The organism is Amycolatopsis sp. CA-128772 (assembly GCF_002904295.1).
Taxonomy (GTDB): domain Bacteria; phylum Actinomycetota; class Actinomycetes; order Mycobacteriales; family Pseudonocardiaceae; genus Amycolatopsis.
On sequence record NZ_PPHG01000079.1, the window covers coordinates 1 to 56234 of the forward strand.

The following is a 56234-nucleotide window of genomic DNA, read 5'->3' on the forward strand; positions in this document are numbered from 1 at the left end:
CGCCGGGCAGCCCGCCCTGCCCGCCCAGCCGGCCCAGGCCGGTCCGCCGTCCGGGGTCCGGCCCGCGGCCGAACCGGCGGCCGGGAAGAGCCGCCGGAAGCTGTGGAGCGTCGTCACGATCGCGGTGGCCGTCGTGGCCGCGCTCGTCGTCGGCGGGATCTTCGTCTTCCGCGACCGGGGGAACCAGGCCGAGAGCGGCCGGACGCTCTCGCAGTACAACTTCAAGTTCGTCGCGCCCCAGGACTGGGTGCAGACCGACGACCGGGTCGCCGAGCGGCAGGTGGTGATCCACCCGCAGGAGTCACCGGGCGGCAACGACCTCCTGGTGGCCCAGGAGTACGTGATGGACTACGACGCGACCGCCGACCCGCAGAAGCTCGTCGACGAGCTCAAGCGCAGCGCGGACAACGATCCCGCGCGCTGGAGCGCGTTCAACCCGAGCCTGTCGTACGCCGGCAAGACCGTGATCGGGTACCACGAAAGCAAGCCGGACCGGCCGGACCTGCAGGTCGACTGGTACGTGGTGGCGAAGGGCCGGATCCGGGTCCACGTCGGCTGCCAGTACGCCACGGACGGGCTGCGGGACCGGGTCGGTGCCGCGTGCACGCAGGCCGTGCGCACCGTCGAAATCCTCAACTGAGAGGCGGGCACGCGGGTGCCGTCCGGAGAATTCGAAAGCGCCGCGGCGTCCTTCCGGCGGGCCGGCCAGGACGCGGTGACGCACGCGCGCCGCGTGGCCGGGACGGCGAAGGCGCGGAACCAGCGCCACCACAGCGAAAACGCCGACCTCCTGAAGCAGAGCGGCCGCGGGACCAAGCCCGGCGACCCGACACCCGGCACGCTGCGCGCGGCCGCCGAACGGTTCCGCCGCGCCCGCGGGCTGGCGGTTCCGGCCGTTCACGATCCGGTTCCTTCGCGTTCGCAATCTTCCGCGCGAACCCCTCGACCGGGTGACGACGACGAAGACTTTTCCCAGATGCGAATTCTGCAACGCGATCAGTGAAACCGCGTCGCCGGTTGCTGTGCGCGTGCTAATCCCGCTGGTAGAGAAGGCATTTCCGGGTGACGCCCCACTGGTTCGGGGTGTGCTGGAGATACCGGCGGCGACCGGTTCCCGGTGCGGGCGTTAACGCAAGCAACTACTTCCGGAAGAACCACGACAAGGGGGAACCGGACATGGCAGTGTCTGCGTCGTAGGGCCGTACGAACGAACAAGCTTGGTTACGGCCAACTCCACATCACAGAAGGGGGTCCCGACATGAGCGGTGGGCCTGGTTTTCAGGGGACAGTCGCCCAGTTCACCGATGCCGAAGGCAAGGTGACCGAGGTCCGGGCGCAGATGGACCAGAACCTCGCGACCCTGCGCGACCGCATCGAGGCCACCCGCGCCGGCTGGCAGGGTGAGGCCAAGAAGGCGTTCGACCACGTGATGCTGCGCTTCGACGACGACGCCCGCGGCATGGCGCAGGCGCTGCAGCGCATCGGTGAGCTGCTCCGCGAGGCCGGTTCCAAGTACGAGCGCTCCGAGCAGCAGCAGCAGGAGATCCTCAGCGCCGTCAACGCGGGCTTCGACCAGCTCGGCTGAGCGCCACCCGACTTTTCCGAACGCCACCTGAACTTCCTCCGCACAAAAGGAGCTCATCATGCCTGACGCACCCGGCATTCTCGTCAATTACGCCACCATCCGCGCGGCCGCCGACGACTGCACCCAGACCGGTGGCGAGCTGCAGACCGCCTTCGACCGCCTGAAGGACGACCTGAAGCCGCTGGTCACCACGTGGACCGGTTCCGCGAAGGAGCAGTACGACGCCGCCCAGCGCACCTGGGACCAGAAGTTCGAGGACCTGAAGCAGGTTCTGGCGCAGATCGCCGCCGCCCTGCCGCAGATCGCCGACGGCTACCAGGCCACGGACAACGCCGTCGAAGGCCTGTTCTGAGCCGCTAGCCCCGGAACCCACGGCGGGCCCGCACTCCGGTGCGGGGCCCGCCGTTTTCCGTTTGCGGGCAAGGAAAGCGGCGGGGGTGGTCTCCCCTCAAGGAGGCGCAACCGCCGCGCTCGGGCCCGACGCCGAAAGCCCTTTCCTGCGCCGCCGCCGACGGGCTCAGCGGGGCGCGCCGACCTCGTACTCGGGGCGGTCGTTCAGCACCCGCACCGTCACCTTCTTCTGCTGGCCGCCGATCGTCACCGTGCAGTCGAACGTCGTGCCGTTCTGCGTGGGCTCGTTCGCCGGGCACTGGGCGTTCTTCACGTCCGGCTCGCCGTAGTTCTCGTTCAGGACCTTCACCACACCGTCCTGAAGGGACTGCTGGTCCAGCACGTCGCCGCGGAACGCGCCCAGCAGCCACGCCGCGCCGCCGCCGAGGGCGAGCACCAGGACCGCGGCGAGCGCGATCAGTGCCGGCTTCTTCGACTTCGGCTTCTTCTCCGGCCCGGCCGGGAACGCGCCCAGGCCGCCGTACTGCGCCTGCTGGAACCCCTGGAACCCGCCGCCGTACTGCAGCTGGCCGTGGCCCGGCGTCGGCGGCTGCTGCTGCGGCGTCGGCTGGGACGGCGGCTGCCACGGCTGACCCGGCTGCCACGGCCCCGAGAACGAGCCCGACGGCTGCCCCGGCTGCCACGGGCCGGTGTAGGACCCGGTGGCCGGGTCGGGGGTCTGCTGCCACTGCCCGGAATGCGGGCCGGTCGCCGCCTCGGGCGGGCCGCCGACGGGACCGGGCGGGCCGCCGGGCGAACCGCCGGGCGGGTTCGACGGCGGCTGCCACCACTGCTGCGGCGGCCGCGGGTCGGACGGCTGGGTCATCGGAGATCACCTCGGGTCGTGGCCATTTCAGCTGCCCTGCGCTTCGCCGAGCCGGCGGTAGAAGTCGTCCATCGCCGCCCGGTCCGGCAGCACCGTGATCTGGCTCGCGTCCGGCAGCTTCGGCATGTCCTGCAGGCTCGCCTTGCCGGTGAACCGGAACTCGTACTTGAGCTCGACCTGGTGGCCGTCGCCGGCGAACTTGGCCTCCATCGCGAACGAGGCCAGGCTGCCGTCCGGGTTCAGCGTGATCGTCGCCGGGACCGCGGCCTTCTTCAGCTCCGGCCCGACCTGGCCGGTGATGCTCGGCGGCAGGATCTCCACCTTGTCCTTGACGAAGATCCCGAACGGCACGTTCACGGTCAGCGCGGTCTTGCCGTCGCCGAGGCTCTTCGCCCCGCGGACCGCGCGCTTGTCGGCCTCGTAGGCCTCCACGGTCGAGTCGGCCATCCGGCACGGCGTCAGCACCCCGCCCCAGGCGCACGGCACGACCAGGCCGCCCTCCGGCTTCGGCATCGACACCCACGCCGTCGGCGAGACGCCCTTCTGCACGTACACCGGGCCGAGGTAGGTGTACTCCACCGTGCCGTCCGCGGGCGTGTACGTGTCGATGATCTCGTCCGGGTTCTTCTGCGACCGGTGCCGCACCGCCCGGCTCTCCGGGCTGCCGGTGCGCGCCGACGTGACGGTGCTGTGGATCCACTTGTCGTCGAACTTGAAGTAGGCGTCCAGCGAGTTGGTGACGTCGCGCGAGTCCGTGATGGCGTCCGAGAGCTTGCCGATGATCTGCTCGAACTTGGCGCCGACGTAGTCCGCTGCGTCGTCGCCCTTCGGCAGCGCGGTGCCCGCCTTCGCTGTGCCGCAGGCGCTGACCAGGGCCAGCAGGGCGCCCAGGACGAAGATCGCCGTCGGTCGTTTGCTCATGCCGTCCCCTGCTCGACTGGTGCCGTCCGGATGGCCCCATCCTCGCGTGTCGCGGTGACGCGTGCAGGCGGTTCGGCGGGGAAATCCGGTAGGGTCCCGGCTGCGCCCGGGCCGTCCAGAGCCTAATATGGGTGCATCCACCACCCCCCATGCGCGGGTGCGGTGACCGTGGGGGTATCTTCATATGTCGTTGTGCGCTGCGGCGCGTAAGCGCTAGGCCCGCACAGAACCCACACGCAATGTTGACGACGAGGTAGACCCTTGCCCACGTACAGCCCCAAGCCCGGCGACGTCACTCGTGCCTGGCACGTGATCGACGCCGAGGATGTCGTGCTCGGACGGCTGGCGACCGAGGTCGCCACGCTGCTGCGCGGCAAGCACAAGCCGACCTACGCCCCGCACGTGGACACCGGTGACTTCGTCATCATCGTCAACGCCGAGAAGGTCGCGCTCACCGGTAACAAGCGCGAGCAGAAGTTCGCGTACCGGCACAGCGGTTACCCGGGCGGCCTGCGGAAGCGCTCGTTCGGCGAGCTGCTGGACACCAAGCCCGAGCACCTTGTCGAGAAGGTCGTCAAGGGCATGCTGCCGAAGAACAAGCTCGGCCGCGCCCAGGCGAAGAAGCTGAAGGTGTACGCCGGCTCGCAGCACCCGCACGCCGCGCAGCAGCCGCAGGCGCGCGAGATCACCAAGATCGCGCAGGTCGCGCAGTGAGTGAGGAACAGTCTGTGACCAGCACCGAGACCGAGACCCCCGAGGTCGTCGAGGCCACCGAGGCGACCGAGACCGGCGCCGTCGCGACCAGCGAGACCCCGGTCGCCACCAGCGAGTCCGCTGCCGCACCGCGCCCGTCGCGTGCCGCCGGCGGCAACGCGCAGACCGTCGGCCGCCGCAAGGAAGCCGTCGTCCGCGTGCGGGTCGTCCCGGGCACCGGTGTGTTCAAGCTCAACGGCCGCACCCTCGAGGAGTACTTCCCGAACAAGGTGCACCAGCAGCTCATCCGCGAGCCGCTGGTCACGGTCGAGAAGCCGGACTCGTTCGACATCTTCGCCAACCTCCACGGCGGCGGCGTCTCCGGTCAGGCCGGCGCGCTGCGCCTGGCGATCGCCCGTGCGCTCGTCGAGGTCGACGCCGACGACCGCCCGGCCCTCAAGAAGGCTGGCTTCCTGACCCGTGACGCGCGCGCCACGGAGCGGAAGAAGTACGGCCTCAAGAAGGCCCGCAAGGCCCCGCAGTACAGCAAGCGCTGATCGCGCCCCTGGCGCAACCCACCGGAGCGCCCATCCGTCCATCGGATGGGCGCTCCGGTGTTTTCCAGACCCGGCGTTTCCCGGGGTGTGTCGGTTCCGTGGTCCGGAGCGACACTCGGGGGTGGGGTAACGCGGTCCACCCACGTCGCTAGGTTGTCGTGGTCATCCACAAGGAGGTCGATCGATGGCTCGCCTGTTCGGTACCGACGGGGTACGTGGCCTGGCCAACGCCGAGCTGACGCCGGAGCTGGCCCTGGCGCTGGCGGCCAGCGCCGCCCGCGTGCTGGCCGCGCATGACCGCTCGCACCGGCCGGTCGCGGTCGTCGGCCGTGACCCGCGCGCCAGCGGCGAGATGCTCGAAGCCGCCGTCGTCGCCGGTCTCACCTCCGCGGGAGCCGACGTCCTGCGCGTCGGCGTGCTGCCGACGCCGGCCGTCGCCTACCTGGTCGGCTCGCTCGAAGCCGACCTGGGCGTGATGATCTCCGCGTCGCACAACCCGATGCCCGACAACGGCATCAAGCTCTTCGCCGCGGGCGGGCACAAGCTCCCCGACGGCATCGAGGACGAGATCGAAGCCGGCCTCGCGGACGGCAAGATCCGCCCGACCGGGGCCGGTGTGGGCCGCGTCACCGACGTCGAGGACGCTCTCGACCGCTACGCCACCCACCTGGTCGACGCGACGCCGCACCCGCTCGCCGGGCTGAAGGTCGTCGTCGACTGCGCGAACGGGGCGTCGTCGGCCGCCGCGCCCGAGATCTACCGCCGGGCGGGCGCCGAGGTGGTCGCGCTGTTCGCCGAGCCGGACGGCGTCAACATCAACCAGCACTGCGGCTCGAACCACCCGGAGAAGCTGCGCAAGGCCGTCGTCGAGCACGGCGCCGACCTCGGTATCGCGCACGACGGCGACGCCGACCGCTGCGTGGCCGTCGACTCCGCGGGTGAGCTGGTGGACGGCGACCAGATCATGGCGGTGCTGGCGCTGGCGCTGGCCGAGGCCGGCGAGCTGACCAAGGACACGCTGGTCGCCACCGTGATGAGCAACCTGGGCCTGCACCTGGCCATGAAGGCGCACGGCATCTCCGTGGTCACGGCCGCGGTGGGCGACCGGTACGTCCTCGAGGAGCTGCGGGCCGGCGGCTTCGCGCTCGGCGGCGAGCAGTCCGGTCACGTCGTCCTCCCGGCCCACGCCACCACCGGCGACGGCCTGCTCACCGCGCTGCGCCTGATGAGCCGGATGGCCGAGACGGGCAAGTCTCTGGCCGACCTGGCTGCGGTGATGAACCGGCTGCCGCAGGTGCTGGTCAACGTGCCGGTGGCCGACAAGGCCGCCGTCGCCGGCTCCTCCGAGGTCCGCGACGCCGTCGGCCAGGTCGAAGCCGAGCTGGGCGAGGAAGGCCGGGTGCTGCTGCGCCCGTCCGGCACCGAGCAGCTGGTCCGCGTGATGGTCGAGGCCCCGGCGCAGTCGACGGCCCAGGCCGCGGCCGACCGTCTGGCCGGCGTCGTTTCAGCCGTTTCCTGACGCGAGGGTGACCACGGCCCGCTCCGGGCCGTGGAACACCGGGTGGGTCTTCCAGCGGACTTCGCCCACCCGGCACCCGCCGTCGAGCAGCTTCGCCAGTGCGGTGAGCGCGATCTCGCCCTCGGCCACCGCGACACCGGAACCCGGGCACGCGTGCCGGCCGAGGCCGAACGGCAGGCCGTCGGCCAGCGAGATCGCCACCGGGCCGTCCGGGCCGAAGCGCAGGACGTACCGGGCCGGGCAGATCGCCGCCACCAGCTCCCGCACGGTCCGCGGCCCCGCCGTCGCGAGTTCGAGGCCGGCGCAGGCCAGGAAGTTCAGCGAGTTCTCGTAGGCCGCGTGCGCCAGCACCACGGCGTTGATCACCAGCTCGTCCTCGTCGAGCCGCCCGGCCGCGTGGGCGTCCCGCAGCGCCGTCAGCCCGCCCGGCCCGGCCGCGGTCCGGCTCAGCTGCACCGCGAGCCGGAACGCCGCCGCCTGCCCGGCCCGGTCGGCGCCGCCGAAGACGTCGAGGTTCGCCGTGGTCGCTTCCAGGCGGTCCAGGAATTCGTCGTCCAGGTCGACCCCGAGCACCGCCGACGTCACCACCCCCGCCACCGGCCGCGCGAAGTCGCGGACGAGGTCGAACGACGTCCCCAGCCCGGCCACCACGGCCTCGATCCGCACCCGGAGGGAGTCGGGGACCGGCTCCAGCCCGGCGATGATCTCCCGCAGCACCGCGCGCACGCGGGTGTGCGCTTCGCCGTCCCGCAGCAGCAGGCTGGGTGAGCCGCCGCCGGGATCCGACGTCAGCTCGGGGGAGCGCAGGGCGCGGGCGCACGCGTCGCGGCCGGAGACCACCCCGATGCCGTGCCGTTCGAACTCGTCCATCGCTGCGACACGGTAGGGCAGGATGGGGCCGTGCCGCCCGCAGACGTCCCGGACGACGTCCTGACCACGCCGTTCACGGACCACCTGCTCCGCAACGCGCGTGCCGACCGCCCCGCGTTCACCTGCCGCACCTTCCCGGGACCCACCGACCACACGCTGACCTGGCCGCAGGTGCTCGCCCGCGTCCGCGGGGTCGCCCGCGAGCTGCGGCGCGTCACCCGGCCGGGCGACCGGGTGGCGATCGTGGCCCGCCAGGACCTCGGTTACGTCCTCGCCTTCCTCGGGACGCTGTACGCGGGACGTGTCGCGGTGCCGCTGTCCGTCCCGGCCGGCCGTACCGGCCGCGCCCGGATCGAGTCGGCCTTCGCGGACGCCACCCCGGCGGCCTGCCTCACCTCGGCGGAGTTCCGGGACCAGGTTCCGCCGGCGACCGTGCTCGTGCTCGAGGACATCGAAGACGACGACGCCGAGCCGCCCGCCGCCGTGGCGATGACCGACCCGGCGTACCTGCAGTACACGTCCGGCTCCACGCGCCGCCCGGCCGGTGCGGTGATCTCGCACCGCGCGCTGGTGGCGAGCTGCTGGCAGACCACCCGCTGCTACCACGCCGGCGCGTCGACCCCGCTGGCCGGCTGGGTGCCGTTCTTCCACGACATGGGCCTGGTCCTGCTGATCGGCACGCCCGTCTTCCTCGGCTCGCGGTCGGTGTTCTTCACGCCGATGGAGTTCGTGCGCGACCCGCTGCGCTGGATCCGGCTGCTGGCCGAGCTGCCGGGGGTCGTCTCCGCCGCGCCGGACTTCGCCTTCGGCCTGGCCGCCGAGGCGGTGTCCGGCCTCGAAGCCGTCGACCTTTCGCAGGTCAACGCCCTGCTGAACGGCAGCGAACCCGTCCGCGCGGACACCGTCGAAGCCTTCGCGGCAGCGTTCGCCCGGTTCGGGCTGCCGCGCGCCGCGCAGAAGCCGGCCTACGGGCTCGCCGAGGCGACGGTGTTCGTCACGAGCGCCGGCGACGAGGGGCCGACGATCACGGCGTTCGACGGCGAACCGCGGGTGTCCGTGGGGCGGCCCTACGGCCAGCGGATCCGCGTTGTCGACCAAGAGATCCAGGTGGCCGGCCCGAACGTCGCCGACGGCTACTGGGGCCGGGACGACGTGCTCGCGCCCGGCGGCTGGCTGCGCACCGGCGACCTCGGGTTCGTCCACGACGGACAGCTCTACGTCACCGGCCGGCTCAAGGACCTGATCATCGTCGACGGCCGCAACCACCACCCGCAGGACATCGAGGCCACTGTCGAGGCGGCGCACCCGAGCGTCCGGCGCGCTGCCGCGTTCGGCGTGCGGGACGGCCGCGGCGAAGGCGTCGCCGTCGTGGCCGGGTGCACCGCGCCGGACGCCTCGGTCGAGACGGCCGTGCGGCGGGCCGTTTCGGCCGGGCACGACCTGCCGCTGCGCGCCCTGTGGCTGGTGCGTCCGGGCGAGGTGCCGCGGACCTCCAGCGGCAAGGTGTCCCGCGCCGCAGCCCGCGAACGCTGGTGGGGCGAGAATGGGCGCCATGACTGATTCGGGGGCCTACGTCGACGAAATCCGGCGGATCATCGCCTTCGCGCTGGAGCTCCCGCCGGAGCGGCTCACCGACACCACGCCGTTCGACGACATCGGCATGACGTCCCGGCAGCGCATCCAGCTGCTGGCGCGGGCCGAAGTGACCTACGGCGTCTCGGTCGACCTGGACGAGCTCGACCGGCTGGTGGACATCCGCGGCGTCGCCGAGGTGATCGCCGAGGCGGTCGCGGCGCAGCGCCTCCGGGAGTAGCTCCCGGGCGGGTGCACTTCGCGGAAGCCCAGGTCCGCCGCCCGGCCGGACGCTAGACTCCGTGTGCATCTGCGACGGCACCGAACGGTGTCCGGGCGCGTCACAGTCCCGGAACGTCAGCGAGACTGTGACATCGCAGGACTGCGGGATCGAAGGGGGCAGCGACCATGCCGGACGGGTATGCAGCGAGTTCGGAGGCGATGACGCGGGCGCAGGTGCGCCTGGCGGACGTCGCCGACGACCCGGCGGCCGAGGCCAAGAAGGTCGCGCCGACCGAGATCGTCGCGGTGGACTTCGGCCGCGTGCACCAGGAGAGCTTCGGCAAGTACAAGGCCGGGCTGGACGAGATCGGCGCGGGCCTGACCGGGTTGTCGAACGCGCTGCTGAACCTCGGTGGCGGCATCGGGACCGCGGGCGGCAAGTACACGACCCAGGAAGCGAATGCCGGGGCGACCGCGAACCAGGCCGGGGGTAACCGCTGATGGCTGACTGGGCCGAAATCAAGAAGATCCTCGATGACCCGAACGTGTCCATGGACACGAAGACGAAGCTCATGGAGGAGTACGACCGCAACACCTTCAACTTCAACGACGAAGAAGAAGAGTACGCGAAGAAGTACATCGAAAACTATTCCGACGGTGGCGGCGGCTGGGACCCGTTCGACTCGAACGACACCGACGAGATCGTCTCCGAGGCGAAGCAGGAGTCGGCCGCCAAGAACCAGGAACACCAGCGGCAGACCGCCGAACGCGACCAGGCGAAGAAGAACCTCGACGGGATCGCCGCGCCGACGCTGGGGGCCGGCGCGAAGAGTTCCGACGAACAGCTCGACCAGGGCAACGTCGCGGTCGACCTGCTCGCCAAGTGGACCGACGAGGTCTGGAACCAGATCAAGGGCGGCGAAGGCGAGAAGAAGAATTCCCAGACGGACCTCAAGGACAAGTTCCACGAGAACCGCGGGATCCAGTACCAGAAGTTCCTGAGTGACGCCGACGACCTGAGCAAGGCCCACAAGGTCGTCGAGGACACCCTCACCAAGAGCGACACCGAGCTGCAGACGCTCTTCGGCGAGTGGAAGGGCAAGGGCGCCAACGCGGCGGAGATCAAGTACGACGAGACGATCAAGCCGCACGCCAAGGAGCTCTCGCAGCAGATCGACGGCGCGGCGAAGCTGATCCCGGAGACCGTGTCGCAGGTCTACACCGCGGTCAAGAAGAAGGTCGACGAGGTCCTGCAGCTGCACCGCCCGGTGATCGCCGAGGCCGACATCCCGATGGCCAAGGACGTCCTCAAGATCGCCAACGGCGACACCGGGGAGTTCGACGACTTCATGAAGGTCGCCGGCTGGATCGACGCCGTCAACGCGAAGAACGGCAACCCGTCGAACCTGTCCGAACGGCTGCAGAACGACGACTGCGGCTTCAACGACGAGAACAAGGAGTACGGCCGCAACGTCTGCCGCTACTGGCGCGACGGCGCGTTCGCGACCGAGTACAAGAGCCTGATCAACGCCTTCGACGGGTCCTGCAAGGCGGCCAAGCAGACGATCGACCAGCAGTTCGGCGCGCTCGCGCGGTACCTGGACGGCTACCGCAACCAGCTGACCGAAGCCAAGAACGACGGCAACACGGGCAATACCGGGAACACCGGCAACACGGGGAACACCGGCAATACCGGGAACAGCGGGAACACGGGCAGCACCGGGACCGGCAGCACGGGGAGCTCCGGAACGGGCAGCACCGGGACCGGGGGCGGCGGCACGACCACGCCGTCGGCCGCCGAGCCGCCCAAGGCCGAAGAGCCGCCGAAGCCGGAAGACGGCAAGAACCCGATCACCGGCAAGCCGCTGGAGGTCGACCCGTCGACCGGCCAGCCGTACCCGATCGACCCGAAGACCGGCGAGGCCATCAAGGACCTCGACGACACCGACACGGTGTCGGTCAAGAAGGGCGACAACACGATCACGATGTCCGAGCCCGACAAGGAGGGCAAGCAGGACATCTCCGTGGACGACGGCCACGGCCACAAGAAGGACTACCACCTCGACTGGGGTGACGACGACAAGACCGGCGACAAGGCCGACGGCAAGGGTGCGGACGGCAAGGACGGCGACAAGGCGTCCTTCGGCCCGCAGGGCAGCCAGGCGGTCAAGGAGGGCCAGCCGGGCGCGGACGGCAGCTACAAGCCGGGCCCGGACGGCAAGATCCACATCCAGGACGGCAACCTCAAGATCACCGCCGAGCGGCCGGAGGGCCCGGACGGGCCGACGATCGTGACCGTCGACGACGGCAAGGGCGAGCCGACCACCTACACCCTGGACGAGAAGGACGACCCGAAGGCCGCCGACCTCAAGGCGGACGTCAAGCCGGTGGCCGACGACGTGTCCGGCGCCGGTATCCGGCACGACGCGAACGCCGAGTCCCCGCTGACGAAGGACCCGGCGCCGGCCACCCCCGACCCCGGCTTCACGCGCAGCGAAGCGGTGCCGGGCGGGTTCACCGCACCCGGCGGCTTCGACGGCGACCTCGGCGGCGACCTCGGTGGCGGCAGCAGCGTCGGCGCCGAGCCGGCGGTGGCGACGGCCGACGCGGGCGCGGGGACCGGCGGTGGTGACGCGACCACGACGGCCGGCGCGAGCAGCTTCGGCTCCGCCGTCACCGGCGGCGGGTCGCCGGACTTCGCGGGTGCCGTGTCGCTCGACCCGGGCGCCCAGACGGGCAGCGACGCCTCGCTGCCGATGTCCGACGGCGGCGGCGGGCTCGGTGCCACGCCGGTCGACCCGGGCGTGCACCAGGCGGCGGCCGCGAGCGCGTCGGGCGCGGGCGGGATGTCGGGCATGGGCGGGATGGGCATGATGGGCGGCATGGGCGGCGCCCCGGGCGGGGGCGGCGGCGACCAGCAGCGCGGGCCCAGCCAGTACCGCATCGAGGGCGGCGTGTTCGAAACCAGTGGCGCGAAGGGCCGGATCAGCGGCTCGCTCGACGACGAGGGTGACCGTTCGATCCGGTACGACCGGTGACGAGGGCCGAGGAGGGCCGATGAGCAGCGCCGAAGACCGGTATCGCGCGGCGATCTCGACGATGGAAGCCGCGGCGCGGGAGCAGGACGAGCAGCGGGGGCTGCGCGAACGCCGGCTCGCCGAGGCCCAGCAGCAGGCCCGCGAGGGCATGCAGAAGGAGCTGGCGGCCGCGCAGAAGTACGCCGAGCACATGGACGAGCTCAACAAGCGCAAGCAGAGCGCGGGCGGCTGGGCGACGGAGAAGACGCTGGCCGACAAGTCCCGCGAGTCGCTGATGGAGTTCGGCGTCCACGACGAGGAAGCGGACACGGGCTACACGAACTACCCGACGCCGAGCTACGGCACCCCGGCGCCGGCGGCGGTGGTCCCGCCGCGGCCGGAGCCGGTCCCGGAACCGCCGGCGGCGGCACCCGAGCCGCCGCGGCGCGGGCGGCACGCGCGTCAGCCCGACGACGAGGACGACTTCTCCAGCACCAGCTGGCTGGTCTGAGACCGCGAAGAGCCCGTCCGCGTCAGTGGGCGGGCTCTTCTTCGCGCTCGATGGGGGCGCGCTTGACGTCCGCCTCGAGCAGGGGCCGGTACTTGTCGGTGCCGGTCAGGTGGGTCAGGAAGAACGCCGTGAACAGCGCGCGCGTGAGCTGCTGCGTCTTGCGGTGCGGCTTGCCGTGCATGATCAGCTGCGACCAGTGCCGGCCTTCGGTGACGCCCAGGTGGGACGCCTTGCCGAGCAAGCGCAGCTGGACGTCGTCACCGCCCCAGGCCCCGGCGATCGCCTCGGCGTGCGCGACGGACGGGGCGACCAGGTCCGCCTCCGCGGCCAGGTGCAGGCCGGGGACGGTGATCGCCTTCGCCGACTCGGTGGCCGGCGGGAGCGTCTGGGCGGCGGTGATGGTGGCGACGGCCTTGATCCGCGGCTTCTCGCTCTGCGCGTCCTGCGCCGCGGCGAGGACGGCGGACCCGCCGCCGGTCGAGTGGCCGGCCAGGCCGAGCTTGGCGGGGTCGACGCTGATGCCGTCCGGCCCGAGCCGCACGGTCGTGACGACGTCGAGGGTGGTCAGCAGGTCGGCGGCGAGCAGCCGGTGCGAGGGCAGCGGCCCGCGCTGGGTGGCCGGCGCGGCGGCGACGATGCCCCAGCTGGCGAGGTGCCGCAGCAGCTGCCGGTACCGGTCGGGCGGCTGCAGCCACCCGTGCCCGAAGGCGACGGCCGGCAGCCCGAGGCCGGCCGCCGGCGTGTAGACCACACCGGGCAGCCCGATCAGGGCGAGATCGCCCCGCAGGACCTCGTGCGGACCCGGGTGCGTCAACTCCGCGAGCAGCTGCTTGGGCTTGCTGGCCATGGCCGGAACCCTACTGTGCGCACCCGCCCCCGGCTCGCCCGCCGCCCCGGCGCGCCGCACCCCGAGGGTCGGCTCACGTACTCAGACGGTCGGCTCGCGTACCCCGAGGGTCGGCTCGCGTGCCTGGACGGTCGGCTCGCGTACGCGGATGGTCGGCTCGCGTGCCTCAACGGTCGGCTCGCGTACGCGGATGGTCGGTTGGCGTGCCCGGTGATCCGCCCGCGGGGGCGCCCCCCGTTTTCCACGCTACCGGCAGGCACCGACAGTTTCGGGCGCCCGAGCGACCCTCCAGGTACGCGAACCGACCATCCGGATACGCGAACCGACCTCCCGGGTACGCGAACCGAGCCTCCGGGTTCGTTGTATTGGTTTGAACCACTCGGGCGGGTATTCGTGCAGGTGGGAGGGGGTTTGCGGACCCCGTCAACCCGCTGAATGTCCCTCGTTAGGCTGGTGTGCGTGTGTGGAATCGTGGGATATGTCGGGCACCGCCCGGCTCTGGACGTCGTCCTCGGCGGGCTCCGGCGCATGGAGTACCGCGGTTACGACTCGGCCGGTGTCGCGGTCCTCGACGGCGCCGGTGCGCTGACCGTCGAGCGCAAGGCGGGCCGGCTGGCGAACCTGGAAGGCCGGCTCGACGAGGTCGGCCGGGAGCACTTCGGCGGCACCGCCGGCATGGGGCACACCCGCTGGGCCACCCACGGTGCGCCGATCGACCGCAACTCGCACCCGCACCGCGACGCCTCGCAGCGCGTCGCCGTCGTGCACAACGGCATCATCGAGAACTTCGCCGCCCTCCGCGCCGAGCTCGAGGCCGACGGCGTCGAGATGGCCAGCGACACCGACAGCGAGACCGCGGCCCACCTCATCGCCCGCACGTACACCGAGGGCGACACCAAGGGTGACTTCACCGCCAGCGTCGCCTCGGTCTGCCGCCGCCTCGAAGGCGCGTTCACGCTGGTCGTGACGCACGCCGACCACCCGGACACGATCGTGGCCGCGCGCCGGTCGTCGCCGCTGGTCGTCGGGGTCGGGGAGGGCGAGCACTTCGTCGCGTCCGACGTCGCCGCGTTCATCGAGCACACCCGCGAGGCCGTCGAGCTCGGCCAGGACCAGCTCGTCGTGATCACCCGCGAGGGCTACGAAGTCCTGGACTTCCACGGCGACGCCGCCCAGGCCAAGCCGTTCACCGTCGACTGGGACCTGAGCGCCGCCGAGAAGGGCGGCCACGAGTACTTCATGCTCAAGGAGATCGAGGAGCAGCCCGAGGCGCTGGCCAACACGCTGCGCGGGCACTTCGAGTCCGGCCGGATCATCCTCGACGAGCAGCGCATCTCCGACCAGGACCTCCGTGACGTCGACAAGGTCTTCGTCGTCGCCTGCGGGTCGGCCTACCACTCCGGCCTGGTCGCCAAGTACGCCATCGAGCACTGGACGCGGCTGCCGGTCGAGGTCGAGCTGGCGAGCGAGTTCCGCTACCGCGACCCCGTCCTCGACCGCGACACGCTCGTCGTCGCCGTGAGCCAGTCCGGCGAGACGGCGGACACGCTCGAAGCCGTCCGGCACGCCCGCGAGCAGAAGGCGCGCGTCCTGGCCGTCTGCAACACCAACGGCGCGCAGATCCCGCGCGAGTCCGACGCCGTGCTGTACACGCACGCCGGGCCGGAGATCGGCGTCGCCTCGACCAAGGCGTTCCTCGCCCAGATCGCGGCCAACTACCTGGTCGGCCTGGCGCTGGCGCAGGCCCGCGGCACGAAGTACCCGGACGAGGTCGCCCGCGAGTTCGCCGAGCTGGAGGCCATGCCCGCGGCCGTCCAGAAGGTACTGTCCACTGTGGAGCAGGTCCGGGACCTCGGCCGCCGGATCGCCGACTCGAAGGCGATCCTGTTCCTCGGCCGCCACGTCGGCTTCCCGGTCGCCCTCGAAGGCGCGCTGAAGCTCAAGGAACTCGCGTACATGCACGCCGAGGGCTTCGCGGCCGGCGAGCTCAAGCACGGCCCGATCGCGCTGATCGAAGAGGGCCTGCCGGTCGTCGTCGTGATGCCTTCGCCCAAGGGCCGCGCGGTGCTGCACTCGAAGCTCGTGTCGAACATCAGCGAGATCCAGGCCCGCGGCGCCCGCACGATCGTGATCGCCGAAGAGGGCGACGAGACGGTTCGGCCGTTCGCCGACGAGCTCATCGAGGTCCCCGCGGTGCCGACGCTGCTGCAGCCGCTGGTGTCCACGGTGCCGCTGCAGGTGCTGGCCGCGGAGATCGCCCGCGCCCGCGGGTACGACGTCGACAAGCCGCGTAACCTGGCGAAGTCCGTCACCGTCGAATAAGCGGGAGGCCCCGCCGTGCAAGGAATCTGGACCACGGAACGGATTCGCGAGGCGGAGGGGCGGGCGTTCGCCGTCACGCCCGACGGCGAGCTGATGCGCCGCGCGTCCTTCGGGCTCGCGGTGCAGCTCGCGGACTTCCTCGAAGACCACGTCGGCGGCGTGTCCGGCCGCCGGGTCGTCCTGCTGGTCGGCTCGGGCGACAACGGCGGTGACGCCCTGTGGGCCGGTGCCTTCCTGCGCCGCCGCGGGGTCGCGGTGACGGCGGTCCTGCTCAACCCCGCGAAGGCCCACGCACGAGGTCTCCGGGCGCTCAAGCGAGCCGGTGGCCGCGCGGTGTCCGCCGCGGACGGTCCACAGTGGATCGCGAAAGCGGATGTCGTCGTCGACGGGATCGTCGGGATTTCCGGAAGCGGCCCGCTGCGCCCCGACGCGGCCCGGCTCGTCGAGCTGGTCGAGGCCCCGATCGTCGCGGTCGACCTGCCCAGCGGCGTCGACCCGGACACCGGCGCGGTCGACGGTCCCGCGGTGCAGGCCGCCAAAACCGTCACGTTCGGCGCCCTCAAACCGGTACACGCGCTCGCGCCCACCCGCTGCGGCGAAGTCGTGCTGGTCGACATCGGCCTCGAACTGGCGGAACCCGACCTGCAGCGCCTCGACATCGTCGACGTCGCCGCGGCCTGGCCGGTCCCGGGCCCGGAGGACGACAAGTACAGCCAGGGCGTGGTCGGCATCGCGGCCGGCTCGGCGACCTACCCGGGCGCGGCGGTGCTCGCCGCCGGCTCGGCGGTCCGCGCGACCTCCGGTCTGGTGCGCTACGCGGGGCACGCGGCCGACGTCGTCCGCGGGCAGTGGCCGGAGATCATCGCGACCGGCACGGTCGCGGACGCCGGGCGCGTCCAGGCGTGGGCGGTCGGCCCCGGCATCGGCACCGGCTCGGAAGGCCGGGACGTGCTGCGGTACGTCCTCGGCCAGGGCGTCCCGGTCTGCGCCGACGCCGACGCGACGACGATCATCGCCAAGTCCCCGGACAACCTCGACGCCCGCGACCCGGATACGCCCCTGGTCCTGACCCCGCACGCGGGCGAGTACGAACGCCTGATGGGCCGCAAGCCCGGCCCGGACCGCGTGACGGCGGCCCGCGAAGCGGCGAAAAAGTACGACGCGGTGGTGCTGCTGAAGGGCCACTGCACGGTGATCGCGGCCCCGGACGGCCGGGTCGCGGTCAACACCCCGCGCGGTGCCTGGCTGGCGACGGCCGGATCCGGTGACGTCCTGTCGGGCCTGGTCGGCGCGCTGCTGGCGGCGGGTTTGGACCCCTGGCTGGCGGCCGCCGCCGCGGCCCACGTCCACGCCCTGGCGGGTGCGATCGCCGCGCAGAACGCCCCCACGTCGGCGTCCGGCCTGGTCCACGCGATCCCGGAGGCCATCCGGGCGATCCGCTCGCTAACGTCCTGAGAAGTCTTATCGAGTTCTCTGTTAACTTCGCGGGATAAATCTGGTAAGAATGCCGTGTGAGCGGCGGCACAGTACCCGGAGACCGGAAGACCCGGCCGTCCGATGCCGTCGTCGAGCAGCGGCGGCAGGACATCCTCGACCACGTCATCGAGCAGGGCGAGGCCCGGATCGACGACCTGACGTCGAAGTTCAAGGTCAGCCTGATGACCATCCACCGCGACCTCGACGACCTCGCCGAACGCCGGCTCCTGCGCAAGCTGCGCGGCAAGGTCGAGGCCTACCCGGCGCTGACCATCGAGAGCGCCGCCCGCTTCCGCGACACCCTCCACCACGGTGAGAAGGAAGCACTCGGCCAGGCCGCGGCGAACCACGTCCAGCCCGGCCAGACCGTCTTCGTCGACGACTCGACCACCCTCCTCCCGCTGGTCCGGCGGCTCGCCGAGATCGACGCCCTCACCGTCGTCACCAACTCGCTGCACGCCGCCCGGCTGCTCGGGCCGGAGGTCGACGTCGTACTCGCCGGCGGCCGCTACAGCCACGAGTACGACTCCTGCGCCGGCCCCGAGGTGCTCAACCTGCTCGACAGCATCCGCGCCGACGTCTCGTTCGTCTCGGTGACCGCGGTCGCCGTCGGGCGCCTCTTCCACCCCGACCGCGACTACGCCGAGCTCAAGAAGGCCGCGCTCAAGGTCGCGAACCACAACGTCCTCGTCGCCGACCACTCGAAGTTCGGCCGCACCGCCACCTACGCGCACGGCGACGTCGGCGACTACGACCTGCTGATCACGGGCCAAGCCACGCCCACCGAAGAGATCGAGGCCGCGCTCAACGCCGGCACCGCGATCGAGATCGTCGAACACGTCGCAGAGGGGCAGCCCTATGACAGCTGAACTGGTTGCCGGGATCGACTCGTCCACGCAGTCGACCAAGGTCGTCGTGTGCGACGCCGAAACCGGCGAAATCGTCCGCACCGGCCGCGCGCCGCACCCCGACGGCACCGAGGTCGCCCCCGCCGCCTGGTGGGACGCCTTCCAGGAGGCCACCAACGGCCTGCTCGACGGCGTCAAGGCCATCGGCGTCGGCGGGCAGCAGCACGGCATGGTCACGCTGGACGAAAACAACGACGTGGTCCGGCCCGCGCTGCTCTGGAACGACACGCGTTCCGCGCAGGCGGCGCTCGACCTCATCGAGGAGCTCGGCGGCCCGTCGACCTGGGCGAAGTCGGTCGGCTCGGTACCGGTCGCCAGCTTCACCGTCACGAAGCTGCGCTGGCTGGCCGAGCACGAGCCGAAGCTCGCCGACCGCGTCGCCCGCGTGCTGCTCCCGCACGACTGGCTGACCTGGAAACTCACCGGCGGCGACCCGGTCACCGACCGCGGCGACGCGTCCGGCACCGGCTACTTCTCGCCGACCGACAACGCCTACCGCCTCGACGTCCTGAGCCACGCCTTCGGCGGCCGGACGCCGGCGCTGCCCACCGTGCTCGGCCCGGCCGACGCGGCCGGCCACACCCCGGACGGCCTGCTCGTCTCGGCCGGCACCGGCGACAACATGGCCGCCGCGCTCGGGCTGGAACTCAAGCCGGGTGACGCCGTCGTCTCGCTCGGCACCAGCGGCACCGTGTTCGGCGTCGCGGGGACCGGCGCGGCCGACGCCAGCGGCGAGGTCGCCGGGTTCGCCGACGCCACCGGCCGCTTCCTCCCGCTCGCCTGCACCCTCAACGCCGCCCGCGTCCTCACCGCGACGGCCGCGATGCTCGGCGCGACGCTCAGCGAGTTCGACCGCCTCGCGCTGACCGCCGAGCCGGGCGCCGGCGGGCTGACGTTCCTGCCGTACCTGGACGGCGAGCGCACCCCGAACCTGCCCGGCGCCACCGGCTCGCTGGCCGGGCTGACCAGGGACAACATGACCCCGGAGAACCTCGCGCGCAGCGCCGTCGAAGGCATGCTCTGCGGCTTGGCCGCCGGCCTCGACGCGGTGCGCGCGCACGGCCTCGACGTCCAGCGCGTGCTGCTGATCGGCGGGGGCGCGCAGTCGCGGGCCGTCCGCGCGGTCGCGCCGCTGGTCTTCGGCGTGCCCGTGCAGCTGCCCGAAGTCGCCGAGTACGTCGCGCTCGGCGCGGCGCGGCAGGCGGCGTGGGCCCTGGCTTCCAGTGCGGAACCTCCGTCCTGGCAGGAGCACCGGAAACTCCGGCTCGAGCTGGACGAGCCGACCGAGGCGCAGCGCGCCGAGGGCCACCGGATCCAGCAGCGCCACCTCGAAGCCCGCGAAGCGGCTTACGGGGTCCGGCGGAATCTCGGAGAGGACTGACCGATGGCTTCCATCACCTACGACAAGGCGACCCGGCGCTACGCCGGTTCGGACCGGCCCGCGGTCGACGCACTGGACCTGGAGATCGCCGACGGCGAGTTCCTCGTCCTGGTCGGCCCGTCCGGCTGCGGCAAGTCGACCAGCCTGCGCATGCTGGCCGGGCTCGAGGACATCGACGACGGTGCCGTCTGGATCGGCGACCGCGACGTCACCCAGCTGCCGCCGCGCTCGCGTGACATCGCGATGGTGTTCCAGAACTACGCGCTGTACCCGCACATGACGGTCGCGCAGAACATGGGCTTCGCGCTGAAGATCGCCGGGCGTCCCGCGTCCGAGATCAAGCAGAAGGTCCTGGAAGCCGCGAAGCTGCTCGACATCGAGCAGTACCTCGACCGCAAGCCGAAGGCGCTCTCCGGTGGTCAGCGCCAGCGCGTCGCGATGGGCCGCGCGATCGTCCGCGAGCCGCAGGTCTTCCTGATGGACGAGCCGCTGTCGAACCTCGACGCGAAGCTGCGTGTCTCGACGCGTACGCAGATCGCCGCGCTCCAGCGCCGCCTCGGCGTCACCACGGTGTACGTCACGCACGACCAGGTCGAGGCCATGACGATGGGGGACCGCGTCGCGGTGCTCTCGGACGGCCTGCTCATGCAGTGCGACACCCCGCGCGCGCTGTACGACCGGCCCGCAAACGCTTTCGTCGCCGGGTTCATCGGCTCGCCGGCGATGAACCTCGTCACCGCGAAGCTGACGGCGGACGGCGCCGAGGTCGGTGGCGCGCGCGTGCCGCTGACCCGCGAGACCATCGCGGCGGCCGACGGCGACACCGTGACCCTCGGCTTCCGGCCGGAGGCCCTCGAGGTCGCCACCGGTGAAGGCACCCTGCCGATCAAGGTGGAGCTGGTCGAGGAGCTCGGCTCGGACGCCTACGTCTACGGCAAGCTCGCCGAGACCGACGCGGCCGACAACAAGTCGAACGTCGTCGCCCGGGTCGACCCGCGCACGCCGCCGGCCATGGGCGACACGCTCAACCTGCGGATCCGCCCCGACGCGCTGCACGTGTTCTCCACCACGTCCGGGCTGCGCCTGCCCTGACCTCGGGTCATGGGAAACTGGGAGGCGTTATGTCTTCCAGTTTCCCCCGCGCCCAGGTCGACATCGACCTCGACGCGATCCGCCACAACCTCACCCTGCTGGGTGCCCGCGCGCCCGGCGCCCAGGTGATGGCCGTGGTGAAGGCCGATGCCTACGGCCACGGCGCGCTGCCGGTGGCGCGCGCCGCGGTCGAGGCCGGCGCGTCCTGGCTCGGCACCTGCTCTCTCGGCGAAGCCCTCGCCCTCCGCGAGGCCGGCATCGGGACCCGGCTGTTCAGCTGGCTGGACACCCCGGACGTCGACTTCGCGGCGGGCGTCGAAAACGACATCGACCTCGCCGCCAGCTCGCTGGGTGAGCTTCGCCGCATCGCGGCCGCCGCGAAACCGGGTACTCCGGCTCGTGTGCACCTCAAAATCGACACCGGGCTGTCGCGCAACGGCTGCCCGCCCGCCGCGTGGGCCGAGCTGGTCGAAGCGGCGGCCGCCGAACCGCGGGTCGAGGTGGTCGCGATCTGGTCCCACCTCGCGTGCGCCGACGAGCCGGACCACCCGGCGACCGACCTGCAGGCGAAACGCTTCGCCGAGGCCTACGACACGGCCCGCGCCGCCGGGCTCGACCCGCTGCGCCACCTGGCGAACTCCGCGGCCCTGCTGACCCGGCCCGACCTGCACTTCGACGTCGTCCGGCCGGGCATCGCGATGTACGGGCTCAACCCGGTGCCGCAGGCCGAGGACCTGCGCCCGGCCATGACGTTCCGGTCGGCGGTCGCGCTGGTCAAGCGGATCGAGGCCGGGGAATCGGTGTCGTACGGGCACACCTGGACGGCGGAGCGCGACACGACCCTGGCGCTCGTCCCGGCCGGGTACGCCGACGGCGTTCCGCGGTCCCTGTCCGGCCGCATGGACGTGCTCCTCGGCGGGCAGCGGCGGCCGGTCGCCGGGCGGGTCTGCATGGACCAGCTGGTGGTCGACTGCGGCGACCACACACCGGCCGTCGGCGACGAGGTCGTCCTGTTCGGGGCCGGGACGCACGGCGAGCCGACCGCCCGGGAGTGGGCCGACAAGCTGGGGACCATCGACTACGAAATCGTCACCTCGATGTACCGCCCGCGCGTGCGCCGCCGGTATCTGGGGACGGGCGAGTGACACCTTCACGTCGACTGCTGGCCATCGCCGGCGGGGTCGGGGCCCTGGCCACCGGAACCGCCGCCGCCATCGCCGTCGCCGGGCAGCAGCGGCGGCACACCGAGGATCCGTACGTGGACGAGCCGCTGGGGGAGCTGAAGCCGGACCGCACTTCGACGGTCGCGGCCGAGGACGGCACGCCGCTTTCGGTCGAGGAGATCGACCCGGAAGACGGCGGCGAACCGGAACTGACCGTCGTGGGGGTGCACGGCTTCGCGCTTTCGCGGCGCTGCTGGCACTTCCAGCGCCGCGACCTCGCGTCCCTGCGGCTGCCCCGCGTGCGTCAGGTGTACTACGACCACCGCAGCCACGGCCTGTCCGGCGCGGCTTCGGCCGAGACGTCGACCATCGAACAGCTGGCGCGGGACCTCGACGCCGTGCTGCGGTCCCTGGTGCCGGAAGGACCCATCGTGCTGCTGGGGCACTCGATGGGCGGCATGGTGATCATGGAGCTGGCCGCCGAATTCCCGCAGCTGTTCGAAGAGCGGGTGGAAGGCGTCGCCTTCATCGCGACCGCGGCGGGCGAAGTCGGGGCACGCGGGTTGCCGCGTTCGCTGCTCTCGAAGTACAACCCGCTCACGCGCGCCGCCGGTGGCCTCGCCGGCTGGCAGCCGGGGCTGGTGGAGTTCGTGCGCGCGGCGGGCGGCCAGCTGACCCGCCAAGCCGTGCGCCGGCTGGCGTTCGGCAGCCGCGACGTCGCGCCGCGGCTGGTCGACTTCATGCTCGAAATGCTCGAAGTGACGCCGGTGCGCGGGCTCGTCAACTTCATCGACACGCTCGGCAGCCACAACCGCTACGCGGCCCTGGCCGGTCTGAAGCACGCGGAAGTGCTGGTCATCGGCGGCGATTCGGACCGGTTCACGCCGTTCGCGCACGCCGAGCGGATCGCGGCCGAGCTGCCCGACGCGGAGCTGGTGCGCGTCCGCGGCGCCGGCCACATGGTCCAGCTCGAGCAGCCCGAGCTGGTGAACAGCCATCTGATCGATCTCCTGCAACGCTGTTCCGGTGTGGACGGCGATCCCTCGTCCCGGCGAAACTGGTGGTGGCCGCGTTGAGCATGGTGTTTCCGACACCCGAAGAGACCATGGACTTCGGGCGGGCCCTCGGCCGCGCCCTGCGGGCGGGTGACCTGGTCCTGCTGGCCGGGCCGCTCGGCGCGGGCAAGACGACGCTGACCCGCGGCATCGCGGACGGCCTCGGCGTCGGCGGCCGGGTGAGCAGCCCGACGTTCGTCCTGGCCCGCGTCCACCCGGCCGGCGCGGCCGGCGTGCCCCTGGTGCACGTGGACGCGTACCGCCTGGGCGGCGACCTCTCCCAGCTGGACGACCTGGACCTGGACACCGACCTCGAGCGCTCGGCGATCGTGGTCGAGTGGGGCGAGGGCTCGGCCGAACGCCTGTCGGAGGACTACCTGGTCGTCCGGCTGGAGCGCCGTGAGGACGACGTCCGCGAGGTGACGCTGGAGCCGCACGGCACCTGGGCCGACCGCACGCCGGACCTGGTGCGGGCGTAGGGCCGCACCAGGTCGCTGCGCTCAGCCGCCGTTGTACTGCTGGTAGGCCGGTGCCCGGAACGCCCGGGCGCCGGCGCCCGCGATCTTGTCGACCGCGCGCAGGAACTTCGGCCCCATCTTCGCGGTGGCCTGCCGGACCGGGTGCGTGGCCCCGAAGTCCTCCGGGTTCGCCTGACCGTGCGCGAACATCGAGTAGATCAGCACCGGCTTGCCCGCGGCGTCGAACATGATCCCCGCCTCGTTGCGGCCGTCGTTCAGCCAGCCCGCCTTCGTGGCGATCCTCGCCCGGTCGACGGACGACATCTCCCGGCGGACACCGTCGGTGAACGCCACCTGCGACCGCAGGATGGACAGCAGGTACTCCGTCGACGCCGGGCTCAGCAACGTGCCCGCGACCAGCGCCTTCAGCAGGTCGTGGGTCTCGCGCGGAGTGGTCTGGCCGAGGAAGTAGCGGTTCGGGTTGGCCACCGGCGTGACCTGGGTCCTGGGGAAGCCCTTGGCCACCAGGATCTGGTTGATCTCGGCCGCCGGGACCACGAGCCCCACCAGCCGGACGCACGTGTCATCCGAAACCGTGAGGAACAGCGACAGGACGTGCCCCAGCGTGAACGAGCTCGGGTAGGCCCCGTCCAGGATGATGATGCCGTCACCACCCGGCACGACGATGCTCGCCGGCACCTGGACCTGCTGGTCCAGGGTGAGCAGGCCACGGTCGACCTTGTCCATCAAGGTGACCGCGACGGCCACCTTGTTGACGCTGTACGCCTCGACGACCTCGTCGGACGCCACGTCCACGGCCACGTCGTCGGCCACGCTGACGTAGGAGTTCCAGACACCGCCCGCCTCGGCGGCCGCGGTGTCGTAGACGCGCTTCACCTTCCGCCGGGCCCGGTCCGGTGTGGCCGGGCTGGCCTCGATGTCTGCTTCCTGCGCGAACGCGGGAGAGCCGGCCAGCATGCTTCCAGCGGCGACGGCGGTTCCCAAACCGAACGCCGCTCGCCTGTTGAGTCGATACCCCATCGCAAGATCCAACCACGGACCTCGTGGGTGAGAAACCGGTTCTAACGCTGTTTCTCACCCACGACCGCGCGGGCCACGCCGAGGTCGACCAGGTCCTGCGGCCGCAGGTGCAGCTGGTTGGCGATGTCCGGCACCTCCGCCGCCGGGCGCTTGAGGATCGCCGCCGCGGCCTCCGGGGACGTCACCGAGAAGTACGCGTCCGGCGTCACCCACGTCGAGCCCGCCGCCGCGAACGCCAGTGCGCCGCCCGAGCCGCCTTCGCCGATCACCAGCGTCGTCACCGGGACCGACGCCGTGGCCACCGCCTCGAACAGCTCCGCGATCGCGCCGCCCGCGCCGGCCTGCTCGGCCGCCGCGTCGTTCGCCGCGCCCGGGGTGTCGACCAGCGTCAGCACCGGGATGCCCAGGCGGGACGCCAGCCGCACCAGGCGCGCCGCCGTCCGGAAGCCCGAGGGCAACGTCGGCGTGCCGCACTGGGCCGCGTACGCGATCGTCCGGCCGTCGCGCCAGCCGAAGCCGCAGGCAACACCGGGATCCGCGCCGCCGACGCGGTCGCCGCTGATGTCCGCCCGCCAGCCGAAGTAGGCGTCGAGGTACTCCGCGGCCCGCGCTCGTGATGGTGACCGCGCCGCCTGGACCGCTTCCCAGCCCGTCTCGGGCAGCGGGGTGGCCCGCAACGCGGACGGCGGGGGTGCCGCCGCCGTCGAACGCGCGGTCAGCAGCCGCAGCCACCGCTCCAGCGCCGCACCGAGTTCCGCCGGGGCCACCACGGCGTCGACCTGACCCCATTCGAGCTTCGCCTCGGCGGTGTAGGCCTCCGGCGAGCCTTCCGGACGTACCCGCGAGCCCGCGAAGCCGACCTGCGCCTCCGGCAGCGCGAGGACGACGTCGGCGCCCGCGCCGAGCGTCGCCCAGCCGCCGCCGGTCGTCGGGTCGCGCAGCACCGCGATCTGCGGGATGCCCACCGACCGCGTCAACGCCGACGCCCGCGCCACCCGCTGCAGCTGCATCAGCGCCCGCATGCCCTGCTGCATGCGGCTGCCGCCGGTCGCGACCAGCGACACCACCGGCAGCCGCGCGTCGCGGGCGTGCGCGAACGCCGCCTCGAGCCGGTCGCCGGTCCGCTGGCCCAGCGAGCCGCCGAGGAAGCCGAATTCGAAGGCGATCAGCACGGCTTCGACGTCGCCGATCTTCGCCGTCCCGCAGACGACCGACTCCTTCTCGCCGGTGCGTTGTTCCGCGGCGGAACGCGCTTCCCGGTAGCCCGGCCAGCCGATCGGGCCGTCGGCGGGCTCCTCGCGCAGCGGGGTGGCGAACTCCGTGAAACCGTTAGCGATCGCGCCGACGACCTCGCGCGCCGGCAGCCTAGGCACCGAGCGCCCGCTTCATGACCTTGCCCATGTCGTTGCGCGGCAACGCGTCCAGGAACCGGACGACCCGCGGGCGCTTGTGCGGCGCCAGCAGCTTGGCCACGTGGTCGGCGAGCTCCTCGGCGGCCGGTGGCTCGCCGGACGGCACGATCCACGCCACGATCCGCTCGCCCAGGTCGTCGTCCGGCTCGCCGGTGACGGCCGCCTCGGCGACGCGCGGGTGTTCGAGCAGGGCGTTCTCGATCTCGCCCGCGCCGATCTTGTAGCCGCCGCTCTTGATCAGGTCGGTCGCCTTGCGCCCGACGATCTTCACGTACCCGTCGGTGTCGCGGGTGGCCATGTCGCCGGTGCGGAACCAGCCGTCGTCGAACGCGGCCGCGGTCGCGTCCGGCCGGTTGAGGTACCCGGTGAACAGGTTCGGGCCGCGGACCTGGATCTCGCCGACCGTCTCGGCGTCGTCGATCACCTCGCCGGCGTCGCCGACCAGCCTGAGTTCGACGCCTGGGAGCGGGACGCCGACCGTGCCGGCCTTGCGCTCGCCGTCGGCGCGGACGCTCGTGTTCATCAGCGTTTCGGTCATGCCGTAGCGCTCGACGACCTGCTGGCCGGTCGCCGCGGTGATCCGCTGGTGGTCGTGCACCGGTAGCGCCGCCGACCCGGAAACGAGCAGCCGGGCCCGCTTGAGCGCGTCGGCCAGCACGGTGTCGGAGTCCACCTCGCCCGCGATGCGGTGGTACATCGTCGGCACGCCGAAGAGCATGGTCGCGCCGGCCGACAGCTCCCGCGCGACGCCCTCGGTGGAGAACCGGCCGAGGTGCCGCACCGAGCCACCGCGGCGCAGCGGGCCGAGGATGCCGAGGATCAGGCCGTGCACGTGGAACAGGGGCAGGGCGTGCACCAGGACGTCGGCGGCGGTCCAGGCCCAGGCGTCCTCGAGGGCGTCGAGCGTGGTCGCGAGCGCGCGGCGGGGGAGCACGACGCCCTTCGGCGGGCCGGTGGTGCCCGAGGTGTAGACGATCAGCGCCGGGCTTTCCGGGTCGGGCTCGGCCGGGATCGGCGCTTCCCCGCCGGTCAGCGGGATGTCCCGGCGGGGCAGCGCGGCCAGGCCGGCGGGCAGCTCGGCGCCCGGTTCGGCCAGGACGAGCGCCGGTTCGCTGTCGGCGAGGATGTGCGCGAGCTCGCGTTCGCCGATCTTGGGGTTGAGCGGCACCGCCGGCACCCCGGCGAGCAGCGCGGCGACGACCGCGACGCTCGTGTGCACGGTCGGCGTCGCCCACACGGCGACCCGGCCGGCCGGCAGCTCGGCGGCGAGCCCACCGGCGACGGCGGCGAGGTGGTCGTAGGACAGGGCGTGGTCGCCGAAGCGCAGGGCTTCTTTCGCGGCGCCGGCGACGAGAGTGGGGAACAACGGGTCGGGCACCGCGGGGACCTCCCAGTGTCGGACTCGATCAGCACGTTACCGCGCGGATCCGTCCCCTGCAGCAAGCGGCCGAAGACGCTGGTCGTAGGCTGGGACACCGTGTTGGTACTGGCGATCGATACCTCGACCCCGGCGGTGACCGCCGGCGTCGTCGAGCTGGACGGCGATTCGGTCGAGACGCGCGGTGACCGCGTCACCGTCGACCCCCGCGCCCACGGCGAGCTGATCACGCCGCACGCGCTGGCCGCCGCCGAGGCCGCCGGCGTGACCCTCAAGGACCTCGACGCGATCGTCGCCGGCGTCGGCCCCGGGCCGTTCACCGGCCTGCGGGCCGGGATGGCCACCGCCGCCGCGCTCGGGCACGCCCTCGGGCTGCCGGTGTACCCGGTGTGCAGCCTCGACGCGCTGGCCGCGGACGTCACCTCGGGCGGCGACGCCTTCCTCGTCATGACCGACGCCCGCCGCCGTGAGGTCTACTGGGCCGCCTACGACGCCGACGGCCGGCGCACCGACGGCCCGCACGTCCAGCGCCCGGCCGACGTCGAGACCGACGTCAATCGGGCGGCCGGCGACGGCGCGCTGCTCCACGCCGCCGCGCTCGACGTCCAGCCGATCGAGCCGCGGTTCCCGTCGGCCGCCGGGCTGGTGAAGGCGGCTGGGAGCGCGTTGCTCGCTTCGGCTCCGCCGGCCCCGCTGACGCCGTTGTACCTGCGTCGTCCCGACGCCGTCGAGCCCGCCGCGCCGAAACGGGTGACCGCCCCGTGAGACTCGGGCCCCTGCGCCGCATGGACATCGCCCGGTGCGTGGAGATCGAGCAGATCCTGTTCCCGGGCGACGACCCGTGGAGCGCCCGCGCGTTCCACTCGGAGCTGGACGCGGGCAACTTCTACCTCGCCGCCCGCCCGGACGAGGGCGACGAGCTGCTCGGCTACGCCGGGCTGGCCGTCGTCGGGCGCCGGCGCGGTGAGTACGAGGCGACCGTGCACACGATCGGCGTCGCGCCCGAGTACCAGGGCCAGGGCATCGGCACGGCGCTGCTGCGGGCCCTGCTGGTGCGGGCCGACGAGTTCGAGGCGCCGGTCTTCCTCGAGGTCCGCACGGACAACACCACCGCGCTCGCCCTGTACGAGCGCCACGGCTTCGAACGGCTCGGCATCCGGAAGCGCTACTACCAGCCTTCCGGCGCCGACGCGTACACGATGGTCCGCCCGGCGCGGACGCGAGACGGGGTGGCGGGCTGATGGCACGCATCATCATGGGTATCGAAAGCTCGTGCGACGAGACCGGCGTCGGGCTGGTCCGGCTGCACGACGACGGGACCGTCGAGCTGCTGGCGGACGAGGTCGCTTCGAGCGTCGAGCAGCACGCGCGGTTCGGCGGGGTGGTGCCGGAGGTGGCCAGCCGGGCGCACCTCGAGGCGATGGTTCCGACCACTTCCCGCGCCTTCGCCACGGCGGGCTTGTCCATGTCTGATGTGGACGCCATTGCCGTGACGGCCGGGCCGGGGCTGGCGGGTGCGCTGCTGGTCGGCGTGTCGGCGGCCAAGGCGTATGCGACTGCCTTGGATGTGCCGTTGTACGGGGTCAACCACCTTGCTGGGCACATTGCTGTGGACACGCTGCAGCATGGGCCGTTGCCGTCGCCTTGTCTCGCGCTGCTGGTTTCCGGTGGGCACACGCAGTTGCTTCGGGTGGACGACATCGCGTCGTCGATCACCGAGCTGGGGTCCACTGTGGACGACGCTGCGGGGGAGGCTTACGACAAGGTTGCCCGGGTTCTCGGGCTGCCTTATCCGGGTGGGCCGCCGATCGACAAGGCGGCCAAGAACGGGAATCCTTCGGCGATCGCTTTTCCGCGGGGGATGACCGGGCCTCGTGATGCGGCGTTCGATTTTTCCTTCTCCGGGTTGAAGACTGCGGTGGCTCGGTGGGTTGAAGGGGCTGCGCGGCGGGGGGAGGAGATTCCCGTGGATGATGTTGCGGCTTCGTTCCAGGAGGCTGTTGCCGATGTGCTGACGGCCAAGGCGGTTCGTGCTGCGAAGGAGCAGGGAATCGGCACCATGGTGATTTCCGGTGGTGTTGCTGCTAACTCGCGGTTGAAGGAGCTGGCTGCGGAGCGGTGTGCTGTGGCGGGGATTGAGCTGCGGGTTCCCCGGCCGCGGTTGTGTACGGACAATGGGGCGATGATTGCTGCGTTGGGGGCTCATGTGGTGGCTGGGAAGCGTCCTGCTACGCCGCTTGATTTCAGTGCCAATCCGGCTTTGCCGGTGAATGTGGTTTCGCTTTAGTGGCTGGTCCAGCCGCGCAGGTGTCGTGCTACGAAGCCGTTGCGGGACTGACCGTCGGGGCTCGTACGCCCAGTAGCTCCTCGATTGCCGCCACCGCCAGGGTTGCCGCGTTTCCCTCGCCGTAGGGGTTTCCGATCTGGGCTGGGCGTAGCTCTCCGCTCAGTAACCTTGCCGCCAGGTTGGCGATGCGCTCTGTTTCCGTTCCCGCCAACCATGCGCAGCCCGCCTCCACCACCTCCGCGCGCTCCGTCACGTCTCGCAGCACCACCACCGGTGTTCCGAATGTGGGGGCCTCCTCCTGGATGCCGCCCGAATCCGTCAGGACCAGCGATGCCAGGCGCAACGCGCGGACCAGGTCCGGGTACTCCAGGGGGTCCGTCACCGTTACCCGGGGGAGGCCGGCCAGTGCCGCCTTCACCTGGGCCTGGACCTGGGGGTTCGGGTGGGCCGGGAACAGCACCTGGACGTCCGGGTGCTCGGCCACGATCAGCTGGACCGCCGCCAGGGTGCGCTCCAGGGGCTCGCCCCAGGATTCGCGGCGATGCGATGTCACCAGCACCAGGCGCTCGCCCGCCTCCGCCAGCTCCATCTCCAGCAACGCCAGCGCCGTGTCGCGGGCCGGGAGGTCGCGGGCCGCTATCTCCAGGACCGCGTCGACCACCGTGTTGCCCGTTACCGCTATCTGTTGGCGCGCCACGCCTTCCGAGCGCAACGCCGCCGCCGCGCCCAGGGTGGGGGCCAGGTGCAGGGCCGCGATGCGGGACACCATCTGGCGGGCGCCCTCCTCCGGGAACGGGGCCGCCAGGTCGTGGGTGCGCAGGCCAGCCTCCAGGTGGACCACCGGGATGCCCAGCCAGAACGCGGCCAGCGCGCCCGCCAGCGTTGTCGTCGTGTCGCCCTGGACCACGAGTGCGGCCGGGCTGTGGCGGCGCAGGGTCTCGTCCAGCGCCGGGAGCAAGCCCGCCACCAGCTCGGCCTGGCCGCCGGTGACCCTCGGTGGCACGTCCAGCCACACGTCCACCGCCAGGCCGAACGGCTCCAGGGCCTGCTCGACCATGCCCGGGTGCTGGCCGCTGTGGACCACGACCGGGCGCAGTGCCGGGTGCGCCGTCAGGGCCAGGGCCAGCGGCGCCAGCTTGACCGCCTCCGGCCGCGTACCGGCCAGCAACATCACTTCCACCCCGCGCCGCCCCTTCTCCACGTTGTCCAGTGTCCAGCAGATTTCCCGCCCCCGACGCGCCAGGTGTCCGGGCGGTGTCCAGGCTGTGTCATTCCCACCTCGAGGCCGCCGGCGTGCGAGGGGCACACGCCGGCGGCCCGCGGTCACCGCGCCCGGGAAAGGCGGCGGTTGCGGCGGTGGACGGCGACCAGCGCGATCGTCCCGAGCAGGACCAGGAGCACGCCGACGGCCAGCCACCACCCGATGTCGGCGCCGGTGGCGGCGAGGGTGCCCACCCCGCCACCGGCCACGCCGACCCCGGCGCCCGGCATCTTGTACATCCGGACCTCGCTCAGGCCTGCGCGGAACGGCGGCGGAAGATGCGCGTGCCGACCGGCATCGCGACGGCGCCGAGCAGCCCGAGCCCGATCCACAGGCCCGCACCGGACGCCAGCGGCATCGGCGGCGCGGCCGGGCCGCAGGTCGCCGACGACACGACCACGTCACCCGAGCCGAGGGCCTTGAGCCCTTCGCCGAGCAGCTTCACGTGGACGGCGTTGACCGTGAGGCTGCCGTCCGGGTTCTTGACCTGCTCGTTCAGCGTGATCGTGGCGACGTTCAGCGCGCCGAGGCCGACCTTGATCTGCGTGTTCGCGGCCGGGGCCGCGTCGACCGCGCCGACGCTGCCGAGGTTCGCGCCGACCAGTTTCGTGCTGCCTTCGACGCCCTTCTGCGTCGCGGTGCAGACGGCTTCGACGAGCTTGATGCCGACGTCGCCGAGGGCCGCCTTCAGCAGCGGCAGTGCGACGTCGGCGGTGCTCGCCTTCGCCGTCGCCGCACCGGAATTCTCGTCGCGCTTGGCCTCGGTGTTGATCGCCCCGGCCTTGAGGATGCCGGTCAGGTCGACCTTCGCCAGGCTGCTGCTCGTCGGCCCGGCGGTGTTCGCGGCGGCGAACGGGCCTGCCTTCACCGCGTCCTGGCCGAGCAGTTTGACGTCGACCTTGACGCCGTACGCGGATCCGTCGCCGGGAGCCGCCGAAGCGGGGGCCGCGCCGGCGAGCACGACGCTCGCCACGACCGCGGCGAGCAGCCCGCCACGGCGCACGAGGGAGCTCTTCATCAAGTGGTCCTCCGAATTCGCTGGATTTATCGGGGGGTGCGTGACGGCGGCGCGGATCGAACCGGCTTGCCTGGGACTCGGCACGCGGATCGACTATCGCGAAGAGCGGCCGGAATAGCACACGAAATTTCCCGAATCACCGGATCGGGTAAGGCTCGGCATTGTTTTCGCAGGTCGGTTCGACATCACTCGAACGGCGTAACAAGTTCCGCGAAGGATCAGCCGATTGGGGCGGTCTTTCCATCCCTCCGGGTGGAAATGCGTGGCACACATGTCCTACGCTCGCCCGGGTCCCCCACTCGATCGGGAAAACCACACCGAGAGGAACGTCGTGGCGGTAGCGAGCGCTCCGAATTCAGGAATGACACGGTTTCCGCTGGTCATGGCGCTGGTTGCGCTGGCCGCCGCGGGGGTCGCGGTGGTGCTGGCCGAGCGGCTCTACCGCGAGCTGGAAGTGCGGCTCGCCGGCGCGATCCTCGACCTGTTCACTACATCAGGTGTTTATGTGGCACCCGATCGGGAGTCCGTTTACTTTGGGTTGACCAGCGCTACGCCGTTCGGGTTGCGAATGACGCCGGAATGTTCTTCGGCGTTCCTTTTGCTCCCGCTGCTCGTTGTGACGATGGCCATGCTGTACTTCCGGCCGTCGAATGCGCGACGGCTGTTCTTTTCGCTCGGCATTTCGGCACTCGTCGTCGTGCTGGTGAATCAGCTGCGCATTCTCACCATCGTCGGGCTCGTGCGCGGCTTCGGCACCGACGAGGGCTACTACTGGGGCCACACGCTGCTCGGCTCGATGGTCAGCGTGTTCGGCGGGGCCGTCTCGATCGTCCTGTTCGTCTGGCTGGCCACGCGAAAGAAGAAGGCATGAGCGTCAAGGTCCTGCTGGCGATCACGCAGGCGTTCGCGCTCACCATGAGCGTGGCGTTCCTCGTCTACGTCGTGGTGATCGTGGTGCCGTACCTGCGCCGCAAGCCCGGCCCGGTCGGCGACCCGGCCGGCTTCACCTGGCACTTCTTCGTGCCGTGCCGCGACGAGCAGACGGTCATCCGCGAGACCGTCCGCTACCTGCGCACCACCTTCCGCCGGGCGCACGTCTGGGTCGTCGACGACGACTCGGAGGACCGCACCGCCCGCGTCGTCCGGATGCTCTGGCGCCGTCACGGCGGCTACGACCCGTACCTGCACCTCGTGCCGCGCGTGCGCCCCGAAGCCCGGACCGGCAAGGGGGACGCGCTGAATGCGGCGTACCGCGCCCTGAACGACTGGATGGGCCCGGGCGCGAGCCGTGATGACGTCGTCGTGGTGGTCGTCGACGCCGACGGCCGCCCGGCGCCGAACTGCCTGGAGGTCTGCGCGGCGGACCACCTCTTCGGCGACCCGGAGGTCGGCGCGGTCCAGCTCGACGTGTGGATGGGCAACGCGAGGACGCCGCCGCCCTCGCGCAACCCGGCCGGCCGCTGGTTCGGCCTCAAGCTCGCGCAGCTGCAGGACCTGGAGTTCCGCACGGCGATCGCGGCGATCCAGACTTCGCGCGGGTTCACCGGCACGATCTCGATGGGCGGCAACGGCCAGTTCACCCGCCTCACCGCGCTCGACTCGATCGCGGGCGACGCCGGCGAGCCGTGGCGCGGGTCGCTGCTGGAGGACTTCGAGCTCGGCGTCCACCTGCTCACCGCGGGCTGGCGGACCGGGTTCACCCCGGATTCCCACGTGTCGCAGGAGGGTCTGTACAGCCTGCGGCGGTTCCTCGTGCAGCGCACGCGGTGGGGGCAGGGCACCATGCAGTGCGCCCGGTACCTGCGGCGGATCTGGGACTCCCCGCACGTCAGCACGCTCGGCGCGGCGGAGATGATGTACTACCTGGCCCAGCCGTGGCTGCAGCTGCTGGGTTCGCTGCTCTACCCGATCCCGTTCGTCCTGCTGCTGGCCGGCACCGCGGGCGACCCGGCGCAGATGTGGACGTGGTTCACCGGCGGTGCCTGGATCCTGTTCGCCATCTACGGCTCGTTCGGGCTGCTGCCGTTCCTCGTCTGGGGCCCGATCTACCAGCTGAAGTGCCTGCGCAGCAAGAACATCCTGCGCGGGCTGGGCATGGGCCTCGCTTACGCGGCCTACATCTACACGTTCTACGTGACGTCGTGGCGCGCGCTGTTCCGGCTGGTCCGCGGGCGCAACGGCTGGGCGAAGACGCGCCGCAACACCGAACAGGCGACCGGGGTGAAGGTCGCGCTCGACGCCTGAGCGCGACCTCCGCCCGCGGCCGTCAGAACGCCGGGAGGATCCGGACGTCGTCCGCCTTGACGAAGGCGATCCGGTGCCCGAACTGGATCTGGACGTACTTCAGCTTGCCCTTGACCACCACGTGGTCGGCCACGTCGAAGGTGGTCGCCCAGTAGTACTCCGACCCGACCACACCGCCCGACGAATACTTCTGGCCGGCGGACAGCGTGTAGGGCAACGGCGTGATGGCCTGGACGGTCACGTTCGCCGGGTAGGCCTCCGGCTCCGGGTAGGCGCGGCCGTACACCGGTACCGAGGCGAGGCCGGGCTTCGGCGTCACGACCCGGCCGATCGCGGGCTTCGCGACCCGGGCGGTGCGCGGGTTGTGGAACCAGCCCTTCTGCCCGAGGTACCAGATCGCCGTCCAGTCACCGCGGACTTCGGCGACGGAGTACTGCTGCCCGGTGGCCACGCGGCTGCCGACGTCGGCGACGTCCATCGTGGACGCCGAGCCGTCGGGATGCAGGCCCGCGTCCTTCAGCAGCGGCGCGGACTCACTCGGTTCCGAGTGCAGCACGACCGCCTCCGAGCCACGCGGCGTGCACGGCGTCCCCGGGCTGTCGCAGCCGGTGAACGCGGGCTGGTTCTTCGCGAAGGCCGGGTCGATGGTGACCAGCGACGAGCCGGGCAGGCCGAACCCGCCGAGCGGCGCGCCCAGCAGGTCGAAGTAGTGCGACCAGTCCCAGTAAGGGCCCGGGTCCCAGTGCATGCCCTTGATCGTCGACGGGACGGTGCCCGGCACGTTGTCGTGGCCGATGATGTGCGCGCGGTCGAGCGGGATGCCGTACTTGCGCGCGAGGTAGCCGACGAGCTTCGCGCTCGAGCGGTACATGGCCTCGGTGTACCAGGTGCCCTTCGCGGCGAAGCCCTCGTGCTCGATGCCGATCGACTTCGCGTTGACGTACCAGTTGCCCGCGTGCCAGGCGACGTCCTTGGTCGGCACGTGCTGCGCGATCAGGCCGTCGGCCGAGCGGATGGTGTAGTGCCAGCTCACGTACGTCGGGTCCTGGGCGAGGTCGAGGACGTTGGCCCAGTAGCCCTCGGTGTCGTGGATGACGATGTGGTCGATCTTCTGGCTCTCCGGCCGGTTCGCGAGGTCGTGGTTGCCGTAGTCGTTGCCCGGCAGCTCCTGGTAGGGCGCCGGCACCGACTCGCAGGTGACCCGCCGCGGGCACTCGACGTCCGCCGGCGTGGTCTCGGCGTGCTGCGGGACCACCAGGTCCGGCGTCGCGCCCAGGGTGACCTGCTGGCCGTCGTCGGTGGTCCGGGCGATGCCGGCCTTTACGGTCTCGAAGACCTCGTCGGCGAAGGTCCGCGCGGCGGCCTGGTCGGCCGAGCCGCTGTAGCGCGCGACAGCGTCGTACCAGTCGCCGCCGGCGTGGTACTTCGCGAGCAGGGCGGCGCCACCGCGGATGTTCTGGGCCGGGTCGGAGCGCAGCGTTCCCGCATCGGTGTGCAGCAGCTGCGCGGCCTCGTCGACGGTCTGCAGCGTGGGCGGCGGCGCGGCCGGGCCGGCCTGCGGGTGCCTTGCCGGGCGGGCGTCGTCACCGCGCGGGTCTTCGCTGCCTTCGTCGTGGTGAGTTCCGGCGACACCGGCTTCGCGCAGGTCGGTGAGGTGCATCGGGCCGTAGCCGGCCGAGGTGCTGGGCGTGCCGGCGTTGGCGTCCCAGCGGGACTCCAGGTAAGAGACGCCGAGGAGGATGTTCTCCGGGACACCGAACTCGCTCGCGGCCGCGGCGAAGTCGCGTTGGCGCTGGCTGGTGGTGTCGGCGTGGGCCGGGGAGGCGAGGCCGGTGAGGAGGGCGACGGCGGCGGCCGCGGCCGCCGTTCTCGGGATGGGGCGGGACATGGGCATGAACCCCCAAGGTGCAGGTGCCAGAGGTGAGAACCTAACCAGAAACCCACGCCCGGGGTAGAGCCGGTCCGGTGGATCCCTGAAGTGCTCCCATGCCGGTCTGGGTGACGATCATCACGGCGGTTCTGGGGTCGACGGTGCTGTCCGCGGTGGTCAGCTCGGTGGTCACCTACCGCCTCAAAGGTCGGGAAGAAGCGAGGCTCGGTGCCTCCGCGGAGCTGGAACGCCAGCTGCGGACGGCCGAGCTGTTCGTCAAGCTCATGGACCGGGCCAACGCCCGGGGCGAGGCGGTGCTCGTGGAGCCGGTCGCCGAGGCCGTGGCTTCGCATCCCGGGTTCGCGCAGGCGTTGGCCGGGGGCGATCTGGAACGGGTGAAGGCGCTGGCGAAGGTGGCCGTGGTGAACGGTCCCGTCGGGGGCGCCGCGCAGATCGCGGCCGCCGAGCTGGTCGCATCCCTGGCCGATCGGCACGAGCAGCTGCGGTCGGCGGCCCGGCTGGGGCTGGCCGAGGTGGGGGAGTCGGTGCCGGAGGTCGATGTCCGCGGGTGGGGCGCGCGGTGGGATGCCGCTGGGCGGTGAGATGGTTTCCCCGGTGGTGAAAGAGCCGGTCAGGTGGTCGGCGGGCTTTCGTCCACCTCTGGTGGACCCTCCTTGCACGACTGGCACTCACGTGGCTAGAGTGCTAATCGCACGGCCCGACAGCCCCGGCACCCGCGACGGCGGGGGTGGTAGAGCCGTAACCACATCCTGCCAACGCTTTCGACGACCGTGGAGGTCAACCCGGTGAGCGTGAACATCAAGCCGCTCGAGGACAAGATCGTTGTCCAGACGAGTGAGGCCGAGGAGACGACCGCTTCCGGCCTCGTCATCCCCGACACCGCCAAGGAGAAGCCCCAGGAGGGCAAGGTTCTGGCCGTGGGCCCGGGCCGGATCGACGACAAGGGCAACCGCGTCCCGCTGGACGTGAACGTCGGCGACGTCGTCATCTACTCCAAGTACGGCGGCACCGAGGTCAAGTACAACGGCGAGGACTACCTCATCCTGTCCGCCCGCGACGTGCTGGCCGTCATCAACTGACGTCCGCTCGCAGCGCATGACGCCCCGGGCCCCGCAAGACCGGGGAGCGGGGCGTTCTTGCGTTCAACGAAAGGTAAGCGGAACACGCTATGCCCAAGCAGATCAGTTTCGACGAGGACGCTCGTCGCGCGCTGGAGCGCGGGGTGAACAAGCTCGCCGACGCCGTCAAGGTCACCCTCGGCCCGCGCGGTCGTCACGTCGTGCTCGACAAGAAGTTCGGCGGCCCGACCATCACCCTCGACGGTGTCACCGTCGCGCGTGAGATCGAGCTCGACGACCCGTTCGAGAACCTCGGCGCGCAGCTCGCCAAGAGCGTCGCCACCAAGACCAACGACGTCGCCGGGGACGGCACCACCACCGCGACCGTGCTCGCGCAGTCGCTGGTGAAGGTCGGCCTGCGCAACGTCGCGGCCGGTGCCAACCCGACCTCGATCGGCCGCGGCATCGAAGCCGCCGCGGAGAAGGTCATCGAGGTCCTCAAGGCCAAGGCCACCCCGGTCAAGGGCCGCAAGGACATCGCCCAGGTCGGCACCGTGACCTCCCGTGACGCCAACATCGGCGCCCTGCTCGGCGAAGCCGTCGAGAAGGTCGGCGAGGACGGCGTCATCACCATCGAGGAGTCGTCGACCCTGGCGACCGAACTGGTGATCACCGAGGGCGTCCAGTTCGACAAGGGCTTCCTCTCGGCGCACTTCGCGACCAATCCGGAGGAGCAGAAGGCGATCCTCGAGGACGCCTACATCCTGCTCGTCCGCGAGAAGGTCTCGTCGCTGGCCGAGCTGCTGCCGGTGCTCGAGAAGGTCGTCGAGGCCAAGAAGCCGCTGCTGATCATCGCCGAGGACGTCGACGGCGAAGCGCTGTCCACCCTCGTGGTGAACTCGCTGCGCAAGACGATCACCGCCGTCGCGGTCAAGGCGCCGTTCTTCGGCGACCGCCGCAAGGCGTTCCTGGACGACCTCGCGGTCGTCACCGGTGGCGAGGTGATCTCCGCGGAGATCGGCCGCAAGCTGTCCGACGTCGACCTCGGCGCGCTGGGCAAGGCCCGCCGCATCGTCGTCACCAAGGACGACACCACGATCGTCGACGGCGACGGCTCCAAGGACGCCATCTCCGGGCGGGTCGCGCAGATCCGCAAGGAGATCGAAACCACGGACTCCGACTGGGACCGCGAGAAGCTGCAGGAGCGGCTCGCGAAGCTCGGCGGCGGCGTGGCGGTCATCAAGGTCGGCGCGGCCACCGAGACCGAGCTGAACGAGCGCAAGCACCGCATCGAGGACGCCGTGGCATCGACCAAGGCGGCCGTCGAGGAGGGCATCCTGCCCGGCGGCGGTTCGGCGCTGGTCCACGCGGTCAAGGAGCTCGAGGACGGCCTCGGCCTGACCGGTGACGAAGCCACTGGCGTCCGGATCGTCAAGGACGCGCTGGTGGCCCCGCTGTTCTGGATCGCGACCAACGCGGGCCACGAGGGCGCGGTCATCGTCAACAAGGTCCAGGAGCAGGGCTGGGGCCAGGGCTTCAACGCCGCCACCGGCGAGCTCACCGACCTGCTGGCCGCCGGCATCGTCGACCCGGTCAAGGTGACCCGGTCCGCGGTGGCGAACGCCGCCTCGATCGCGCGTCTCGTGCTGACGACGGAGTCGTCGGTCGTCGAGAAGCCGGCCGAGGAAGAGTCCGCCTCGGCGGGCCACGGCCACTCGCACTGATATCGACGGGAACGGGGCGGTACTCCTCCGGGAGTGCCGCCCCGTTTTCGTCCGCCTCAGCGTCGCTTTCACGTGAAAGCGACGGATCCCGGACGGCACGAAGGGCGGCACCCCACCCGGTGCCGCCCTCCGATGTCCGTGGTGCGCTCAGCCGCCCGACATGCTGAGTGTGCGTTTGTCCGACTTGATGATGTGCTCCCGCTCGGACTCCGAGAGCCCGCCCCAGATGCCGTACGGCTCGTGCACCGCCAGCGCGTGGCTGCGGCACATCTCCAAGACCGGGCAGCTCAGGCAGACGGCTTTCGCTCTGGCCTCCCGTCGTGCCCGCGCCGGGCCGCGCTCGCCGTCCGGGTGAAAGAAGGACGCACTGTCCATCCCCCGGCACGACCCTTCGAGCTGCCAGTCCCACATGTCGGCGTTGGGTCCTGGGAGCCTGCGCGTGTCTGCCATCCTGACCGCCTCCGTCATTCGGTCGATGCCGCTAGCTGCTCTGCTGTGGTGCCGATACTCCATTCGGTGCAACGGCCGTAACGTTAGAAGCGCGCCAATAGTTGTTCAAGCGATTCGGTTCGATTCAGCCGTTAGGCATCCCCCGGATGTGTGAGCAGGGCTTTCGCCTCCGGTTGCCGACCGCGCTGGGTGCCTGGATATTGAGCCTCGTGGGAGCTGGGTCGGGCACCGATGAACCCACCCTGCCGGTGGCCTCGGTCGCCCGCCGGCTCGGGGTCGCGCCGTCCACCCTCCGAACCTGGGACCGCCGCTACGGACTGGGCCCCAGCCGGCACACCGACGGCCGCCACCGCCGCTACGGCAGCTCCGACATCGGCCGCCTCGAACTGATGCAGCGCGCGCTCCTCAGCGGCGCGTCGACGGCGGAGGCCGCGCGCTACGCCCTCGAGCAGATCCCGCGTTCCGGCCCGCCCCAGCCGGACGAGCCGGGTGAACCCCCCGCGGCCTCGGTCGCCGACGACGGCCTGGAAGTCCGGTCCCGCCTGGCCCGCCGGCTGAGCACCGCGGCGCTGGCCATGGACGTCGGCGCGGTGCAGCGGATGCTCGCCGACACCATCGCCGAACTGGGCGTCCTCCCGGCGTGGGCGGGCGTGATCGAGCCGGTGCTGTCGGCCCTCGGGGCGCGCTGGCGCGGCGCCAGCGCGGGCGCCGAGGTCGAGTACCTGCTCGCGGAGTGCGTGTTCGCGGCGCTGGTCCGGGCGACCCCGGTGCTGGACGAGCCGCGCAACACCCGCCCGGTCCTCCTCGGCTGCGTCCCCGACGAGCGCGACTCGATGCCGATGTACGCACTGGCGGCCTCGCTGGCCGGCCGCAGGATCGGTGCGCAGCTGTTCGGCGTGCCGCTGCCGGCGGAGGTCCTGGCGGTGGCGGTACGCCGCAGCGCGCCCGCGGCGGTGGTGCTGTGGGCGAACGGCCGCGGAGTGGCCGACACCCGCCTGTTCGCCAGGGTGTCCCGCGGCCGCCAGCGCAGCCGCCTGTTCGCCTGCGGCCCGGGCTGGGACCCATCGGGGCTGCCGGACAAGGTGGAGCTGCTGACGGATCTGCCATCGGCGGCGGACCGCATCGAGCACGTGCTCGTGGGCGCGCATCGGTAGCGGTTGTCCACAGCTTGACCCCCGATGTGGACAGCTTCGGCGGCCCGAGCCGCGATCCGCCGGTTCTGTCGCAGCCCGCCGATAGGCTGGAACCGGGGGGCGCCCCCGGGACGGATGGGGCACGACGGTCCGGGGCGTGGCGGTAGTTCGATCATGTTTTTGTCGGTGTGAACCGCTAGAAAGGACGGGTGCACGAACCCGCCCTGAGGGCCGCCGCGTTCGGGGATGACCCGCGCCCGGACCCCGCCGCCGTGCGCGGCGGCGGGAGCCCGCGCGAACGGCTGCTTGCCGCCATCGTGCTGGGCGCCCAGGGGAGGTACGCCGCGGCTGCCACCCTGCTCGGCCGCCTCCGGCAAGACCGCGACCCGGTGACGGCCTCGCTCGCCGCCAGCACCCTCGCCTCGCACCGGCGGCAACTCGGCGGCCATTGGCAGGCCCGCGGGCTGGACGGCGAAGCCTTCTCCAAGGTTGCTCACCTGGCGATCGGGGATGGCTCGGGTGGTGGTGGGGAAGTCGCCCACCCGGCCTCCGGGCACCACCCCGCCGGTGGGGAAGTCGCCCGACTGGCGACCGGGGATGGCCCCGCTGGTGAGGAAGTCGCCCGACTGGCCACCGGGCATGGCCCCGCCGGTGCCGAAGCTGCCCGCCCGTTCACCGGCCAAGACCCCGACGGCCTAGACGCCCCCGGCGCAAGAGCCGACGCCCTCCTCGGCCTCGCCGCCGACAACCTCGCCCTCGGCCGCCTCCCTGCCGCGCGGCGGCTTGCCCAGCGGGCCTCCGCCGAGGATCCCCGGTGGCGGGCCACCGTCCGCGGCGGGTGGGTCGGGGCCGAAATCGCCCTCGCCGCAGGTCAGGGCGCCGAGGCCGTGCCGCACGCCGAGCGTGCCCTGGAAACCGCGCTCGCCCGAGGCGCTCGGCGGCACGTCGTGAAATCCCGGATTGTGCTGGCCGTGGCCCTGCGGGCGGCCGGCGCGCCCGATCACCGGCAGATTTCGGACGACCTTGTCGGAAATGCAATGGCGACGGCGGAGGAATGCGAACTGCTTTCACTTTCGTGGCCGGCGGCCCTCGTTGCGGCCGACCTGCGCCCAGGACACGCCGAGGAGTATCGATTCAGAGTGGCGCAGGTGTTGCACGCAGTGTTACGAAGCGCAGATCCTTGCGGGAGGAGGGTTGCGGGGGAATCACCATGGGTCCCCGTCCCGGGTGGTTGAGCCGTCGGAATGGGGTGTTCCGGCATCCGGGCTAAGAAGTTTCAAAAAAAGCCACCGGATCGTGTCAAGGTTCGGGCTAAAGCGTCCGATAGGGGAAGAGGAATGTCACCCGGCTGCAGGAAGGAAACCCCGTGACGACGGTCTTGATCTGCGACGACCGACGCAGTGTCCGTGAAGGGCTCACCCGAGTGATGTCCGCGGTCCCTGGGGTCAGTCGCATCGACTGCGTAGCGCACGGTGACGAGCTGCTGGCCCGGTACTCCCGTCAGCCCGTCGACGTCGTGCTGGTCGGGACGCAGCGCGCGGTCCCGACGGGTGTCGAAGCCACCCGGCGGCTCGTCTCGGCCAACCCCCAGGCGAACGTCATCGTCTTCGGCGCCCCGGACGACGCGGGCAGCATCGCCGCCGCGATCGCCGGCGGTGCCCGCGGCTACCTCCGCTGGGACGCGTCCCGGCCGGAGCTGGTCGCCGCGCTGGCCCACACCCTGGCGAGCACCTCGGTGCCCGCGCCCCGTCAGCCGTCCGACCCGGGCGTCCAGCTGACCGAGCGCGAGCTTCAGGTGCTCCGCGGGATGAGCCAGGGCAAGAGCAACGGCCAGATCGGCCGCGAGCTCTACCTGTCCGAGGACACGGTCAAAACCCACGCCCGGCGGCTGTTCCGCAAGCTCGGCGTGCGCGACCGCGCGCAGGCCGTGGCGCACGGCTTCCGCCGCGGCCTGGTCAGCTGACCTGCTGCTCTCCCCGTTCCTGACACGGCCGGTTCACAGGTGACGACGGGCCAGGGCGCACCGCCCTGGCCCGTACCTGTGTGGTCCCCATCACAAACCGGCGCCGCCCGGCGGCCGACCGCCGCCCGGCACCGTCCTCCGACGGTTCTCGTACCCGCGACGCCGTTCGCTCGTTGAACCGGCGACGTCGACCGCGGATCAGCACGACAATCCGTATTTCCGCGGCTCCGGCCGCTGCGGCACGCCGGGGACCACCGTGCGCGCCGCACGGGGCCGGGCCGCAGGTACGGTAGCGGTCACCGGTGCGCGGTGGAGGCGACCACGGGCCGGGTTCTTTGCCCACCTACACGTAACACTGGGACTGTTGTCTGCGATGGCCAATGTGGGGGATGGACTGGATGAACCGGTCGCCGCTGCTGTCGAGGGAGATCCCCAGGCAGTCGAGCGGTTGCTGGCTGCTATCCGTCCACTAGTGGTGCGGTATTGCCGCGCTCGGGTTGGCAGGCAGGAGCGATCGTTCGCTTCGGCGGACGACGTTGCGCAGGAGGTGTGTCTCGCGGTGCTAACGGCCTTACCCTCGTACCGCGATCAAGGCCGCCCTTTTCTGGCCTTCGTCTACGGGATCGCCCAGCACAAGGTGGCCGACGCGCACCGCGCGGCGGCGCGCAACCGGGCCGAGCCGGTGGCCGAGATCCCCGACGAGGTCGAGGGCGGGGTCGGCCCCGAGCAGCGGGCGCTGCAAGGTGAACTGAACGAGCGGATGTCCCAGTTGTTGCAGGTGCTGCCGGACAAGCAGCGGGAGATCGTGGTGCTGCGCGTGGTCGTCGGCCTGTCGGCGGAGGAGACCGCGGATGCGGTGGGCTCCACCCCCGGCGCCGTCCGCGTCGCCCAGCACCGCGCCCTCGCGCGGCTGAGAAAGGTCCTGGCCGCGGAGGAGGTGATCTGAGTGACCGGTCACGAGAAGAGATTCGAGCCGGATGACGTTTTCGGCAGTGGCCTGACGGCGTCGGAGGCGGAGTTCGCCGCCGACCTGTCGGCCGTGCAGGCCGACGACGCGCTGCTCGACGCGCTCGGCGGGTCCGACCCGGCGCTGGCCGACGGTCTCGGCGACCAGGAGCTCAACGCGTTGCTGGTGGCGTGGCGAAGAGACATCGACAGCGAGCCGCTGGCCGAGCTCGTCGATGTCGACACCGCCGTGCGGACCGTCAGCACCGCCGCGCTGGCGAAGCGGCACGCTTCGAGCGGACGCCGCCGCCGGCTGCTCGTCCCGGTCGCCGTCGCCGCCGCCGTGCTGGCGATCGCGTTCACCGGCACCGGGCTGGCCGCGCGCTCCGCGCAACCCGGCGACACGCTGTGGGGCCTCGCGAAGGTCCTCTACTCCGACCACACCCGCTCGGTCGAGGCGGCCGCGACGGCCAAGCTCGACCTCGAGAAGGCCAACCTGGCCATCGCCGGCGGCAACCTGGACGTCGCCCGCCAGGCCCTCCAGGACGCCCAGGCCGCGCTGTCGCAGGTCACCGACGAGGAGAACCGCGACCAGCTGATGGAGCAGCACCGGCAGCTCGCCGCCCAGCTCCAGAACCCCGAAGCGCCGGTCCAGGGCCCGATCCAGACTTCGATCCCGCCGGTCTCACCCGGCGCACCCACGACCCCGGCCCCGCCGGCCGGCTCGGCATCGTCCCTCCCCGGCAGCGGCAGCGGCACCACGAGCCTCCCGGGCAGCGTGACGCCGACGCCGACACCCCCGCCGCCGACCACCACTCCGCCGCCGACCACCACCCCGCCCCCGCCGACCACCACCGGTGCGACGGGGAACGAGCCGGGCACGCCGCGCAGCGAATCCGCGGGTGGCCAGTCGCAGGGCGTCGGCGAGACGCCGTAACAGGAGTTCTCCCCGGCAGTGGTGCCATGACCTTGCCGGGGAGCGCGACGTTGGCGGCCACGAGGCCGGCTCACCGAGCAGCGGCAACCCCGGCAGCTGTCATCGCGGCTCGCGCGGCGGGACGACACCACCGCAGTCACGGAAAAGCCCTGGTGAGGAAACTCACCAGGGCTTTTCCATGTCCGCGGAGCTGCTCAATAGGCGCTCTCGTTGGCGGTGACGCCGTCGGCGAAGCCGCGGCAGTAGTCCCAGCTCACGTAGTCGCCCGGGTTCGGGTCGTAGGCCGGCTCGTGCGGGCGCATGCGGCCGTCCGCGAGGAGCTGCTCGAGGCTGGCTCGCAACAGGTGCCAGTCGTGGTAGTGCGGTTCGTCGCATTCGCCGCAGTCGACCACGATGCCGCGTACCCCGCGGGGTTCGAGCAGGGCCTGGTAAACCGCCAGATCCGAGAGATCGGCCAGCAGTTCGGTGCGTTCGGAGTCGCTGATCGGCTCGTCCAGCCGGTCCTCGGGGTCTCCGAAAGCGCGGGCCGGGTCATCCGGGTCGTCCGCGAACGGGTCTGGAGGCAGGACATCGTGCGCCACGGCCAGCACGGTACCGGGCGGCCCCGCCGGCCCGCCCACCGCCCGGGGCGGGCGGCGCGCGGTGGATATCATGAGGGGAAGGCTCCGAGTCGCCACAGCGACACGCTCATCCCGCGCCAGGAAGGCCCTTCACCCGCTATGACCAGCGACGGCACCACCGCCCCCGTTCCGGCCAAGTTCGCCATGCTCGGCCTGACCTTCGACGACGTGCTGCTGCTGCCGGCCGAATCGGACGTCGTTCCCAGCACCGTCGACACGAGCTCCCGGCTGACCCGGAACATCACCCTCGGCGTCCCCCTGGTGTCCGCCGCGATGGACACCGTCACCGAAGCCCGGATGGCCATCGCCATGGCCCGCCAGGGCGGCATCGGCGTCCTGCAGCGCAACCTGCCGATCGACGAGCAGGCCGCCGCGGTCGAGGTCGTCAAGCGCTCCGAGGCCGGCATGGTCACCGACCCGGTCACCTGCGCTCCGGACGCGACGCTGGCCGAGGTCGACGCCCTGTGCGCCAAGTTCCGCATCTCCGGCGTGCCGGTCACCGACGCGGCCGGGACGCTCGTCGGCATCATCACCAACCGCGACATGCGGTTCGAGGTGGACCACAGCCGCCCGGTGTCCGAGGTCATGACCAAGCCGCCGCTGGTCACCGCGCAGGTCGGCGTCTCCGCGGACGCCGCGCTCGGCCTGCTGCGCCGGCACAAGATCGAGAAGCTGCCGATCGTCGACGGCGCGGGCAAGCTCCGCGGCCTGATCACGGTCAAGGACTTCGTCAAGACCGAGCAGTACCCGAAGGCGACGAAGGACCCGGACGGCCGGCTCATCGTCGGCGCCGCGGTCGGCGTCGGCCCGGACGGCCACCAGCGCGCGATGGCGCTGGCCGACGCGGGCGTCGACGTCCTGATGGTCGACACCGCGCACGGGCACTCCCGCGCGGTCGTCGACACGGTCGCGCTGCTGAAGAAGGAGCTCGGCGACTCGGTCGACATCGTCGGCGGCAACGTCGCGACCCGGGCCGGCGCGCAGGCGCTGGTCGACGCGGGCGCGGACGGCATCAAGGTCGGCGTCGGCCCCGGCTCCATCTGCACCACCCGGATCGTGGCGGGCGTCGGCGTGCCGCAGATCTCGGCGATCTACGAGGCCGACCAGGCCGCGCGCCCGGCCGGCATCCCGGTGATCGGCGACGGCGGCATCCAGTACTCCGGCGACATCGCGAAGGCCATCGCGGCCGGCGCGTCCACGGTGATGCTGGGCAGCCTGCTCGCCGGCACCGCCGAGTCGCCGGGTGACCTGATCCTGGTCGGCGGCAAGCAGTTCAAGGTCTACCGCGGGATGGGCTCGCTGGGCGCCATGCAGTCCCGCGGCCAGGGCAAGTCGTACTCGAAGGACCGCTACGCCCAGGACGACGTGCTCAACGAGGACAAGCTGGTCCCGGAGGGCATCGAGGGCCGCATCCCGTTCCGCGGCCCCCTGGCCAACGTGGTGCACCAGCTGGTCGGCGGCCTGCGCGCCGGCATGGGCTACGCAGGCGCCGAGACGATCGCGCAGCTGCAGGAGGCGCAGCTCGTCCGGATCACCGCGGCCGGGCTCAAGGAGAGCCACCCGCACGACATCACGATGACGGTCGAAGCGCCGAACTACACGACCCGCTAGATCTTTTCCGCTACCCAAAGCAGCGTGGCCCGCACTTCGGACCGGTCCGAAGTGCGGGCTTCTCGCTGTGTCACCGTGACCTAGCGTGCTTACGGTAATCGGTCTATCGCCTTGCGTGGCCGTCGTGGTGTGCACTAGGACACATGACGGTCCTGCGCAGGGTGTTCTTCACGGCCGTCGCGCTCGTGTCGCTGTTCCTCGGCGGTGTCGTCTGCCTGATGTGCCAGGTCTTGGCCGGGCGGGACGCGCCGACGTACCGCGTCGAGGGGCACGTGGTGTCCCACACGCGCGGCGCGCTCCCGGTGGGCGGCAACGAGGACGCGGTGAGCCACTCCATCGCGGTCGACGCCGATGACCGGAACTTCCGCGTCACCGCGGTGGACCCCGGCCTGGACCTGCCGACCGGCCAGCCGGTGACGCTCGACGTGTCGACGGCGGACGGCAGCATCGCCTACCTGCGGGCCGGCGGCGGCGTGGTCGACCTGCGCCAGGGCGTCGTCCGGCCGGTGCTGCTGATCGTCGCCAGCCTGCTGGCGCTGGGAGCGGTGTACTTCGGCGCGGTCCGGCTGAACGTCTACCCGCCGGTGGCGACCTGGCTGGCCCTCGCGCTGGGCGCCATTCTCGCGCCGGTCGCCGTGTTCGTGCGGGTGTAGACCCCCGTGCGCGGGTCACCCACGCGGCCTAGCGACAATGGGGCACGGCAGATTGTCGTCGGCGGAGGAGGCTTCACGTGCGGGACCTGGTCGAGATCGGGATGGGCCGCACCGCGCGGCGGGCGTATGACCTCGACGACGTCGAGATCGTGCCGTCACGGCGGACTCGCTCGTCCTCGGTGGTGTCCACCGCCTGGCAGATCGACGCGTACCGCTTCGACCTGCCGCTCGTCACCCACCCGACCGACGCGATCGTCTCGCCCGGCACCGCGGTGGCCGTCGGCGAGCTCGGCGGCCTCGGCGTGCTGAACGCCGAAGGGCTCTGGGCGCGGCACGCGAACGTCGAGGACGCCATCTTCCAGCTGGTCCGCGCGGCGGAGGACCTCGAAGACCCGACCGCGGTCGGCCGCGTGCTGCAGGAGCTGCACGCCGCGCCGATCCGGCTCGACCTGCTGACCGAGGCGATCAAGACGGTCCGCGAATCCGGCGTCACGGTGGCCGCGCGCGTCAGCCCGCAGCACGCCGCCGAGCTGACGCCCGACCTGATCGCGGCCGGGGTGGAGATCCTGGTCGTGCAGGGCACGATCATCTCCGCCGAGCACGTCCAGCGCGACGCCGAGCCGCTGAACCTCAAGGACTTCATCGGCCGCCTCGACGTCCCGGTGATCGCCGGCGGCGTCAGCGACTACCGCACGGCGATGCACCTGATGCGCACCGGCGCCGCGGGTGTCATCGTCGGCCACGGCTACACCCCGGGCGTGACGAGCACCGACCGCGTGCTCGGCATCGGCGTCCCGATGGCCACCGCGATCATCGACGCCGCGGCCGCCCGCCGCGACTACCTCGACGAGACGGGCGGCCGGTACGTGCACGTCCTCGCCGACGGCGGCATGACGGTGTCGGGTGACATCGCCAAGGCCATCGCGTGCGGCGCGGACGCCGTCATGCTCGGCTCCCCGCTGGCCGCCGCGTCGGACGCGCCCGGACAGGGCCTGTACTGGACGGCGGCGGCCGCGCACCCGTCGCTGCCGCGCTCGCGCGTGGCGGCCGGGCCGGACTACGCCGTCGACCTCAAGACCCTGCTGTTCGGGCCGTCGTCCGACGCGGAAGGCGTGGTGAACCTCTTCGGGGCGCTTCGCCGGGCGATGGCGAAGACGGGCTACTCGGACCTCAAGGAGTTCCAGCGGGTCGGGCTCACCGTTCGCCGGTGAGCCGCGCGAGGAACGCGGCGAAGGCGTCGGCGGAGTAGACGAGCACCCGGCCGGGCGCCGGGTGCTTGGTGTCCCGGACGCCGACGACGCCGGGGCCTGTGCCGATCTCGACGCAGGCGTTCTCTTCGAAGTGGCTGTGGCTCGACTTGCGCCACCCGGTGAGCGTTCGTGAGCTCATCGCGGTGCCTCCCTGGAAATGGTGTCCCGCCCGACGGTGCGTCGCGACGTGGACATCACGCACCTTCGAAGGTACCCATTGTTGTCATCCGACAAGCGTAACTGGCCGGTAACTTACCTCTGGTCAGAACGCGGAGCCGGAGTTACGCTCCAGGTGTGACTGCCAGTAACACCACCACCAGTGCGGGTGGCCCCGACTACGACGTCGTCGTGGTGGGGTCGGGGTTCGGCGGCAGCGTCGCGGCGCTGCGGCTCACCGAGAAGGGCTACCGGGTAGCCGTCGTCGAGGCCGGGCGCCGGTTCGCCGACGACGAGTTCGCGAAGACGTCGTGGGACCTCAAGCGCTACCTCTGGGCGCCGCAGGTCGGCTGCTACGGGATCCAGCGCATCCACATGCTCAACGACGTCATGGTGCTGGCCGGGGCGGGTGTCGGCGGCGGTTCGCTGGTCTACGCGAACACGCTGTACCGGCCGCTCAAGCCGTTCTACCGCGACCGGCAGTGGTCCCACATCACCGACTGGGAGGCCGAGCTCGCGCCGCACTACGACCAGGCGAGCCGGATGCTGGGCGTCGTCACGAACCCGACCATGACCCCGTCGGACGTCGTGATGCGCGATGTCGCGAAGGACATGGGCGTCGCCGATTCGTTCCACCCGACGCCGGTCGGCGTCTACTTCGGCAAGCCGGGCTCGAAGGCCGCGGATCCGTACTTCGGGGGCGCCGGCCCCGAGCGCGTCGGCTGCACCGAGTGCGGCTCGTGCATGACCGGCTGCCGCGTCGGGGCGAAGAACACGCTGGTCAAGAACTACCTGTACCTCGCCGAGCAGGACGGCGCGAAGGTCATCCCGCTGACGACGGTGACCTCGGTGCGGCCGATCGAGGGCGGCTACGAAGTTTCGTTGAAGAAGACCGGGACGACGTCCCGCCGCTTCCGGACGACGATCACGGCCGGGAAGGTCGTCTTCGCCGCGGGGACGTGGGGCACCCAGAACCTGCTGCACAAGATGAAGGACACGGGCACGCTGCCCCGGCTTTCGCGCCGGCTCGGCGAGCTGACCCGCACCAACTCCGAGGCGATCATCGGCGCGGCCCGCACCGAGGTCGACGAGAGCCGCAACTTCAGCCGCGGGGTTGCCATCACGTCGTCGATCCACCCGGACGAGAACACCCACATCGAGCCGGTCCGCTACGGCAAGGGCAGCAACGCGATGAGCCTGCTGCAGACGATCGCGACGGACGGCGCTTCGCCGGTGCCGCGGTGGCGCCAGGCCGTCACGTTCATGGCGAAGCACCCGATCCAGGCGGCGAAGCTGCTCAACGGCTACCGCTGGTCCGAGCGCACGGTGATCCTGCTGGTGATGCAGAGCCTGGACAACTCGATCACGACGTACACGCGCCGGGGTCTTTTCGGGCGGCGCAAGTACACGTCCAAGCAGGGCCACGGCGAGCCGAACCCGAGCTTCATCCCGGCGGGCCACGAAGCCAATGAGCGCACGGCGGACCGCATCGGCGGCATCGCGGGCGGCACGTGGGGCGAAATCTTCGACATCCCCCTGACGGCCCACTTCATCGGCGGCGTCCCGATCGGCGCGACCGCGGAGGAGGGCGTGATCGACCCGTACCACCGGGTGTTCGGCTACCCGGGCCTGTCGGTGGTGGACGGCGCGGCGATCACGGCCAACCTGGGCGTGAACCCCTCGCTGACGATCACGGCCCAGGCCGAGCGCGCATTCTCGTTCTGGCCGAACAAGGGCGAGGAGGACCAGCGCCCGCGGCAGGACGCGGAGTACGTGCGGCTGGAGCCGATCGCGCCGAAGAACCCGGCCGTCCCGGCGGATGCTCCCGCCGCACTGCGCCGATCCTCCTAGACTCGGGGCCGTGACGGCATCCGACAAGGCACATGCCCTGCTCGACGGGGTCCGGAAACTCGATGACGAATGGGCGCGGGCCATCGGCAGCCTCGGGGAACCCGAGCTGCGGGCGCCCAGTGCCCTGCCCGGGTGGTCGCGCGCGCACGTTCTCGCGCACGTCGCCCGCAATGCCGATGGGCTGCGCAACCTGCTGACCTGGGCCGACACCGGTGTCGAGACCCCGATGTACCCGAGTCCCGAGGCTCGCGACCGGGACATCGAAACCGGCGCCCAGCGCGCGGCCGCCGAGCTGCTCGCGGACTTCGTCGCCTCGGCTGGGCGGTTCGAGCAGTACGCCGCCGGGCTGGCCGATGACGTCTGGGCGCGGGAAGTGCGCAACCGGCAGGGCCAGCCCGTCACCGGGGCCGTCGTCGCGCGGATGCGGCTGTCCGAACTCGCCGTCCACCTCGCCGACCTCGGCCGCGGCTACGACCTCGACCGGGTGCTCGCGCTGCTCGGGCCGCTCGCCGAGGACGTCGTCCAGCACGCCGTCACCTCGCGTGCGGCCCACCTGCCCGCCCTGCACCTGGTCGCCGACGGGTTCGAGTGGACGATGGGGGCCGCGCCGAAGACCACCGTCCGCGGGTCCGCCGGGGCGCTGCTGGCCTGGCTCAGCGGGCGCTCCGACGGCGCCGCGCTCGACGGTGCCGTGCCTCCGCTGCCGGCCTGGGCGTGACCGGTCCGCTCCGTCCGGTGAACGCCTTGCGCCCGCTCTACACTGGGCGTTCCCGGCACCGAGGAGTCCGCTGTGGACAGTGAGCACGACCAGGGACGGCCCGGCGTCCCGCGGAGGGCGTTCCTGCGGATCGCGGGCGTCTCCGCGGCCGGCGCCGTCGTCGCCGCATGCGGGCCGGAGACGCCCTCGGCGCCGGTCGCCTCGACCGCTCCGGCGGTGACCTCGTCCGCGCCGCCGGCCACCCGGTTGCCGACCGGGCCGCCGAACTGGGACGAGCTGCGCAGCCAGCTGACCGGTGACCTGATCCGCCCGGGCGTCGACGCCTACGCCACCGCCAAGCGCGGGTTCAACCAGCTCTTCGACGGCAACAACCCGGTCGCCGTGGCGACCGCGCAGACCGTCCAGGACGTCCAGGCCTGCCTCAAGGCCGCCGCCGGGCGAGTGACCATCGCCGCGCGCAGCGGCGGCCACAGCTACGCCGGCTACTCCGTGCCCGAGGGCGGGCTGGTCGTCGACGTGGCCGGGCTGAACAAGGTCGACGTCCAGGGCAGCAAGGCGGTGATCGGCGCCGGCGCGAAGCTGAAGGACGTCTACGCCGGGCTGGCGCGGGCCGGGCGCGCACTGCCCGCCGGGTCGTGCCCGACGGTCGGGATCGCCGGGCTGACCCTCGGCGGCGGCATCGGCGTGCTCGCCCGCAAGTACGGCCTGACCTGCGACCACCTGAGTTCCGCGCAGGTCGTCACGGCCGACGGCCGGACGCTCACCGCGTCCGCGGACTCCGAACCGGACCTGTTCTGGGCTCTGCGCGGCGGGGGCGGCGGCAACTTCGGCATCGTCACCGAGTTCACCTTCGACACCGATCCGGCGCCGGACCTGACCGTGTTCTCCCTGCACTTCCCGGCCGGGTCCGCGGCGAACGTGCTCGGCGCGTGGCAGCAGTGGATCGCCGCGATGCCGCCGGAACTGTGGGCGAACCTGGTGCTCTCGGGCGGGGCGCCGGTCCAGTGCCGCGTCGGCGGCTGCTACGTCGGCGGCGCGGCCGGGCTCAACACGCTGCTGAACAACCTGACCACCAACGCCGCCGCGCGGCCGACGCAGCGGGTGGTGAAGAGCCTGGACTACCTGGGCGCCATGAAGTACTTCGAGGGCAGTTCGAACCGCCAGTCGTTTCTCGCGTCGTCGCGGATCATCACCGCCCCGGTCGACGCGGCGAAGCTCGTCGCGGTCACCGACGGCCGCGCGGGTACGGATCTGCTCGTCGACGGCCTCGGCGGCGCGGTTGCCGCCCCGGCCAAGGACGCCACCGCGTTCTGGCACCGCGACGCGCTGGCCAGCATCCAGGTCTACGCACCGGCGACGGCGAAGACCCGCGGGAAGGTCGCGCAGTCGATCGGCGAGGTCGTGGCCGGCCTCGCCGACGCCGGCGCGGCCGGCGGGTACGTCAACTACATCGATCCGGCCCTGCCCGACTGGAAGACCGCCTACTACGGCGACAACGCGAAACGGCTCGAGGACGTCTCGAAGAAGTACGACCCGCAGAACGTCTTCCGGTTCGGGCAGGGCGTCGTCAGCTAGAGGTCGATCCCGGTGAAGACCGTGACGCGCTCCTCGGTGAGGTCGTGCATCGCGGCCAGCACGCCTTCTCGGCCGACGCCGGAGCCCTTGACGCCGCCGTAGGGCATCTGGTCGGCGCGGTAGGACGGGACGTCGCCGATGATCACGCCGCCGACCTCGAGCTCGGCCGACGCGTGGAAGGCCAGCTGGACGTCCGTGGTGAAGACGCCGGCCTGCAGGCCGTACGCGGATTCGTTGACCGCGCGGAAGGCGTCGTCCACACCGTCCACAACGGACACCGCGAGCACCGGGCCGAAGATCTCCTCGTTCCACGCCTTGGTGTCCGCGGGGACGTCGGTGAGCAGGGTCGGGGCGACGGTCGCGCCGTCGCGGGTGCCGCCGGTGAGCACCTTCGCGCCGGCCTCGACGGCTTCGTCGATCCAGGCGACGATCCGCTCGGCGGCGGCTTCGTCGACCACCGGGCCGACGTCGGTGTTGCGGTCGTACGGGTCGCCGGTGCGCTGCGATTCGACGGCTTCCACCAGCGCGGGCACGAACTCCTCGGCCACCGCGGCGTCCACGATCACCCGCTGCACCGCGATGCAGGACTGGCCGGCCTGGTAGTTGCCGAAGGTGGCGATCCGGTGCGCGGCGCCTTCGGGATCGGGCCAGTCGCGCAGCACGACGGCCGCCGCGTTGCCGCCGAGCTCCAGCACGACGTGCTTGCGCGGGGCGGCGTCCTTGAGCGACCAGCCGACCGGGCCGGAGCCGGTGAACGACACGACGGGCAGCCGCGGGTCGGCGACGAGCGCCTGCGTTTCCTCGTTTCCCAGCGGCAGCACGGAAAACGCGCCTTCCGGCAGGTCCGTCTCGGCCAGGATCTCGCCGAGGACGAGCGCCGACAACGGCGTCCGCGGCGCGGGCTTGACGATGATCGGCGCGCCGATCGCCAGCGACGGCGCCACCTTGTGCGCCACCAGGTTGAGCGGGAAGTTGAACGGCGCGATGCCGAGCACCGGCCCGCGTGGGACACGCCGGGTCAGCGCCAGCCGCGCTTCGCCGGCGGGGTCGGTGTCGAGGCGCTGGACTTCGCCGGTGAAGCGGCGCGCCTCCTCGGCGGCGATGCGGAACACCGACACCGCGCGCTTGACCTCGGCTTCGGCCCACTTGAGCGGTTTGCCGTTTTCGGCGGTGATCACTTCGGCGATTTCCTCGGCGCGCGCGGCGAGCACGCGGGAGACGTGGTCGAGCGCGCCCGCACGCAGGTGCGCGGGGGTGCGCCGGAACTCCTTGGCGACCGCCGCGGCGGCGGCCACCGCGCGTTCGACCTGCTCCGGCCCGGGCACGGCGACCGTGGCGACCTCGCTGCCGTCGTACGGGTGGTGCACGACGAGGGTGGTGGCGCCCGCCTCGGGGCGGCCGGCGATCCAGGCGGGACGCGGCTCGGGGGTGATCATGTCCATGCGTACCAACGTAATCCGGGTGGGGCCGCGACCGGCGGACCCCCACCCGGACGGGTCACGGCTTGATGAGCACCTTCAGCGCTTCGCGGTCGGCCATCGCGCGGTAGCCGTCCGGCACGCCCTCGACGTCGATGGTCCGGTCGAAGACCCGGCCGGGCCGGTACTCGCCGTCGAGGACGTCCGGCAGCAGCTGAGGGATGTAGTGCCGGGCCGGCGCGACCCCGCCGGTGACGGTGACGTTGCGGCGGAACACACCCACCCCGATCGGCCCGTCTTCGTACTGCGGCAGCCCGACCCGGCTGACCGCACCGCCCGCGCGGACGACCCCGAGGCCCATCTCGAACGCGCCCTTCGTGCCGACGCACTCGAGAACGGCGTGCGTCCCCCGGCCGTCCGTCAGCTCGCGCACCCTCTCGACGCCCTCGTCCCCGCGCTCGGCGACGACGTCGGTCGCGCCGAACTCGCGGCCGAGGTCGGTGCGCGCCCGGTGGCGTCCCATGAGGACGACCCGCTCGGCCCCCAGCCGCTTCGCCGCGAGAACGGCGCAGAGGCCGACGGCGCCGTCGCCGATCACGGTGACGTTCTGGCCCGCGCGCACGCCCGCCTTCACGGCGGCGTGGTGGCCGGTGGAGAAGACGTCCGACAGCGTCAGCAGCGACGCGAGCAGGTCGTCGTCTTCGGTGGGTGGCAGCTTGACCAGCGTGCCGTCGGCCTGCGGCACGCGGACCGCCTCGCCCTGCCCGCCGTCGACGCCCTTGGCGCCCCAGCCGCCGCCGTGCAGGCAGGAGGTCTGCAGCCCTTCGCGGCAGAACTCGCAGGTGTTGTCGGACCAGACGAACGGCGCGACGGCGAGGTCGCCCTTCTTGACGGTGGTCACGTCGGCGCCGGTTTCCTCGACGACGCCGAGGAACTCGTGCCCGATGCGGCGGCCGTGCTCGCTGGGTGCCATGCCGGCGTACGGCCACAGGTCGCTGCCGCAGATGCAGGACCGGACGACCCGGAGGACGACGTCGGTCGGCTCGGCCAGCTTCGGGTCCGGCACGGTCTCGACCCGGATGTCGCCGGCACCGTAGATGACTGTCGCTCGCATACTGGGGCCTTCCCTGGGCTGAACGTGACAAACGTCGGGAGTGCGGCGGCGGTGGCGCGCCTAGATTTTCGGTCATGACCCCGCGCACCGCATCCCGCAACCCGTTCGCGGCGCTCGCCCCGTTGACCCGCCGCCCGTACCTCACCGCCGTGGTCTTCGCGGTGACGCTGGCCTGCGGGATCGCGCAGCTGGTGCACCCGCCGCTCTACGACGCGATGCACCGCGACGCGGCCCGCATCGACGCGGGCGAGTGGTACCGCCTGGTCACCGGCATGTTCTTCCAGGACGGGTGGGCGTTCGGCCTGACGTCGAACCTGGTCTGGCTGGCGGTGTTCGGCACGCTCGCCGAGCGCGTCTTCGGCCGGGCGAAGTGGCTGCTGCTCTACTTCGGCTGCGGCCTGTTCGGGCAGTTCACGAGCTACGTCTGGCTCAACCCGGTCGGCGCGGGCAATTCGATGTGCGTGGCCGGCCTGATCGGCGCTCTCGCAGCCGTGGTCATGGTGGCTTCGCGCCGCTACGGCGTGGTGCTGCCAGGCCAGTTCCGGGTCATCGCCTTCGCCGCGCCGGTGCTGGCCGTGGTGGACACGCTGGTGCACGACAACCACGGCCTCCCGCTGCTGCTCGGCCTGGCGCTGGGTTTCCTGCTGCTACCGGCTCCGGTACAGGTCGCGCAGCAGTAGGACCTCGGCGCAGTGGTGGATCAGCTCGCGGTGGATGTGCAGCACGAGCGTCGCCATCGGGTACTCCGCGTACGGCCCCTCCGCCGGCCCGCACGGCCGCGCCAGACCGTCCTCGTCCAGCGACTGCACCCCGGCGACCCACTGCGCGTACAGCCGGTCGAGTTCCGCGAGGGCCTCGGCGGCGGTCCCCGGGTACGGGTAGGTCTGGTAGCCGATCGGCGCCCCGCCGAAGTGCGAGCCGATCCGCGCGCCCAGCACGCCGACCAGGATGTGGCCGAGCCGCCAGGCGATCGTCGTGACCGGCGGGGGCGTCGGTTCGGGGTGGGCGAAGTCGATGGTGAACGGGCCGGTGCCCGGTTCGTCGTCCGACTTCCGCGGGCGGACGGTCCAGCAGCCCGCGACCGGCTCCCAGAGGTACTCGTCGTCGGTGAGCCCATCGAGCTTCGGGCGGACCAGCACCT

General features: G+C 71.8%; 57 protein-coding genes (1 of these 57 running past the window's edge). 40 read left to right on the forward strand and 17 right to left on the reverse strand.

What is annotated here, in order from left to right:
• From C2L59_RS32280 to C2L59_RS32295, 4 genes are all read left to right on the forward strand, one after another.
• A partial coding sequence (locus tag C2L59_RS32280) for a type VII secretion-associated protein (protein ID WP_103353326.1) occupies positions 1 to 640 on the forward strand: 640 nt, incomplete at its 5' end.
• Between the two features lie 93 nt (positions 641 to 733).
• Positions 734 to 1003 (forward strand): hypothetical protein, encoded by a 270-nt coding sequence (locus tag C2L59_RS32285; protein ID WP_370444803.1) that lies wholly within the window; start codon positions 734 to 736, stop codon positions 1001 to 1003.
• Between the two features lie 255 nt (positions 1004 to 1258).
• Entirely contained in the window at positions 1259 to 1585 is a 327-nt protein-coding gene (locus C2L59_RS32290; RefSeq protein WP_103353328.1) for a WXG100 family type VII secretion target, read from the forward strand.
• Between the two features lie 58 nt (positions 1586 to 1643).
• A complete protein-coding gene (locus C2L59_RS32295) occupies positions 1644 to 1937 on the forward strand; it encodes a WXG100 family type VII secretion target (RefSeq protein ID WP_004559383.1) in 294 nt (97 codons plus the stop codon).
• A 165-nt stretch (positions 1938 to 2102) separates the two neighbouring features.
• Here the strand turns inward: C2L59_RS32295 and C2L59_RS32300 are convergent, their stop codons facing one another.
• Complete coding sequence (locus C2L59_RS32300) at positions 2103 to 2801, reverse strand: DUF4333 domain-containing protein (RefSeq protein ID WP_103353329.1); 699 nt, start codon at positions 2799 to 2801, stop codon at positions 2103 to 2105.
• A gap of 27 nt (positions 2802 to 2828) precedes the next feature.
• Entirely contained in the window at positions 2829 to 3722 is an 894-nt protein-coding gene (locus C2L59_RS32305) for a hypothetical protein (RefSeq protein ID WP_103353330.1), read from the reverse strand.
• 261 nt (positions 3723 to 3983) lie between these two features.
• Between C2L59_RS32305 and rplM the strand changes: the two genes are divergently transcribed.
• The 3 genes from rplM (at position 3984) to glmM (ending at position 6491) form a co-directional block, all read left to right on the forward strand.
• Positions 3984 to 4436 carry a 50S ribosomal protein L13 gene (rplM, locus tag C2L59_RS32310; RefSeq protein WP_103342438.1) on the forward strand — a complete coding sequence of 151 codons (453 nt, stop codon included), beginning with the start codon at positions 3984 to 3986 and terminating at the stop codon, positions 4434 to 4436.
• A gap of 14 nt (positions 4437 to 4450) precedes the next feature.
• A complete protein-coding gene (gene rpsI / locus C2L59_RS32315) occupies positions 4451 to 4972 on the forward strand; it encodes a 30S ribosomal protein S9 (RefSeq protein ID WP_086679272.1) in 522 nt (173 codons plus the stop codon).
• Between the two features lie 184 nt (positions 4973 to 5156).
• Entirely contained in the window at positions 5157 to 6491 is a 1335-nt protein-coding gene (glmM, locus tag C2L59_RS32320; protein WP_103353331.1) for a phosphoglucosamine mutase, read from the forward strand.
• Here the strand turns inward: glmM and C2L59_RS32325 are convergent.
• Positions 6477 to 7361 carry a cytochrome P450 gene (locus C2L59_RS32325; protein ID WP_103353332.1) on the reverse strand — a complete coding sequence of 295 codons (885 nt, stop codon included), beginning with the start codon at positions 7359 to 7361 and terminating at the stop codon, positions 6477 to 6479. The genes glmM and C2L59_RS32325 overlap by 15 nt on opposite strands.
• Before the next feature lie 30 nt (positions 7362 to 7391).
• Here C2L59_RS32325 and C2L59_RS32330 point away from each other — a divergent pair, with 30 nt between their 5' ends.
• The 5 genes from C2L59_RS32330 (at position 7392) to C2L59_RS32350 (ending at position 12683) form a co-directional block, all read left to right on the forward strand.
• Positions 7392 to 8921 carry a fatty acyl-AMP ligase gene (locus tag C2L59_RS32330; protein WP_103353333.1) on the forward strand — a complete coding sequence of 510 codons (1530 nt, stop codon included), beginning with the start codon at positions 7392 to 7394 and terminating at the stop codon, positions 8919 to 8921.
• Positions 8914 to 9174 carry an acyl carrier protein gene (locus C2L59_RS32335; protein WP_103353334.1) on the forward strand — a complete coding sequence of 87 codons (261 nt, stop codon included), beginning with the start codon at positions 8914 to 8916 and terminating at the stop codon, positions 9172 to 9174. The genes C2L59_RS32330 and C2L59_RS32335 overlap by 8 nt, the downstream gene beginning before the upstream one ends.
• Positions 9175 to 9341: 167 nt before the next feature.
• Entirely contained in the window at positions 9342 to 9656 is a 315-nt protein-coding gene (locus C2L59_RS32340; RefSeq protein ID WP_233223798.1) for a hypothetical protein, read from the forward strand.
• Positions 9656 to 12193 (forward strand): WXG100 family type VII secretion target, encoded by a 2538-nt coding sequence (locus C2L59_RS32345; RefSeq protein WP_103353336.1) that lies wholly within the window; start codon positions 9656 to 9658, stop codon positions 12191 to 12193. The genes C2L59_RS32340 and C2L59_RS32345 overlap by 1 nt, the downstream gene beginning before the upstream one ends.
• Positions 12194 to 12212: 19 nt before the next feature.
• Positions 12213 to 12683: a hypothetical protein gene (locus tag C2L59_RS32350; RefSeq protein WP_103353337.1), complete on the forward strand. Its 471-nt coding sequence runs from the start codon at positions 12213 to 12215 to the stop codon at positions 12681 to 12683.
• 22 nt (positions 12684 to 12705) lie between these two features.
• On the opposite strand, the gene C2L59_RS32355 is transcribed toward C2L59_RS32350, so the two are convergent.
• Positions 12706 to 13530, reverse strand: coding sequence for a dienelactone hydrolase family protein (locus C2L59_RS32355; protein ID WP_103353338.1), 825 nt, complete (start codon positions 13528 to 13530; stop codon positions 12706 to 12708).
• Between the two features lie 459 nt (positions 13531 to 13989).
• Between C2L59_RS32355 and glmS the strand changes: the two genes are divergently transcribed.
• The 8 genes from glmS to tsaE are packed head-to-tail and all read left to right on the forward strand — an operon-like array spanning position 13990 to position 23406.
• Positions 13990 to 15852 (forward strand): glutamine--fructose-6-phosphate transaminase (isomerizing), encoded by a 1863-nt coding sequence (gene glmS / locus C2L59_RS32360; RefSeq protein WP_103353395.1) that lies wholly within the window; start codon positions 13990 to 13992, stop codon positions 15850 to 15852.
• A 15-nt stretch (positions 15853 to 15867) separates the two neighbouring features.
• Positions 15868 to 17307, forward strand: a complete 1440-nt coding sequence (locus C2L59_RS32365) for an NAD(P)H-hydrate dehydratase (protein ID WP_103353339.1) — start codon at positions 15868 to 15870, stop codon at positions 17305 to 17307.
• Positions 17308 to 17363: 56 nt separating this feature from the next.
• Complete coding sequence (locus C2L59_RS32370) at positions 17364 to 18197, forward strand: DeoR/GlpR family DNA-binding transcription regulator (protein ID WP_103353340.1); 834 nt, start codon at positions 17364 to 17366, stop codon at positions 18195 to 18197.
• Complete coding sequence (gene xylB / locus C2L59_RS32375; RefSeq protein WP_103353341.1) at positions 18187 to 19617, forward strand: xylulokinase; 1431 nt, start codon at positions 18187 to 18189, stop codon at positions 19615 to 19617. Before C2L59_RS32370 ends, xylB begins: the two co-directional genes overlap by 11 nt.
• Positions 19618 to 19620: 3 nt before the next feature.
• Positions 19621 to 20709, forward strand: coding sequence for an ABC transporter ATP-binding protein (locus C2L59_RS32380; RefSeq protein ID WP_103353342.1), 1089 nt, complete (start codon positions 19621 to 19623; stop codon positions 20707 to 20709).
• 29 nt (positions 20710 to 20738) lie between these two features.
• Positions 20739 to 21854 carry an alanine racemase gene (alr, locus tag C2L59_RS32385; protein WP_103353343.1) on the forward strand — a complete coding sequence of 372 codons (1116 nt, stop codon included), beginning with the start codon at positions 20739 to 20741 and terminating at the stop codon, positions 21852 to 21854.
• On the forward strand, positions 21851 to 22948 hold the full coding sequence (locus C2L59_RS32390) for an alpha/beta fold hydrolase (protein ID WP_199199363.1): 1098 nt from the start codon (positions 21851 to 21853) through the stop codon (positions 22946 to 22948). The genes alr and C2L59_RS32390 overlap by 4 nt, the downstream gene beginning before the upstream one ends.
• Positions 22945 to 23406 carry a tRNA (adenosine(37)-N6)-threonylcarbamoyltransferase complex ATPase subunit type 1 TsaE gene (gene tsaE / locus C2L59_RS32395; RefSeq protein ID WP_199199364.1) on the forward strand — a complete coding sequence of 154 codons (462 nt, stop codon included), beginning with the start codon at positions 22945 to 22947 and terminating at the stop codon, positions 23404 to 23406. The genes C2L59_RS32390 and tsaE overlap by 4 nt, the downstream gene beginning before the upstream one ends.
• A 21-nt stretch (positions 23407 to 23427) precedes the next feature.
• Here tsaE and C2L59_RS32400 read toward each other — a convergent pair whose 3' ends face one another.
• From C2L59_RS32400 to C2L59_RS32410, 3 genes are all read right to left on the reverse strand, one after another.
• Entirely contained in the window at positions 23428 to 24390 is a 963-nt protein-coding gene (locus C2L59_RS32400) for a serine hydrolase (RefSeq protein WP_103353345.1), read from the reverse strand.
• Positions 24391 to 24467: 77 nt separating this feature from the next.
• A complete protein-coding gene (locus tag C2L59_RS32405; protein ID WP_103353346.1) occupies positions 24468 to 25799 on the reverse strand; it encodes a carboxyl transferase domain-containing protein in 1332 nt (443 codons plus the stop codon).
• Positions 25792 to 27216, reverse strand: coding sequence for an acyl-CoA synthetase (locus C2L59_RS32410; protein ID WP_103353347.1), 1425 nt, complete (start codon positions 27214 to 27216; stop codon positions 25792 to 25794). Before C2L59_RS32410 ends, C2L59_RS32405 begins: the two co-directional genes overlap by 8 nt.
• A 99-nt stretch (positions 27217 to 27315) precedes the next feature.
• On the opposite strand from C2L59_RS32410, the gene tsaB reads away from it, so the two are divergent.
• The 3 genes from tsaB to tsaD are packed head-to-tail and all read left to right on the forward strand — an operon-like array spanning position 27316 to position 29503.
• Entirely contained in the window at positions 27316 to 27981 is a 666-nt protein-coding gene (tsaB, locus tag C2L59_RS32415; protein WP_103353397.1) for a tRNA (adenosine(37)-N6)-threonylcarbamoyltransferase complex dimerization subunit type 1 TsaB, read from the forward strand.
• On the forward strand, positions 27978 to 28457 hold the full coding sequence (gene rimI, locus C2L59_RS32420) for a ribosomal protein S18-alanine N-acetyltransferase (RefSeq protein WP_103353348.1): 480 nt from the start codon (positions 27978 to 27980) through the stop codon (positions 28455 to 28457). Before tsaB ends, rimI begins: the two co-directional genes overlap by 4 nt.
• On the forward strand, positions 28457 to 29503 hold the full coding sequence (gene tsaD / locus C2L59_RS32425) for a tRNA (adenosine(37)-N6)-threonylcarbamoyltransferase complex transferase subunit TsaD (protein WP_103353349.1): 1047 nt from the start codon (positions 28457 to 28459) through the stop codon (positions 29501 to 29503). The genes rimI and tsaD overlap by 1 nt, the downstream gene beginning before the upstream one ends.
• Positions 29504 to 29531: 28 nt before the next feature.
• Here tsaD and wecB read toward each other — a convergent pair whose 3' ends face one another.
• From wecB to C2L59_RS32440, 3 genes are all read right to left on the reverse strand, one after another.
• Positions 29532 to 30683: a non-hydrolyzing UDP-N-acetylglucosamine 2-epimerase gene (gene wecB / locus C2L59_RS32430; RefSeq protein WP_103353398.1), complete on the reverse strand. Its 1152-nt coding sequence runs from the start codon at positions 30681 to 30683 to the stop codon at positions 29532 to 29534.
• A 143-nt stretch (positions 30684 to 30826) separates the two neighbouring features.
• Positions 30827 to 31003, reverse strand: coding sequence for an LPXTG cell wall anchor domain-containing protein (locus tag C2L59_RS32435; RefSeq protein WP_103353350.1), 177 nt, complete (start codon positions 31001 to 31003; stop codon positions 30827 to 30829).
• Between the two features lie 11 nt (positions 31004 to 31014).
• Positions 31015 to 31782 (reverse strand): choice-of-anchor P family protein, encoded by a 768-nt coding sequence (locus tag C2L59_RS32440; protein WP_103353351.1) that lies wholly within the window; start codon positions 31780 to 31782, stop codon positions 31015 to 31017.
• Positions 31783 to 32164: 382 nt separating this feature from the next.
• Between C2L59_RS32440 and xrtP the strand changes: the two genes are divergently transcribed.
• Positions 32165 to 32653 carry an exosortase P gene (gene xrtP / locus C2L59_RS32445; protein ID WP_103353399.1) on the forward strand — a complete coding sequence of 163 codons (489 nt, stop codon included), beginning with the start codon at positions 32165 to 32167 and terminating at the stop codon, positions 32651 to 32653.
• Positions 32650 to 34026 carry a glycosyltransferase family 2 protein gene (locus tag C2L59_RS32450; protein ID WP_103353352.1) on the forward strand — a complete coding sequence of 459 codons (1377 nt, stop codon included), beginning with the start codon at positions 32650 to 32652 and terminating at the stop codon, positions 34024 to 34026. Before xrtP ends, C2L59_RS32450 begins: the two co-directional genes overlap by 4 nt.
• A gap of 22 nt (positions 34027 to 34048) precedes the next feature.
• Here the strand turns inward: C2L59_RS32450 and C2L59_RS32455 are convergent, their stop codons facing one another.
• On the reverse strand, positions 34049 to 35914 hold the full coding sequence (locus C2L59_RS32455; protein WP_103353353.1) for an N-acetylmuramoyl-L-alanine amidase: 1866 nt from the start codon (positions 35912 to 35914) through the stop codon (positions 34049 to 34051).
• Between the two features lie 98 nt (positions 35915 to 36012).
• On the opposite strand from C2L59_RS32455, the gene C2L59_RS32460 reads away from it, so the two are divergent.
• The 3 genes from C2L59_RS32460 (at position 36013) to groL (ending at position 38699) form a co-directional block, all read left to right on the forward strand.
• On the forward strand, positions 36013 to 36498 hold the full coding sequence (locus C2L59_RS32460; protein WP_103353354.1) for a hypothetical protein: 486 nt from the start codon (positions 36013 to 36015) through the stop codon (positions 36496 to 36498).
• Positions 36499 to 36702: 204 nt separating this feature from the next.
• Positions 36703 to 36996, forward strand: a complete 294-nt coding sequence (gene groES, locus C2L59_RS32465) for a co-chaperone GroES (RefSeq protein ID WP_004559922.1) — start codon at positions 36703 to 36705, stop codon at positions 36994 to 36996.
• An 89-nt stretch (positions 36997 to 37085) separates the two neighbouring features.
• The gene (gene groL, locus C2L59_RS32470) at positions 37086 to 38699 is read left to right on the forward strand and encodes a chaperonin GroEL (RefSeq protein WP_103353355.1); all 1614 of its coding nucleotides are present in this window, start codon (positions 37086 to 37088) and stop codon (positions 38697 to 38699) included.
• A gap of 147 nt (positions 38700 to 38846) precedes the next feature.
• Here the strand turns inward: groL and C2L59_RS32475 are convergent, their stop codons facing one another.
• Positions 38847 to 39167, reverse strand: a complete 321-nt coding sequence (locus tag C2L59_RS32475; protein ID WP_103353356.1) for a WhiB family transcriptional regulator — start codon at positions 39165 to 39167, stop codon at positions 38847 to 38849.
• Between the two features lie 230 nt (positions 39168 to 39397).
• Between C2L59_RS32475 and C2L59_RS32480 the strand changes: the two genes are divergently transcribed.
• The 5 genes from C2L59_RS32480 to C2L59_RS32500 all read left to right on the forward strand — a co-directional run bounded on the left by C2L59_RS32480 (position 39398) and on the right by C2L59_RS32500 (position 44127).
• Positions 39398 to 40303, forward strand: coding sequence for a MerR family transcriptional regulator (locus C2L59_RS32480; RefSeq protein WP_370444804.1), 906 nt, complete (start codon positions 39398 to 39400; stop codon positions 40301 to 40303).
• A gap of 188 nt (positions 40304 to 40491) precedes the next feature.
• A complete protein-coding gene (locus C2L59_RS49380) occupies positions 40492 to 41517 on the forward strand; it encodes a hypothetical protein (protein ID WP_233223800.1) in 1026 nt (341 codons plus the stop codon).
• A 131-nt stretch (positions 41518 to 41648) separates the two neighbouring features.
• Positions 41649 to 42245: a response regulator transcription factor gene (locus tag C2L59_RS32490; protein ID WP_003073605.1), complete on the forward strand. Its 597-nt coding sequence runs from the start codon at positions 41649 to 41651 to the stop codon at positions 42243 to 42245.
• 373 nt (positions 42246 to 42618) lie between these two features.
• Positions 42619 to 43191 (forward strand): sigma-70 family RNA polymerase sigma factor, encoded by a 573-nt coding sequence (locus tag C2L59_RS32495; RefSeq protein ID WP_026468912.1) that lies wholly within the window; start codon positions 42619 to 42621, stop codon positions 43189 to 43191.
• On the forward strand, positions 43192 to 44127 hold the full coding sequence (locus C2L59_RS32500) for an anti-sigma-D factor RsdA (RefSeq protein WP_103353358.1): 936 nt from the start codon (positions 43192 to 43194) through the stop codon (positions 44125 to 44127).
• 194 nt (positions 44128 to 44321) lie between these two features.
• Here the strand turns inward: C2L59_RS32500 and C2L59_RS32505 are convergent, their stop codons facing one another.
• On the reverse strand, positions 44322 to 44717 hold the full coding sequence (locus tag C2L59_RS32505; protein WP_199199366.1) for a DUF5319 domain-containing protein: 396 nt from the start codon (positions 44715 to 44717) through the stop codon (positions 44322 to 44324).
• 129 nt (positions 44718 to 44846) lie between these two features.
• On the opposite strand from C2L59_RS32505, the gene guaB reads away from it, so the two are divergent.
• From guaB to C2L59_RS32520, 3 genes are all read left to right on the forward strand, one after another.
• Complete coding sequence (gene guaB, locus C2L59_RS32510; RefSeq protein WP_103353360.1) at positions 44847 to 46358, forward strand: IMP dehydrogenase; 1512 nt, start codon at positions 44847 to 44849, stop codon at positions 46356 to 46358.
• A 143-nt stretch (positions 46359 to 46501) separates the two neighbouring features.
• On the forward strand, positions 46502 to 47011 hold the full coding sequence (locus tag C2L59_RS32515) for a hypothetical protein (RefSeq protein ID WP_103353361.1): 510 nt from the start codon (positions 46502 to 46504) through the stop codon (positions 47009 to 47011).
• A gap of 77 nt (positions 47012 to 47088) precedes the next feature.
• Positions 47089 to 48222 carry a GuaB3 family IMP dehydrogenase-related protein gene (locus tag C2L59_RS32520; RefSeq protein WP_103353362.1) on the forward strand — a complete coding sequence of 378 codons (1134 nt, stop codon included), beginning with the start codon at positions 47089 to 47091 and terminating at the stop codon, positions 48220 to 48222.
• Here C2L59_RS32520 and C2L59_RS32525 read toward each other — a convergent pair.
• The gene (locus C2L59_RS32525; protein WP_103353363.1) at positions 48206 to 48400 is read right to left on the reverse strand and encodes a DUF397 domain-containing protein; all 195 of its coding nucleotides are present in this window, start codon (positions 48398 to 48400) and stop codon (positions 48206 to 48208) included. The genes C2L59_RS32520 and C2L59_RS32525 overlap by 17 nt on opposite strands.
• A gap of 155 nt (positions 48401 to 48555) precedes the next feature.
• Here C2L59_RS32525 and C2L59_RS32530 point away from each other — a divergent pair, with 155 nt between their 5' ends.
• From C2L59_RS32530 to C2L59_RS32540, 3 genes are all read left to right on the forward strand, one after another.
• Positions 48556 to 50268 carry a GMC family oxidoreductase gene (locus C2L59_RS32530; RefSeq protein WP_103353364.1) on the forward strand — a complete coding sequence of 571 codons (1713 nt, stop codon included), beginning with the start codon at positions 48556 to 48558 and terminating at the stop codon, positions 50266 to 50268.
• A gap of 10 nt (positions 50269 to 50278) precedes the next feature.
• Positions 50279 to 50986 (forward strand): maleylpyruvate isomerase family mycothiol-dependent enzyme, encoded by a 708-nt coding sequence (locus C2L59_RS32535; RefSeq protein ID WP_103353365.1) that lies wholly within the window; start codon positions 50279 to 50281, stop codon positions 50984 to 50986.
• Positions 50987 to 51058: 72 nt separating this feature from the next.
• A complete protein-coding gene (locus C2L59_RS32540; protein WP_103353366.1) occupies positions 51059 to 52561 on the forward strand; it encodes an FAD-binding oxidoreductase in 1503 nt (500 codons plus the stop codon).
• Here C2L59_RS32540 and C2L59_RS32545 read toward each other — a convergent pair.
• Both C2L59_RS32545 and C2L59_RS32550 read right to left on the reverse strand, forming a co-directional pair.
• Complete coding sequence (locus C2L59_RS32545) at positions 52558 to 54003, reverse strand: aldehyde dehydrogenase family protein (protein WP_103353367.1); 1446 nt, start codon at positions 54001 to 54003, stop codon at positions 52558 to 52560. The two genes, C2L59_RS32540 and C2L59_RS32545, sit on opposite strands and share 4 nt — an antisense overlap.
• A 55-nt stretch (positions 54004 to 54058) precedes the next feature.
• The gene (locus C2L59_RS32550) at positions 54059 to 55093 is read right to left on the reverse strand and encodes a zinc-dependent alcohol dehydrogenase family protein (protein ID WP_103353368.1); all 1035 of its coding nucleotides are present in this window, start codon (positions 55091 to 55093) and stop codon (positions 54059 to 54061) included.
• Positions 55094 to 55167: 74 nt separating this feature from the next.
• Here C2L59_RS32550 and C2L59_RS32555 point away from each other — a divergent pair, with 74 nt between their 5' ends.
• Complete coding sequence (locus C2L59_RS32555) at positions 55168 to 55773, forward strand: rhomboid family intramembrane serine protease (protein WP_103353369.1); 606 nt, start codon at positions 55168 to 55170, stop codon at positions 55771 to 55773.
• On the opposite strand, the gene C2L59_RS32560 is transcribed toward C2L59_RS32555, so the two are convergent.
• Positions 55741 to 56234 carry the 3' portion of a DinB family protein gene (locus C2L59_RS32560; RefSeq protein WP_103353370.1) on the reverse strand. It continues 52 nt past the right edge of the window, so 494 of the gene's 546 nt are visible here — the last part of the coding sequence; its start codon lies off the right edge, out of view — the gene reads right to left on this strand; its stop codon occupies positions 55741 to 55743. The genes C2L59_RS32555 and C2L59_RS32560 overlap by 33 nt on opposite strands.

Coding starts and splice junctions, on each gene's coding strand:
- C2L59_RS32435 (WP_103353350.1), bottom strand. CDS start 31,003: ATGTACAAGATGCCGGGCGCCGGGGTCGGCGTGGCCGGTGGCGGGGTG.
- groL (WP_103353355.1), top strand. CDS start 37,086: ATGCCCAAGCAGATCAGTTTCGACGAGGACGCTCGTCGCGCGCTGGAG.
- C2L59_RS32550 (WP_103353368.1), bottom strand. CDS start 55,093: ATGCGAGCGACAGTCATCTACGGTGCCGGCGACATCCGGGTCGAGACC.
- xrtP (WP_103353399.1), top strand. CDS start 32,165: ATGGCGCTGGTTGCGCTGGCCGCCGCGGGGGTCGCGGTGGTGCTGGCC.
- glmM (WP_103353331.1), top strand. CDS start 5,157: ATGGCTCGCCTGTTCGGTACCGACGGGGTACGTGGCCTGGCCAACGCC.
- C2L59_RS32295 (WP_004559383.1), top strand. CDS start 1,644: ATGCCTGACGCACCCGGCATTCTCGTCAATTACGCCACCATCCGCGCG.
- C2L59_RS32290 (WP_103353328.1), top strand. CDS start 1,259: ATGAGCGGTGGGCCTGGTTTTCAGGGGACAGTCGCCCAGTTCACCGAT.
- C2L59_RS32455 (WP_103353353.1), bottom strand. CDS start 35,914: ATGTCCCGCCCCATCCCGAGAACGGCGGCCGCGGCCGCCGCCGTCGCC.
- C2L59_RS32475 (WP_103353356.1), bottom strand. CDS start 39,167: ATGACGGAGGCGGTCAGGATGGCAGACACGCGCAGGCTCCCAGGACCC.
- C2L59_RS32545 (WP_103353367.1), bottom strand. CDS start 54,003: ATGGACATGATCACCCCCGAGCCGCGTCCCGCCTGGATCGCCGGCCGC.
- xylB (WP_103353341.1), top strand. CDS start 18,187: ATGACAGCTGAACTGGTTGCCGGGATCGACTCGTCCACGCAGTCGACC.
- alr (WP_103353343.1), top strand. CDS start 20,739: ATGTCTTCCAGTTTCCCCCGCGCCCAGGTCGACATCGACCTCGACGCG.
- guaB (WP_103353360.1), top strand. CDS start 44,847: ATGACCAGCGACGGCACCACCGCCCCCGTTCCGGCCAAGTTCGCCATG.
- tsaD (WP_103353349.1), top strand. CDS start 28,457: ATGGCACGCATCATCATGGGTATCGAAAGCTCGTGCGACGAGACCGGC.
- C2L59_RS32305 (WP_103353330.1), bottom strand. CDS start 3,722: ATGAGCAAACGACCGACGGCGATCTTCGTCCTGGGCGCCCTGCTGGCC.
- C2L59_RS32495 (WP_026468912.1), top strand. CDS start 42,619: ATGGCCAATGTGGGGGATGGACTGGATGAACCGGTCGCCGCTGCTGTC.
- C2L59_RS32515 (WP_103353361.1), top strand. CDS start 46,502: ATGACGGTCCTGCGCAGGGTGTTCTTCACGGCCGTCGCGCTCGTGTCG.
- C2L59_RS32340 (WP_233223798.1), top strand. CDS start 9,342: ATGCCGGACGGGTATGCAGCGAGTTCGGAGGCGATGACGCGGGCGCAG.
- C2L59_RS32440 (WP_103353351.1), bottom strand. CDS start 31,782: ATGAAGAGCTCCCTCGTGCGCCGTGGCGGGCTGCTCGCCGCGGTCGTG.
- C2L59_RS32555 (WP_103353369.1), top strand. CDS start 55,168: ATGACCCCGCGCACCGCATCCCGCAACCCGTTCGCGGCGCTCGCCCCG.
- C2L59_RS32460 (WP_103353354.1), top strand. CDS start 36,013: ATGCCGGTCTGGGTGACGATCATCACGGCGGTTCTGGGGTCGACGGTG.
- C2L59_RS32300 (WP_103353329.1), bottom strand. CDS start 2,801: ATGACCCAGCCGTCCGACCCGCGGCCGCCGCAGCAGTGGTGGCAGCCG.
- C2L59_RS32345 (WP_103353336.1), top strand. CDS start 9,656: ATGGCTGACTGGGCCGAAATCAAGAAGATCCTCGATGACCCGAACGTG.
- C2L59_RS32525 (WP_103353363.1), bottom strand. CDS start 48,400: ATGAGCTCACGAACGCTCACCGGGTGGCGCAAGTCGAGCCACAGCCAC.
- C2L59_RS32380 (WP_103353342.1), top strand. CDS start 19,621: ATGGCTTCCATCACCTACGACAAGGCGACCCGGCGCTACGCCGGTTCG.
- C2L59_RS32335 (WP_103353334.1), top strand. CDS start 8,914: ATGACTGATTCGGGGGCCTACGTCGACGAAATCCGGCGGATCATCGCC.
- C2L59_RS32450 (WP_103353352.1), top strand. CDS start 32,650: ATGAGCGTCAAGGTCCTGCTGGCGATCACGCAGGCGTTCGCGCTCACC.
- C2L59_RS32350 (WP_103353337.1), top strand. CDS start 12,213: ATGAGCAGCGCCGAAGACCGGTATCGCGCGGCGATCTCGACGATGGAA.
- C2L59_RS32355 (WP_103353338.1), bottom strand. CDS start 13,530: ATGGCCAGCAAGCCCAAGCAGCTGCTCGCGGAGTTGACGCACCCGGGT.
- C2L59_RS32325 (WP_103353332.1), bottom strand. CDS start 7,361: ATGGACGAGTTCGAACGGCACGGCATCGGGGTGGTCTCCGGCCGCGAC.